This window comes from Fictibacillus solisalsi, assembly GCF_900103485.1.
Taxonomy (GTDB): domain Bacteria; phylum Bacillota; class Bacilli; order Bacillales; family Fictibacillaceae; genus Fictibacillus_C; species Fictibacillus_C solisalsi.
In genome coordinates, this window is sequence record NZ_FNHW01000003.1 from 168,506 (window position 1) to 226,176 (window position 57,671).

General features: G+C 43.8%; 57 protein-coding genes (1 of these 57 cut by a window edge). 38 read left to right on the forward strand and 19 right to left on the reverse strand.

The genetic code is table 11. From position 1 onward, the window contains the following. The 4 genes in view from hutH to hutG are tightly spaced (at most 16 nt apart) and all read left to right on the forward strand, a layout consistent with a single transcriptional unit that may run on beyond the window. Positions 1–1,504, forward strand: partial view of a histidine ammonia-lyase gene (hutH, locus tag BLT53_RS20385; protein WP_170834451.1) — the 3' portion only. It extends 29 nt beyond the left edge of the window; only the last 1,504 of its 1,533 coding nucleotides appear in the window; its start codon lies off the left edge, out of view; the stop codon is at positions 1,502–1,504. A gap of 16 nt (positions 1,505–1,520) precedes the next feature. Then, positions 1,521–3,182 (forward strand): urocanate hydratase, encoded by a 1,662-nt coding sequence (gene hutU / locus BLT53_RS20390; protein WP_090237925.1) that lies wholly within the window; start codon positions 1,521–1,523, stop codon positions 3,180–3,182. Positions 3,183–3,193: 11 nt separating this feature from the next. Continuing rightward, entirely contained in the window at positions 3,194–4,450 is a 1,257-nt protein-coding gene (hutI, locus tag BLT53_RS20395; protein ID WP_090237928.1) for an imidazolonepropionase, read from the forward strand. Beyond that, a complete protein-coding gene (hutG, locus tag BLT53_RS20400) occupies positions 4,443–5,390 on the forward strand; it encodes a formimidoylglutamase (RefSeq protein ID WP_090237931.1) in 948 nt (315 codons plus the stop codon). Before hutI ends, hutG begins: the two co-directional genes overlap by 8 nt. A gap of 46 nt (positions 5,391–5,436) precedes the next feature. On the opposite strand, the gene BLT53_RS20405 is transcribed toward hutG, so the two are convergent. The 3 genes from BLT53_RS20405 to BLT53_RS20415 all read right to left on the reverse strand — a co-directional run bounded on the left by BLT53_RS20405 (position 5,437) and on the right by BLT53_RS20415 (position 8,590). After that, positions 5,437–6,459 carry an acyltransferase family protein gene (locus tag BLT53_RS20405; RefSeq protein ID WP_090237934.1) on the reverse strand — a complete coding sequence of 341 codons (1,023 nt, stop codon included), beginning with the start codon at positions 6,457–6,459 and terminating at the stop codon, positions 5,437–5,439. Positions 6,460–6,641: 182 nt separating this feature from the next. Then, positions 6,642–7,673 (reverse strand): sporulation integral membrane protein YtvI, encoded by a 1,032-nt coding sequence (gene ytvI, locus BLT53_RS20410; RefSeq protein ID WP_090237938.1) that lies wholly within the window; start codon positions 7,671–7,673, stop codon positions 6,642–6,644. Positions 7,674–7,765: 92 nt separating this feature from the next. Next, complete coding sequence (locus BLT53_RS20415) at positions 7,766–8,590, reverse strand: YihY/virulence factor BrkB family protein (RefSeq protein WP_090237941.1); 825 nt, start codon at positions 8,588–8,590, stop codon at positions 7,766–7,768. Positions 8,591–8,896: 306 nt separating this feature from the next. Between BLT53_RS20415 and BLT53_RS20420 the strand changes: the two genes are divergently transcribed. After that, positions 8,897–9,598, forward strand: coding sequence for a TerC family protein (locus tag BLT53_RS20420; RefSeq protein WP_090237944.1), 702 nt, complete (start codon positions 8,897–8,899; stop codon positions 9,596–9,598). 57 nt (positions 9,599–9,655) lie between these two features. Here BLT53_RS20420 and BLT53_RS20425 read toward each other — a convergent pair whose 3' ends face one another. From BLT53_RS20425 to BLT53_RS20435, 3 genes are read right to left on the reverse strand one after another with little or no spacing between them, the layout of a single operon-like run. Next, on the reverse strand, positions 9,656–10,636 hold the full coding sequence (locus BLT53_RS20425) for an ABC transporter permease (RefSeq protein WP_090237947.1): 981 nt from the start codon (positions 10,634–10,636) through the stop codon (positions 9,656–9,658). After that, positions 10,629–11,540, reverse strand: a complete 912-nt coding sequence (locus BLT53_RS20430) for an ABC transporter ATP-binding protein (protein ID WP_090237950.1) — start codon at positions 11,538–11,540, stop codon at positions 10,629–10,631. Before BLT53_RS20430 ends, BLT53_RS20425 begins: the two co-directional genes overlap by 8 nt. Continuing rightward, positions 11,537–12,349 carry an SGNH/GDSL hydrolase family protein gene (locus BLT53_RS20435; RefSeq protein ID WP_090237956.1) on the reverse strand — a complete coding sequence of 271 codons (813 nt, stop codon included), beginning with the start codon at positions 12,347–12,349 and terminating at the stop codon, positions 11,537–11,539. The genes BLT53_RS20430 and BLT53_RS20435 overlap by 4 nt, the downstream gene beginning before the upstream one ends. Positions 12,350–12,554: 205 nt before the next feature. On the opposite strand from BLT53_RS20435, the gene BLT53_RS20440 reads away from it, so the two are divergent. The 3 genes from BLT53_RS20440 (at position 12,555) to BLT53_RS20450 (ending at position 15,271) form a co-directional block, all read left to right on the forward strand. Continuing rightward, a complete protein-coding gene (locus BLT53_RS20440; protein ID WP_139168444.1) occupies positions 12,555–12,947 on the forward strand; it encodes a hypothetical protein in 393 nt (130 codons plus the stop codon). 791 nt (positions 12,948–13,738) lie between these two features. Continuing rightward, positions 13,739–14,674 carry a formate/nitrite transporter family protein gene (locus tag BLT53_RS20445; RefSeq protein ID WP_090237961.1) on the forward strand — a complete coding sequence of 312 codons (936 nt, stop codon included), beginning with the start codon at positions 13,739–13,741 and terminating at the stop codon, positions 14,672–14,674. 87 nt (positions 14,675–14,761) lie between these two features. Then, positions 14,762–15,271, forward strand: coding sequence for a TraR/DksA C4-type zinc finger protein (locus BLT53_RS20450; protein ID WP_170834452.1), 510 nt, complete (start codon positions 14,762–14,764; stop codon positions 15,269–15,271). A gap of 41 nt (positions 15,272–15,312) precedes the next feature. Here the strand turns inward: BLT53_RS20450 and BLT53_RS20455 are convergent, their stop codons facing one another. Further along, complete coding sequence (locus tag BLT53_RS20455; RefSeq protein ID WP_090237966.1) at positions 15,313–15,975, reverse strand: phosphatase PAP2 family protein; 663 nt, start codon at positions 15,973–15,975, stop codon at positions 15,313–15,315. 578 nt (positions 15,976–16,553) lie between these two features. Here BLT53_RS20455 and BLT53_RS20460 point away from each other — a divergent pair. From BLT53_RS20460 to BLT53_RS20490, 7 genes are all read left to right on the forward strand, one after another. Beyond that, positions 16,554–17,222, forward strand: coding sequence for a C40 family peptidase (locus BLT53_RS20460; RefSeq protein WP_090237969.1), 669 nt, complete (start codon positions 16,554–16,556; stop codon positions 17,220–17,222). Positions 17,223–17,365: 143 nt separating this feature from the next. Beyond that, positions 17,366–17,584, forward strand: a complete 219-nt coding sequence (locus BLT53_RS20465) for a hypothetical protein (RefSeq protein ID WP_090237972.1) — start codon at positions 17,366–17,368, stop codon at positions 17,582–17,584. An 81-nt stretch (positions 17,585–17,665) separates the two neighbouring features. Then, a complete protein-coding gene (locus BLT53_RS20470) occupies positions 17,666–17,887 on the forward strand; it encodes a hypothetical protein (protein WP_090237975.1) in 222 nt (73 codons plus the stop codon). 215 nt (positions 17,888–18,102) lie between these two features. Then, positions 18,103–20,361: a glycoside hydrolase family 2 protein gene (locus BLT53_RS20475; protein WP_090237978.1), complete on the forward strand. Its 2,259-nt coding sequence runs from the start codon at positions 18,103–18,105 to the stop codon at positions 20,359–20,361. A gap of 17 nt (positions 20,362–20,378) precedes the next feature. Further along, on the forward strand, positions 20,379–21,662 hold the full coding sequence (locus BLT53_RS20480; protein WP_090237980.1) for an ABC transporter substrate-binding protein: 1,284 nt from the start codon (positions 20,379–20,381) through the stop codon (positions 21,660–21,662). 62 nt (positions 21,663–21,724) lie between these two features. Beyond that, positions 21,725–22,657, forward strand: a complete 933-nt coding sequence (locus BLT53_RS20485) for a carbohydrate ABC transporter permease (protein ID WP_090237983.1) — start codon at positions 21,725–21,727, stop codon at positions 22,655–22,657. 11 nt (positions 22,658–22,668) lie between these two features. Continuing rightward, entirely contained in the window at positions 22,669–23,505 is an 837-nt protein-coding gene (locus tag BLT53_RS20490) for a carbohydrate ABC transporter permease (protein ID WP_090237986.1), read from the forward strand. A 69-nt stretch (positions 23,506–23,574) separates the two neighbouring features. On the opposite strand, the gene BLT53_RS20495 is transcribed toward BLT53_RS20490, so the two are convergent. The 3 genes from BLT53_RS20495 to BLT53_RS20505 all read right to left on the reverse strand — a co-directional run bounded on the left by BLT53_RS20495 (position 23,575) and on the right by BLT53_RS20505 (position 26,851). Then, positions 23,575–24,447, reverse strand: a complete 873-nt coding sequence (locus BLT53_RS20495) for a carbohydrate ABC transporter permease (protein WP_090237989.1) — start codon at positions 24,445–24,447, stop codon at positions 23,575–23,577. After that, entirely contained in the window at positions 24,444–25,427 is a 984-nt protein-coding gene (locus BLT53_RS20500; RefSeq protein WP_090237993.1) for a carbohydrate ABC transporter permease, read from the reverse strand. The genes BLT53_RS20495 and BLT53_RS20500 overlap by 4 nt, the downstream gene beginning before the upstream one ends. 104 nt (positions 25,428–25,531) lie before the next feature. Further along, complete coding sequence (locus BLT53_RS20505; RefSeq protein ID WP_090237994.1) at positions 25,532–26,851, reverse strand: ABC transporter substrate-binding protein; 1,320 nt, start codon at positions 26,849–26,851, stop codon at positions 25,532–25,534. A gap of 324 nt (positions 26,852–27,175) precedes the next feature. Between BLT53_RS20505 and BLT53_RS20510 the strand changes: the two genes are divergently transcribed. The 5 genes from BLT53_RS20510 to BLT53_RS20530 all read left to right on the forward strand — a co-directional run bounded on the left by BLT53_RS20510 (position 27,176) and on the right by BLT53_RS20530 (position 30,083). Further along, on the forward strand, positions 27,176–27,727 hold the full coding sequence (locus BLT53_RS20510) for a DJ-1/PfpI family protein (RefSeq protein ID WP_090237997.1): 552 nt from the start codon (positions 27,176–27,178) through the stop codon (positions 27,725–27,727). A gap of 72 nt (positions 27,728–27,799) precedes the next feature. Continuing rightward, entirely contained in the window at positions 27,800–27,964 is a 165-nt protein-coding gene (gene ytzI / locus BLT53_RS20515; RefSeq protein ID WP_090238000.1) for a YtzI protein, read from the forward strand. 186 nt (positions 27,965–28,150) lie between these two features. Beyond that, complete coding sequence (locus BLT53_RS20520) at positions 28,151–29,077, forward strand: DNA-3-methyladenine glycosylase family protein (RefSeq protein ID WP_090238002.1); 927 nt, start codon at positions 28,151–28,153, stop codon at positions 29,075–29,077. A gap of 20 nt (positions 29,078–29,097) precedes the next feature. Beyond that, positions 29,098–29,514 carry a CBS domain-containing protein gene (locus BLT53_RS20525; protein ID WP_061967445.1) on the forward strand — a complete coding sequence of 139 codons (417 nt, stop codon included), beginning with the start codon at positions 29,098–29,100 and terminating at the stop codon, positions 29,512–29,514. A gap of 5 nt (positions 29,515–29,519) precedes the next feature. Beyond that, positions 29,520–30,083 (forward strand): GNAT family N-acetyltransferase, encoded by a 564-nt coding sequence (locus BLT53_RS20530; protein ID WP_090238004.1) that lies wholly within the window; start codon positions 29,520–29,522, stop codon positions 30,081–30,083. A 67-nt stretch (positions 30,084–30,150) separates the two neighbouring features. On the opposite strand, the gene bacA is transcribed toward BLT53_RS20530, so the two are convergent. Together bacA and BLT53_RS25665 are read right to left on the reverse strand one after the other, a co-directional pair. Next, positions 30,151–30,954 (reverse strand): undecaprenyl-diphosphate phosphatase, encoded by an 804-nt coding sequence (gene bacA, locus BLT53_RS20535; RefSeq protein WP_090238007.1) that lies wholly within the window; start codon positions 30,952–30,954, stop codon positions 30,151–30,153. 198 nt (positions 30,955–31,152) lie between these two features. Next, positions 31,153–32,064, reverse strand: a complete 912-nt coding sequence (locus BLT53_RS25665; RefSeq protein WP_090238010.1) for a peptidoglycan-binding protein — start codon at positions 32,062–32,064, stop codon at positions 31,153–31,155. A 296-nt stretch (positions 32,065–32,360) separates the two neighbouring features. Here BLT53_RS25665 and BLT53_RS20545 point away from each other — a divergent pair, with 296 nt between their 5' ends. Next, entirely contained in the window at positions 32,361–33,311 is a 951-nt protein-coding gene (locus BLT53_RS20545) for an aldo/keto reductase family protein (protein ID WP_090238013.1), read from the forward strand. Positions 33,312–33,396: 85 nt separating this feature from the next. Here BLT53_RS20545 and BLT53_RS20550 read toward each other — a convergent pair whose 3' ends face one another. After that, on the reverse strand, positions 33,397–33,549 hold the full coding sequence (locus BLT53_RS20550) for an aspartyl-phosphate phosphatase Spo0E family protein (protein WP_425284723.1): 153 nt from the start codon (positions 33,547–33,549) through the stop codon (positions 33,397–33,399). 230 nt (positions 33,550–33,779) lie between these two features. Here BLT53_RS20550 and BLT53_RS25210 point away from each other — a divergent pair, with 230 nt between their 5' ends. The 4 genes from BLT53_RS25210 (at position 33,780) to BLT53_RS20565 (ending at position 38,829) form a co-directional block, all read left to right on the forward strand. Then, positions 33,780–33,926 carry a hypothetical protein gene (locus tag BLT53_RS25210; RefSeq protein WP_170834453.1) on the forward strand — a complete coding sequence of 49 codons (147 nt, stop codon included), beginning with the start codon at positions 33,780–33,782 and terminating at the stop codon, positions 33,924–33,926. A 100-nt stretch (positions 33,927–34,026) separates the two neighbouring features. Continuing rightward, entirely contained in the window at positions 34,027–34,284 is a 258-nt protein-coding gene (locus BLT53_RS20555; protein WP_090238018.1) for a phage holin family protein, read from the forward strand. A 113-nt stretch (positions 34,285–34,397) separates the two neighbouring features. Next, complete coding sequence (locus tag BLT53_RS20560; protein ID WP_090238021.1) at positions 34,398–36,062, forward strand: SWIM zinc finger family protein; 1,665 nt, start codon at positions 34,398–34,400, stop codon at positions 36,060–36,062. Next, entirely contained in the window at positions 36,055–38,829 is a 2,775-nt protein-coding gene (locus tag BLT53_RS20565; RefSeq protein WP_090238024.1) for a DEAD/DEAH box helicase, read from the forward strand. Before BLT53_RS20560 ends, BLT53_RS20565 begins: the two co-directional genes overlap by 8 nt. Before the next feature lie 241 nt (positions 38,830–39,070). On the opposite strand, the gene BLT53_RS20575 is transcribed toward BLT53_RS20565, so the two are convergent. Both BLT53_RS20575 and sigY read right to left on the reverse strand, forming a co-directional pair. After that, positions 39,071–39,394, reverse strand: coding sequence for a DUF5345 family protein (locus tag BLT53_RS20575; protein WP_090238029.1), 324 nt, complete (start codon positions 39,392–39,394; stop codon positions 39,071–39,073). Beyond that, entirely contained in the window at positions 39,363–39,890 is a 528-nt protein-coding gene (sigY, locus tag BLT53_RS20580; protein WP_244520522.1) for an RNA polymerase sigma factor SigY, read from the reverse strand. Before sigY ends, BLT53_RS20575 begins: the two co-directional genes overlap by 32 nt. 190 nt (positions 39,891–40,080) lie before the next feature. Here sigY and BLT53_RS20585 point away from each other — a divergent pair, with 190 nt between their 5' ends. The 7 genes from BLT53_RS20585 (at position 40,081) to BLT53_RS20615 (ending at position 46,608) form a co-directional block, all read left to right on the forward strand. Further along, on the forward strand, positions 40,081–40,851 hold the full coding sequence (locus tag BLT53_RS20585; RefSeq protein ID WP_090238035.1) for an SDR family NAD(P)-dependent oxidoreductase: 771 nt from the start codon (positions 40,081–40,083) through the stop codon (positions 40,849–40,851). A 150-nt stretch (positions 40,852–41,001) separates the two neighbouring features. Continuing rightward, positions 41,002–41,280 carry an HU family DNA-binding protein gene (locus BLT53_RS20590; RefSeq protein WP_061967465.1) on the forward strand — a complete coding sequence of 93 codons (279 nt, stop codon included), beginning with the start codon at positions 41,002–41,004 and terminating at the stop codon, positions 41,278–41,280. Between the two features lie 161 nt (positions 41,281–41,441). Next, the gene (locus tag BLT53_RS20595; protein ID WP_090238038.1) at positions 41,442–43,292 is read left to right on the forward strand and encodes a PAS domain-containing sensor histidine kinase; all 1,851 of its coding nucleotides are present in this window, start codon (positions 41,442–41,444) and stop codon (positions 43,290–43,292) included. Between the two features lie 47 nt (positions 43,293–43,339). Then, positions 43,340–43,600, forward strand: coding sequence for a hypothetical protein (locus BLT53_RS20600; RefSeq protein ID WP_090238041.1), 261 nt, complete (start codon positions 43,340–43,342; stop codon positions 43,598–43,600). 131 nt (positions 43,601–43,731) lie between these two features. Continuing rightward, on the forward strand, positions 43,732–44,160 hold the full coding sequence (locus BLT53_RS20605) for a MarR family winged helix-turn-helix transcriptional regulator (RefSeq protein WP_090238043.1): 429 nt from the start codon (positions 43,732–43,734) through the stop codon (positions 44,158–44,160). Positions 44,161–44,316: 156 nt separating this feature from the next. Continuing rightward, positions 44,317–45,951: an MFS transporter gene (locus tag BLT53_RS20610; RefSeq protein WP_090238046.1), complete on the forward strand. Its 1,635-nt coding sequence runs from the start codon at positions 44,317–44,319 to the stop codon at positions 45,949–45,951. 21 nt (positions 45,952–45,972) lie between these two features. Next, the gene (locus tag BLT53_RS20615) at positions 45,973–46,608 is read left to right on the forward strand and encodes a biotin/lipoyl-containing protein (protein ID WP_090238049.1); all 636 of its coding nucleotides are present in this window, start codon (positions 45,973–45,975) and stop codon (positions 46,606–46,608) included. Positions 46,609–46,840: 232 nt separating this feature from the next. Here the strand turns inward: BLT53_RS20615 and BLT53_RS20620 are convergent, their stop codons facing one another. Then, complete coding sequence (locus BLT53_RS20620; protein WP_090238052.1) at positions 46,841–48,217, reverse strand: FAD-binding oxidoreductase; 1,377 nt, start codon at positions 48,215–48,217, stop codon at positions 46,841–46,843. 129 nt (positions 48,218–48,346) lie between these two features. Between BLT53_RS20620 and BLT53_RS20625 the strand changes: the two genes are divergently transcribed. Then, entirely contained in the window at positions 48,347–48,859 is a 513-nt protein-coding gene (locus BLT53_RS20625; protein WP_090238055.1) for a BsuPI-related putative proteinase inhibitor, read from the forward strand. Positions 48,860–49,101: 242 nt separating this feature from the next. Then, positions 49,102–51,258, forward strand: coding sequence for an ATP-dependent Clp protease ATP-binding subunit (locus BLT53_RS20630; RefSeq protein WP_090238058.1), 2,157 nt, complete (start codon positions 49,102–49,104; stop codon positions 51,256–51,258). A gap of 55 nt (positions 51,259–51,313) precedes the next feature. Here the strand turns inward: BLT53_RS20630 and BLT53_RS25840 are convergent, their stop codons facing one another. Beyond that, entirely contained in the window at positions 51,314–51,397 is an 84-nt protein-coding gene (locus tag BLT53_RS25840) for a putative holin-like toxin (RefSeq protein ID WP_353051312.1), read from the reverse strand. A 309-nt stretch (positions 51,398–51,706) separates the two neighbouring features. Here BLT53_RS25840 and BLT53_RS20635 point away from each other — a divergent pair, with 309 nt between their 5' ends. Then, on the forward strand, positions 51,707–51,973 hold the full coding sequence (locus tag BLT53_RS20635; protein ID WP_090231818.1) for a hypothetical protein: 267 nt from the start codon (positions 51,707–51,709) through the stop codon (positions 51,971–51,973). 14 nt (positions 51,974–51,987) lie between these two features. Next, positions 51,988–52,608: a hypothetical protein gene (locus BLT53_RS20640; protein WP_090231819.1), complete on the forward strand. Its 621-nt coding sequence runs from the start codon at positions 51,988–51,990 to the stop codon at positions 52,606–52,608. A gap of 193 nt (positions 52,609–52,801) precedes the next feature. Here BLT53_RS20640 and BLT53_RS20645 read toward each other — a convergent pair whose 3' ends face one another. Then, positions 52,802–53,629 carry a GDSL-type esterase/lipase family protein gene (locus BLT53_RS20645; protein ID WP_090231820.1) on the reverse strand — a complete coding sequence of 276 codons (828 nt, stop codon included), beginning with the start codon at positions 53,627–53,629 and terminating at the stop codon, positions 52,802–52,804. Between the two features lie 156 nt (positions 53,630–53,785). Between BLT53_RS20645 and BLT53_RS20650 the strand changes: the two genes are divergently transcribed. Next, complete coding sequence (locus BLT53_RS20650; RefSeq protein ID WP_090231822.1) at positions 53,786–56,188, forward strand: penicillin acylase family protein; 2,403 nt, start codon at positions 53,786–53,788, stop codon at positions 56,186–56,188. A gap of 36 nt (positions 56,189–56,224) precedes the next feature. Here BLT53_RS20650 and BLT53_RS20655 read toward each other — a convergent pair whose 3' ends face one another. Next, entirely contained in the window at positions 56,225–57,079 is an 855-nt protein-coding gene (locus tag BLT53_RS20655; protein WP_090231823.1) for a DUF1206 domain-containing protein, read from the reverse strand. A 150-nt stretch (positions 57,080–57,229) separates the two neighbouring features. Here BLT53_RS20655 and BLT53_RS25285 point away from each other — a divergent pair, with 150 nt between their 5' ends. Beyond that, positions 57,230–57,637, forward strand: a complete 408-nt coding sequence (locus BLT53_RS25285; RefSeq protein WP_139168352.1) for a hypothetical protein — start codon at positions 57,230–57,232, stop codon at positions 57,635–57,637. Positions 57,638–57,671: the final 34 nt, after the last annotated feature.

Here is a 57,671-nt window from a genome sequence, read left to right on the forward strand (position 1 = left end):
ACTTGAGGAAACAAAACGAATCATGAAAGACGGTGAACAGGTTGCTGCCTGTAAAAAAAGTATGGAAAGGGTAGGCAAGAGCCGGAGTGCGGTTGAGCGGATTGTGGATCAGGGAGAAGTGATTTATGGCATCACCACCGGTTTTGGCAAGCTAAGTGATGTATATATTGCGCCTGAAGATACAGAAAAGCTGCAAATGAATTTAATCAGAAGTCATGCCTGCGGGGTAGGGGAACCGTTTCCGGAAGAGGTCAGCCGCCTAATGCTGGTCTTGCGTGCTAATGCCTTGCTGAAGGGCTACTCTGGGATCAGACCAGCTGTGGTTGAAACGTTGCTGAAGCTCGTTAACCATCAGATTCACCCGGTTATCCCCCAGCAGGGATCTCTCGGGGCAAGCGGCGATTTAGCTCCGCTCTCCCACCTGGCTCTCGTATTGATCGGGGAAGGGGAGGTGTGGTATCACGGAAAGCGAATTCCTGCGATGGACGCTCTGCTTCAGGAGGAAATTCTGCCGCTTACCCTTACAGCAAAAGAGGGGCTGGCATTGATCAACGGTACGCAGGCCATGACTGCCCAAGGGGTGGCTGCCTATCTGGAGGCCGAACAGCTGGCCAGCCAGGCGGAATCCATTGCAGCAATGACGATGGAGGGGTTAACGGCCATTACGGATGCTTTTGATAAAGATATCCATCTCGCCCGTGGCTACAGGGAACAATGTGAGGTTGCAGAGCGGATCCTATCCTACCTGGAAGGGAGCGGGCTGACAACCAGACAGGGAGAAGCAAGGGTACAGGATGCCTATTCCATCCGTTGTATTCCTCAAGTACATGGAGCTTCCTGGCAGGCGCTGGGCTATGTAAAGGAAAAACTTGAAATCGAAATCAATGCAGCGACAGACAACCCCCTTATTTTTGATGAAGGACGGAAGGTCATTTCAGGCGGGAATTTTCATGGCCAGCCAGTAGCGCTGGCGATGGATTTTCTCAGTATCGCCATGGCTGAATTTGCCAACATTTCGGAACGGCGCATTGAGCGGATGGTGAATCCGCAGCTTAGTGATCTCCCCGCCTTTTTAAGCCCGAATCCCGGGCTCGAATCGGGTGCCATGATTATGCAATATTGTGCAGCCTCTCTTGTTTCTGAGAATAAAACGCTGGCCCATCCAGCCAGTGTCGATTCCATTCCCTCGTCGGCCAATCAGGAAGACCATGTCAGCATGGGAACGATCGGCGCCAGACATGCTTACCAGATCATCACAAATGTGAGAAGGGTGCTTGCTATCGAACTCATTTGTGCTCTTCAAGCGGTAAGGTTCAGAGGAATTGACCGGATGGCTCCGATAACGAGAAAAATTTATGAACAGGCCAGTTCGATTTGCCCGCCGATTACTTCGGACCGTATGTTTTCAAATGATATCGAAAGAATGAACGAATGGCTCAAACACAATCGATGGGACAGCCTCATTAATGTGTCCGGTGAAAATCCTAAAGAAATGCAACGATAAAAGGAGGAAATGTAACATGTCAGAAACTATTCAACGAATCTCTGCTCCACGAGGAAATAAACTTCATACAAAGGGATGGGTACAGGAAGCTGCACTTAGGATGCTCATGAACAACCTGGATGCAGAAGTGGCAGAAAAGCCGGAGGAACTGGTCGTTTACGGAGGAATCGGAAAAGCGGCCAGAAACTGGGAGAGCTATGAAAAAATTGTGGCCGCGTTAAAAGAGCTGGAAAGTGATGAAACCCTCCTGATTCAATCTGGTAAACCTGTTGCCGTTTTCAAGTCTCATAGTGATGCCCCAAGAGTGCTTCTTGCCAACTCGAACCTCGTTCCTGCCTGGGCCAACTGGGAAACGTTTCGTGAGCTTGATGGAAAAGGGCTTATGATGTACGGCCAGATGACCGCGGGAAGCTGGATCTATATTGGGACACAGGGGATACTTCAAGGTACGTATGAAACGTTTGGGGAAGCGGCACGCAAGCACTTTCACGGTTCGCTCGAAGGGACGCTTACCGTTACAGCGGGACTCGGAGGTATGGGAGGGGCACAGCCGCTGGCCGTTACAATGAACGGGGGTGTGGTTATTGCCATTGAATGTGATCTTTCTCGCATTAAGCGCAGAATTGATACAAAATATTGCGATGTGCTCGCTCTTGATCTTGATGAGGCATTGATGATGGCCAAAAAAGCGATGGCTGAAAAGCGTCCGCTTTCCATTGGTTTGTTAGGCAATGCCGCAGAACTTTTGCCACAGCTTGCGCAACGAAATGAAATTCCGCAGCTCGTGACCGACCAAACGTCAGCCCACGACCCATTAAATGGATATTTACCTGTCGGAATGACTATGGAAGAAGGGGCTCGCCTTCGCAAGGAAGATCCCCAAGCGTATATTAAGAAAGCTAAAGAAAGCATGGCAATTCACGTTCAGGCCATGCTCGACCTGCAGGAAAAAGGAGCCATAACGTTTGATTATGGCAACAACATCAGACAGGTGGCATTTGATGAAGGCGTAAAAGATGCCTTTGCTTTCCCTGGGTTTGTTCCTGCTTTCATCCGGCCATTGTTCTGTGAAGGGAAAGGCCCATTTAGATGGGTGGCATTGTCAGGTGATCCGGAGGATATCTATAAAACGGATGAAGTCATTCTCAAAGAATTTGCTGACAACACGCATTTGTGCAACTGGATAAGAATGGCCCGGGAAAAAGTTCAATTTCAAGGGTTGCCTTCACGAATTTGCTGGCTAGGATATGGAGAACGGGCAAAATTTGGCCGTATCATCAATGAAATGGTGGCAAAGGGAGAGCTGTCTGCTCCAATCGTCATCGGCCGGGACCATCTGGATTGTGGTTCGGTAGCTTCTCCAAACCGGGAAACCGAAAGCATGCGGGATGGGAGCGATGCCGTAGCGGACTGGCCGATCCTGAATGCACTGATTAACTCTGTCAATGGAGCAAGCTGGGTTTCGCTCCATCATGGTGGAGGAGTGGGAATGGGATATTCCTTGCACAGCGGTATGGTGATAGTGGCCGACGGTACTCATGAAGCAGCTGAAAGATTGGAAAGGGTGCTTACATCAGACCCCGGCATGGGCGTCGTCCGGCACGCGGATGCAGGATATGAGTTGGCCAAGAAGACCGCCAAAGAAAAAGGAATTCATATGCCAATGCTGCAGGAATAGGAGGAAAAACAATGCTGGATACACTACTCACACCTATCGGCCAGCTGCTGATAATTACGGGTTCAGAAGGCCCAAAACGGGGAAGTGACATGGCCGTTCTTCCTGTAATGGAGCAAGCTGCGCTGGGAATAAAAGATGGAAGAATCACTTTTGTCGGAAGTGCCGAAGAAGCAAAAGGAATAGAGGCAAAAGAAAGAATAGACTGTAGCGGTAAAGTCGTGTCCCCTGGCCTGGTCGACCCCCATACCCATCTTGTTTTTGGAGGATCACGGGAACACGAAATGGCATTAAAGCAGCAGGGGATGTCCTACCTTGAAATATTGAGCCGGGGAGGCGGCATTTTATCCACTGTAAAAGCCACAAAAGCAGAAAGTGAGGAAGCCCTTTTTCAAAAGGGGCTGTTCCATCTTGACCGGAGCCTGAACCTGGGCGTCACCACCATAGAAGCAAAAAGTGGCTATGGACTGGACAGGGAAACGGAGCTAAAACAGCTAAGGGTGGTAAAATTATTAAATGAGGCGCATGAAATGGACATCGTCTCTACATTTTTGGGTGCCCACGCCCTGCCCCCGGAATATAAAGGGGAGGCTGAGGCATTTCTGAAAAGCATGCTTGACCTTTTGCCGGAAATTAAAGCAAAAGGACTTGCGGAATTTGTAGATATTTTTTGCGAGACAGGAGTCTTTACGGTTGAACAATCCCGCCAATTTTTGGCCTCTGCCAAAGAGATGGGATATGGGGTCAAAATTCACGCAGATGAAATTGACCCTCTTGGCGGAACGGAAATGGCGTGTGAAATCGGAGCGATTACGGCTGATCATCTCGTTGGTGTTTCCGAAAAAGGAATATCCATGCTGGGAACAGCACCGACTATTGCCGTCCTGCTGCCGGGGACAACATTTTATCTGGGCAAAGACAGCTATGCACCTGCCAGACGCATTATTGAAGCAGGCGGTGCTGTCGCCTTGGCAACCGATTTCAACCCAGGAAGTTCACCGACTGAAAACCTTCAATTTATCATGAATTTGGCCGCATTGCGGCTTAAAATGAAGCCGGAGGAAATTTGGAATGCGGTAACGGTAAATGCTGCGTATGCCATTGGAAGAGGGAACGAAGCCGGTGCGATCGAGGTGGGAAGATGGGCAGACATTGTGTTATGGGATGCTCCAAACTATCAATACCTTCCTTACCATTATGGTGTAAACCACGTAAACACTGTATGGAAAAAAGGCAGGAAAGCAGGGGAGAGGAAGCATTCCTATGCCTGATATCCGTTATCTTCTTCCCGCCAGCGAACCTAAATTCAAGGATAGTGGAATAACGAAAGCAGGTGAATTGCTAAAAGCCTGGAACGGCATTCCGGCAACAGGGATTGGTTTGATTGGAGCTCCTTTATCCAAGACCTCCATATCCCACTCGGGGGCTGCCTTGGCGCCTGAAGTGATTCGAAAAATGCTGCATTCGTTTACGACCTACAGTGTGGAAATGGATAAGGACCTTGAGTCTGTGGTCATTACCGATTTTGGGGACATCACTCCCCATGTAACAGATCTGAAAGAAACACAGAACAGGTTTGTACAGGTGATCCAAGAAGTGCTCGAACGCAATCCGGATATCATTCCTGTTATCCTGGGCGGGGACCATTCCATCAGTGCGTCGAGCATTAAAGCCTTTAGGAAGAATAAAGGACCGGTCGGGATTATTCAGTTTGATGCCCATCATGATCTCCGAAATCTTGTAGATGGGGGGCCTTCCAATGGTACACCCTTCCGCCAATTAATAGAAGGAAATGATATTAAAGGAGAGCATCTGATTCAAATCGGAATCCGGGATTTTTCAAATGGCATAATGTATACGAACTATGCCAAAGAAAATGGCATTACGGTCTACTCCATGAATGAAGTTAATCGTTTGGGAGTGCGGAGGCTTTTGGAGGAGAGTGTTCGTACTCTTAAATCCAAGGTTTCATGCATTTATGTTTCAGTGGATATGGACGTCCTGGATCAGGCGTTTGCTCCGGGGTGTCCAGCGATCGGACCAGGAGGAATGACCAGTGATGAGCTTATTCAGGGTGTACAATACCTCTCCACCTGCCCGGATGTTAAGGGGATGGATATTGTCGAGGTGGATCCAACCCTTGATTTCAGGGATATGACCAGCCGGCTGGCAGCTTTCCTGATCCTTCAGTTTCTTCTGTATCGCTCTTGATAAAAAGGAATAAACCATCCAGAAGAATGGCTCTGGATGGTTTTTATTATGATTTTTCCTCCTTTTTCAGCATCCGGTTCAGCTTGGACCAGCGGAGCTCGATAAGCGGTTGAGCAAGTGCAATTACAGGCTTGCTGGCCAGGAACATAGTAATGATCACAGCGAGGACAAGGAGCATGACATAATAATTGTTGTCCTCGATTGTTGAGAACAGATCAGTTGTAAACAGATATTTCAAAACAAAACCGTGCAGCAGATAGATATATAACGTCCGCTCTCCGAATTCGGTAAAGAAAAATCTTCGTTTCGGTATAATGGCCAGAAAGCTGAACGTTGATAAAAACATTACCGCATACAAGCCGAGCCTGATTAAACCGCCATACCATTCATTATGCCCCAATATATCCGCATAGGAAGAAGAAGACAGGAGCCAGTCCTTGGCATGATCAGGAATAAAGAAATGATAAGCCAAAAACATGAGTACGAGAAAAACCCCCGAAACGATTCGTATGGATGGCTTAAGAATTTGTTTAAAATCCCGTTTGGTCAAATAGTGGCCCAAGAGAAAAACCGGAAAAAAGACAAACGTTCGCAGAAGGCTTAGGTAAGTCCCGATTTCTGTAATGTAACCAACCGCAATTCCGATGCCGACCGCGAGGAGCAGCGGGTATTTCATTTTTACAAAGACCTTTAAAAGGATGTTCCAAAATACAAGGCTTAACAGAAACCATAGCGCCCAATGTGGATCGAAAAAGTTAAGCTTCATTTCACTTTTATTATAAAGATCATAATAAAAAAATGAATAGATTAACTGGAAAACGATGTACGGGACAAGAATCTTCCTGAAGATTTTGGAAAGATATCCGTCCTTCAGTACTCCTTTGGTGAAAAATCCGGAGATTAAAATAAATGCCGGCATGTGGAAGGTATAGATGAAATTATAGATGGTGTAAAGCCAATCACTTTGGCTTTTGATCGGAGAAATAAAGTGTCCGAACACAACCAAAAAAATTAAAATAAAGCGTGCATTGTCAAAATAATAGTCTCGTTCTTTTACTTGGGTTGCCATAATTCCTCCAACGTTTACAAGACGTGCAAATATAGTTATTCGTTTCTTTTTTTTGAGCAGGGTCCGTTTTTTTGTATCTCTTTCTATAATTCCCATAAATGACTGGTAATCTAACCTATAAATAAAAAAAGTACAAACGGGAGTTTGTACTTTTACCATACCATTCTTTTCTTAAAAAGAGCTTAAAAATCAATTTTAATCTTAATAAATCCTGCACTGCGCAGAGCTTCATAGATAATGACAAGTGCCGGCCCGACAATTAGTCCGATGAAGCCGAGGAGCTGGAAGCCAAGGTAGAGGCTGATCAGTGCGGCAAGCGCTGAAATTCCAAGGCTGGAGCCAAGAATCTTGGGCTCGATAATACGGCGGATTACTGTAAGAACAACAAACATGATGATCAAGCCGATCGCAAGGAAGTCATCACCTACTATAAAATTGTAGATCGCCCAGGGAACGATAAACGATCCGGTACCCAGTATAGGGAGGATATCGACAAGAATGATGAATAAAGCAATCAGAACGGCGTATTTGACATCCAGAATCAAGAGGCCGATTAATGCAAGCACATAGGTGATAAAGCTTAAGATCAGCTGGGCACGGATAAATCCTACAGTTGCTCTGGACAGCTGGGTAAAGACGAGCTCCACCTTTTCCCTCGCAGAGGTTGTAAACAAATTGAGAAAGTTGGCAAAAAGCCGCGGGAGATCCAGTGAAATTAAAAATAAAGCAACCAGATAAATAATAAGGTAGAGCAGCAGCTGAGGAATGGCAGCCGCTACCGCAATGATGCCGTTGGTCAGTTTGGTCGCAAAGCTCCCGGCATAATTCTTAAACCCGTCCAAGGCATTCTGAACAGTCGAAAGGACTTCAGGAGGAAGGGAGGCATAGAGCTTTTCTACTTTATATAAATCTTTTTCAATCAGACTGAATACTTTTACTGCATACTTCGGAACCATCGTAAGAAAATCAATCGTTTGAACAACAAGTGTGGTCGTCAGCCAGTAGGTAAAAATGCCGAATCCGGCAAGAAATAAAATAAACACAATCGTTACGGACAGCAGCCTTTTAATCTTAAAGTTGTTTATAAAAAGTTTGATCGCGGGTTCAAGCACCAAAGCGGTCACAAGGGCTAAAATCAATGGAATGCTGTAAGGAATAAGAAAAATGGCTGCAGCCAGCAGCACAATAATAATAATTACATTCTTTAGACGCATTTCTGTACATCATCCTCTATGTAGAATAACTTTCTCTCTAATTAAATGATTATATGGAACGGATAAAAAGTCAATCTGTAATATTGGTAATCTCATGAATTTTGCGAGTTTTTCCTTTGGTGCATGGTAACCAGGATGGCATTGAGCTGTCCCCCAAGAATAAGAATCATGGCGGACAGGTAGAACCAGATCATCAGCGTCAGCAAAGCACCAAGATTTCCATATATCTGACGATAATCAAACAAAGTCACATAGTAGGAAAAACCAAGGGAAATCAGCTGCCATCCGATGGTTGAAAAGAAAGCGCCGGGAAGAACATGTTTTAATTTCAAGCGAACATTTGGGGCGATAAGGTATAGGGAAATAAACATAACCATGAGGATCACAAAGCCCAATGTCCATCGGGTCGTTGCCCAGAAATGAAAAGCTGGGTGATTGTATCCAAGGTGATTGGCTAAAAAGATGCCAATCGAGCTCCCAAAGACGGGAAGCAGCAATGATGAAACGATTGCAATAACCAGGCCGATGGTCAAAAGGATTCCCAGGAGCAGTTCCCTGATAAACGGCCGGTTCTCTTCTACATGATACGCTTGATTGAATACACGGATAATAGCGAGAATGCCGATTGAGGACAGCCAGAGGGTGACCAGCAGACTGATTGAAAAAATATCCCCGCGGCTTTGATCAAGAACCGAAATCAAGTTGTATTCCAGCAGGTTAAATGCCTGAACAGGAGCAAATGGCCGGATAAGCTCCAGTACGGAGGACGACGAAATCGGCAGAAAGCCCAGTATGGAGAACACCAAAAACGAAAACGGAAATAGAGAAACCAAAAAATAATAAGCAAGCTGTGCCGACAAATCGAACACTTTATCTTCAAAAAAACGCAATTTCAATTCTTTCAGAAATACAATCATAACAAGCTCCTTTTGCCTCGCTAGCTCCAGTATTCCCCTTGTTTCAGCTAAAGAGACGTGGAGGTCAAATTTTTTCGCCGCCTAAAAAATGATTGAAACCTTATGCCTGTTGAACCGTATACTTTAACGTGCCAAAATTCTTAAAAAGCAGAATTGAGAGGTGAAGGACAAAGTTGCGATAGGGAAATGGACGATGCATGTCTCCCCGCTTTTTAAGAGATGATAAAAAAAGAATTTGAAATTATTTTATGTGTTTTTGACTAATCATACGGTGTTTGAGCTGGAAATCAAGGAGGATATTCACTGATGGATTTTTTTTCAACCGAATTTCTGTCTGCGCTCTTATCCATTGTCATTATTGACTTGGTACTCGCAGGCGACAATGCGATTGTCATAGGGCTTGCAGCAAGAAATTTGAAAAAAGAACAGCAAAAGAAGGTTATCATCTGGGGAACGGTCGGAGCGGTCGTGATTCGTGCATTGGCAACACTGGCCGTTGTATGGCTGCTTAAAGTTCCTGGCCTGCTTTTGGCAGGTGGCCTGATCTTAATTTACATTGCCTATAAGCTCATGGTAGAGGAAAAAGACCACGACATTAAAGCACAGGACAGTATTTGGGCGGCTATCCGGACCATTATTATCGCGGATGCGGTTATGGGTCTTGATAATGTGCTGGCTGTGGCAGGAGCAGCGCATGGAGACTTTTTGCTCGTTGTTCTTGGTTTATTGATTTCTGTTCCGATCGTCGTTTGGGGCAGTACATTGTTCTTAAAATTGATCGACAAGTTTCCATTCATTATTACTATCGGGGCTGCTATTCTTGCCTGGACAGCCGCGAAGATGATCGTTGGTGAACCGTTCCTGAAAGAATATTTCAGCAATCCATTCATAAAGTACGGTTTTGAAATTGTAATCATTGCTGCTGTGGCTCTCGTTGGCTGGCTAAAGAAACGTTCGGGCAGCAGGAAAACTGCAGAACCGGCGAATCAGCGCGAAAGCGGTGTCTAAACGAAACGAAAAAAGCTGAAGCAGATGCTGTTCTGCTTCAGCTTTTTGTTGATTCATTTAGTACACATCTTTTTTGGTAAATACGGCAAAGGAAACAACGAGGCCTCCGATTGCCCATACCAAAAGGACAATCAGTGAAAAGCCGAGGGACATCCCTTCTATTGGTGTGGCCATTCCGCTGATGTAGTCTGTGAGGCTGAGATTAACCATAAACAAATATTTCGCACTTTCCCATGAAGAAACCATGTTGGAAAGAATCGCTCCGGCAATAAGTGCAGCCAGCATGATTCCCATGACAGCAGCTGTGCTTCTTAGCAGAACCGAAAGCATGAAGGTTAAAGTTCCGACTACAAGGCACACAAACCAAACTAAACCAAATTCCATAAGGATATACTGCCATTGGGGTATGAGGTGAACGGTGTTCGTAACTAATTCCTCTCCGCTTGTGCTAAAACCGGTGAGCAGCGGCATGCCCCATCCCCCATAACCGAACACCACGCCGGATATAGCATATGATAACACCGCGGATGCCGTCACAATAAAGGAGACGGACAAGATCAATGCTAAATATTTGCTCAATAATATACGCCATCGCTTGACTGGCCGGGTAAGCAGAAGCTTGATGGTTCCGCCACTTGCTTCCGATGAAACGAGGTCGGCAGCTACTACCATGACCAGAAGCGGCAGCAGCAAATCAATGGAGTTTTCAACAAACACCCTCATGAATGTGGGGGCACCGGGAGCTTGCGGATTAATATTGTGATCCAAATAATACTGCTGCTGTGCCAAACGGATCTTCAGATATTTTCTCCAATCATCCTGCATCCTGCTAGAGCTCAGCCGGTTTTGTGTATCCACAATTTCCTGCTGAAGCTGTGTTCTCCAATCCACGTTCCCCAGCTTTTCCCGTGTTGTTTTTACTTCCTGATACTGTGCGTACGTAAAGAGAGGGACAAGAGCAGCGATGATGAGGATGATAACGAACAAACGCTTCTTTCTGAAAAGCTTCAGCAACTCGTTATGGACAAGTTTATTCAATATGCTCGCCTCCTGTCAGTTCCAGGAAAAGATCTTCGAGGGCAGGCAGCTTTGTTCGCATCTCTTTCACTTCCACTCCTGCAGTAACGAGCATCCGATTCCAATTCCCGATTTGATTTTCATCATATAAGGTAATAAGATGTCCTTCCGATCGTGTGACATTCGTGACTTCCCTGAGCAGGGATTCTGCTTTTTCCAGGGGTTCAGCTTTCCATACCACCCGTTCTTGTTCTGCCAGCAAGGCATGTACCGAGTCCACACGGATGATGCTTCCTTTTGAAATAATCGCCACACGGTCGCACATCAGCTGAATTTCACTAAGCAGATGGGAAGAAACCATGACACATAATTTTTCTTTTTCAGCGAGGAAGCGGATGAACTCTCTCATCTCACGTATGCCAGCAGGGTCCAATCCGTTGGTTGGTTCATCAAGAATCAGCAATTTGGGGTCTCCAAGCAAGGCCTGGGCAATCCCCAGCCTTTGCCTCATGCCCAGCGAATAGGTTCCGACTCTGTCATGAATCCGGTTTCCCATATCCACAAGTTCAACGACTTCATGAAGCCTTTTCTGCGGAATGGAGGGATCCATACGGGCAAAATGTTCAAGGTTTTCCCAGCCGGTTAAATAGGAATAAAGTTCCGGATTTTCCACGATGCAGCCCAAATCCTTCATCGCGTCGCCAAAATGGGTCTGAACGTTTTTTCCTCCGATTAAGACAGTGCCGGAAGACGGCTTAATCAATCCCACGATCATACGGATGGTTGTCGTTTTCCCGGCCCCGTTCGGACCCAAAAATCCAAAAACCTCTCCAGGGTACAAGTCAAAGGAGATGCCTTTAATGATATCTTTTTTGCCGATCGTCTTTCGCAGGTTATTTACGGATAGAGCAGGTGATTGGCTCATTTCTGGTCCTCCTCGCGAAAATGGATGAGGGAAGCTGTGCGCTCTCCGATTAATTGATATCCTTGTTTGTTGGGGTGAAAATGATCACTGTACAAATAATCATTTACATTCAGTTCAAAAAGGTCAAAAGTCGGTACATAAATGATATTTGGCTGAGCAGCTGCGGCGTTGGCCGAATCATAATTCCACTTTCTGACGATGCTGGAGGTCGTTTTCGAATCCTGCATGTCACTGAAGGGATTATAAAGCCCAACATGATAGATAATACCGTTTTTATTCAGCATGCGGATTTTTTTATAAATGGCTTTTAAGTTTGAAAGATAAACGTCTTCTGTTTTATTGATAGTTTTCGATTCCAGTTCTTCGAGCGCTTGTCCTCCACGGAATAAATCATTGCCGCCAATGGTCAGCAGAATTACATCTGCATTTTTTATTTGCCGCTTAATCTGTGGCTGCTGGATTTGCTTAAGAAGCTGGACAGAGGTCTGTCCCTTTATGGCAGAATTGGTCAACTCGATTCGCTTTTTTGTTTTCTTTGCTAAATCTTCCTTGAGGTAACCAATGTATCCCTTGCCATCAGGATCTCCTGTTCCTCTTGTCAATGAATCGCCAATGGCCGCAATTTGAAGGGTTTTCCCTGATGAATCTTCCTTCTGTTGTTGTGCGGTATCCGGTTTTAGCGTTTCTGCCTGCCGGTTTATATTATCCGCAAAAAATTGATCCTGAAGGACCCAGGCAAGACCCGCCAGCCAGACCAATGCGGATAAAATGGAAAGAGCTGTGACGAGAGATAGACCTTTTTTTCTCACAAGACCATCCTTTCATACCCTGATTAGTAAAAGCATAGCAGACATTGGAAAAATCTCTTACTATTTTGCATAGGATTTCCTTCATTTATTTCAAATCTTTGCAAATCTGTCACATTAGGAATTTTGGGATTTTTTTATTGATATTCACTGGTAAAGAAAGAGACAATATAGAAAACGGTGGAGGGGCAACAAGGTGACCATAAATATGATGAAAAAAATGAGAAGCATGGTGGCCGTATTGGTTATAATTGGCGGTTGTGCAGCCTATATGTATAGCAGCCTGATGCCGCCGCTTGAGATACAAACTGAAAGAACATCCGCGGTACAAACATGGCTGTACGCAGAAAATACCGGCCGCTTTCCTATAAAAATAGAAGCTTTTTATATTAATAATAATGAAGTTCCTCCCGAGGCCTCTATGAAGATGAATACTTCTTGGGCTCCGGCCCGCGGGCAGAAGATTTCTGCAGGAGGAAAAAAGAAAGTACGTATTCTGCATGACTTTCCGGCTAAGCGCATCGTGATTGTTTATCGATATGGAGGCATTCCTTTCACTCGTCTGTTCCCTGTAAAGATGTCGGTTACTAATAAAAGATAGTGCTTTTTAAGATTTTGTTTAGTTTTTGTTGAGATTTGCAGAAAAAAGAAGCAATTTTGTAAAAAAACTCATGTATTGAAGATGAAGCAAGCAAAAACCGTTAATATTAGATAAAATAGATTATTCTGAATATTTTAATTATGTTCAGAATAAAGTATTATAAACGTAACAAAAGAAGGGAGTAGATTCCAATGAAGAATGAAAGCGAAGCATGCTGAAGAAGCTGTATCCAGCTTATGCATGTGGGTCTTCAGAGTAGTCTATTTAAGAACACATAATCTGTTAAAGGCGTGATTCCAATGAAAAATGTTAGCGAAGCATGTCAGGATCGTATCCACCATAAAACCAGCCCGTGAAAACTGGTTTTGCGATACGTGGACATGTGGGAAACCAGTGACGGGTACGCATTAACTCAGAGGACGTGGTTCCAATGACATCGGCAAGCGAAACATGCTAGAATCATGGCGCAAAGGAAAATAGTCCGTGAAAACTATTTTCGCATCATGTGGGCATGTGGGAATCCAAAGAAGGAAAATAAACTGAAAGATGCAAGTCTGCAAGTAATGCAAGGCATGTGTTTTAAGTAAAGAAAGGAAAATCAATAAGTGAATAGCAAGTACATTAAATGAGGCGCACGTTTATGTTCATTCACATAAACAGCGCCTTATTTTTATATTTGTATAAACGTTATAACACACGGGTTTTCAGGGAACGTTATGAACAATTTTATTTCACTTTTGTTTGAGGCTTGAAGCCGCAGGGAATCTTAGCATGGAAATGGAGGGGTATGGATGAGCAAAGGTGCTGAAAACAAAGCTTCAGAAACAACCAAGCACGAGAAACCGGAGCGGCAATATTATTTCCCTGCTCAAATTGTAGAAAGTTTTATAAAAAAAGGAAAAGAGTCCCTGCAAACGACCTATATGGCCCAATTCATTCTTTCGGTTCTGGCGGGGGCGTTCATCGCATTTGGAGCACTCGGTTCAGTACTGCTCACAATGGATGTGGACAGCCAGGGGGTCATGAATCTGCTTGCAGGTATCGGCTTTACCATCGGCTATGCCATGGTTTTCTTATCCGGCTCTATTCTTTTTACCGAAGTAAACATACTCCTTCCAAGCTATATCATGCAAAGCAAATACTGGATCAGTAAAAAACTGCTCTATTTCTGGCTGATCTGTTACATAGGAAACTTCCTTGGCGCGTTATTTGTCGGATTCCTGCTCAATTTTTCAGGATCGCTGCACGGGGAATTTTACGATCACCTGCTCACCTTCATGGAAAAGAAAATGGAATTTACGCATCGTGGAACATGGGGTTGGTTTCAGGTGCTTTTCTCAGGCATCCTCGCCAACTGGCTGATTGGAGCGGCAGCGGTTCTTGCTACGGCGGCAAGGGATGTTGTAGGGAAAATACTTGGTATCATGCTGCCTGTCATTATTTTTGAAGCCGGCAACTTTCAGCATGCCGTTGCAAATATGGGGTATTTCAGCATATCTGTTCTTGAAGGATTTGATATCAGCTGGTACAAGTTTATCCTTTTAAATTTATTCCCCGCGACCATTGGGAATTTAATCGGCGGCGGGATTCTCGTGTCTCTGCTGCTGTCCTACGCGTATAAGGAAGAAATTGATGAGGGAGTACTGAAGGAAGAAGAAGAGGCGATTGATGAAATCGAACACAAGGATCAACATGGGGAAATGAAACCCGGCAGTCATAAGGAATAAAGATTATGCCTGTTACAGGCTAAGTGCGTGTTAATTTCAGAAAAACAGGGTAAATAACAATCACTAACAAGTATGAGGAGGCCCATCATGAGCTTAACAAAACAGCAAATCAACGAACTCGAACAATCATTGCTGAGTATGAAGAAACAGCTTGAGCAGCAGCAGGAATTAAGGGAGAACGAGGAAAGCCTGCAGGAGTCTACAGGGGAAATTAGCTCAGTTGACAGCCACTTTGGTGATATGGGGAGTGAGTTATATGACCGCGAAATGGCAATGGCGCTTGATGAAAATCAGGAGGAAATTCTTGAAGACATTAACGAAGCGCTCCAACGTATCGAAGAGGGTACCTACGGGAAATGCGTTGACACGGGAGAGGAAATACCTTTCGAGAGATTAAAAGCTCTTCCTTATGCCAAACGTACAGTGGAGGCCCAGGAAGTAGCGGACAGGGAAGGGAAAACGAGTGGCGAGTATGAAATTCAAGAACCGTCATTTGTTCGCCAGGGAGAAAAAAATTTTGAAGACAGCCGAATGAGAACGGTAGACGAAATTATGGATACACATGGAAATGCATCAAACAAAGGAGAGGACGCGTGAGCCGCTCCTTATTTTTTCCAAATAAAAAAGCAGCAGTCCCTCTAACGGGGTTCTGCTGCTTTTTTGTTTTTGGCGTACTTCTTGCTGCTGGCATATTCCAGAATGGGTTTAAAGTAAAAGATTGAATTAAACAAAATGTTTCCGAGCAGGATGCCGGCAAATGCATCGAGAATAACGTGCTGTTTAACAAAAAGGGTGGACAAAATGATCAGATATCCGATCAATGCCACCGCAGCAACAAAAACGGGAGTCTTCGTTTTACAATGGCGGGAAGCAATTACCATGAGGTAGCTGCTCAGCACATGAATGCTTGGAAAACAATTGTACGGTTCATCTGCCGAATAAATATAACGGATCATGGATGTAAAGAGACTGTTTCCGTCCAAGGGAGGCCTTGGAACAGTGGTCTGAAAAAAGAAGTAAATAACATAACAGATGACCATTCCGGTGGTAAGGCTCAACAAAGTCTTATAGTAGAGAGACCGGTCATAAACAAAAAAGTAAAATAGCATGCCAAAAATGAAAATATACCAAAAGACATAGGGAATAATAAATGCTTCAATAAAAGGGATCTGCTGGTCAAACGATGTGATAAGGCTCCTGGCTCCACGGTCTCCATTATTCAGCAACTCATAAAAAGAGTGCAAAAGCGGAATAGAGAGCATTAAGCACAAAGGAAAGAAATGCATTTTTAATTTACTCAAAGTCACTACTCCTTTAGCCGTGATAAAAAGTACTTACTATGTATTACCCTATTTTACCCGAATGAACACTATAAGCCGTCCACAAGTGAATACCACATTATACCATATTTTGGGGCAGTACCGGTTTTCCAGTAGAGAAATGGCCATTCCAAAAAACGGAATACGAAGCATAAGATTATGCAGGTTCATGTTCATCATAGCGTAAAAATATGCCAATAGCACCCCCTTAAACCCCTTAAAAGGAAGTGTATTGTAGAAATGAATGCTAAATTCACTAAATGTTCCAATATATGATGTTGAAATCTTCAATTATTACATTTTTGGGTGGGTGAAAAGACCTGCAATTAAAGTTGGGTAGAGCAAATGGCGGAAATTCCTCTCCATATTTTAACTACTATTGACAAAATTTGTGGAAATCTTTAGGTTTAATGTCACGAAAAAGCGGGAATTATCTCTTTTTGTAATATTACTGTAATCTTCCTAAAACACGGATGTCATATTTTGTTGGTAAAATCTAAGTAAGTTAGCAAGAAGAAAATACCAACACTGGTAATACAGATTTTAGGGGGATACATACTTTGAAAAAATTGGTAGCAGCAGCGGCACTAGTAGGAATGATGGCTTTTAATCCGATCGTAGGTAAAGCAGCTCTTGGCGATCACACTTTAAAACAAGGTATGACCAGTAAAGATGTACAACAATTACAGACCGTCCTAAAGAAAAAGGGATACTTTACATATAAAAAGACAACGACTTACTATGGTACATATACGAAATCAGCAGTTAAAAAGTTTCAAAAAGCAAAACGTTTAAAGGCGGATGGCATTGCTGGCACAAGCACATTTAAAGCACTGGGCGTAAAGAAAGTCGTAAAGAAAAGTTCTTCAAGCAGCTCTGCAAGTGTAGTAACAGTAGCTAAGCGCTATAGAGGGGTTCCATACCGTTGGGGCGGAACGACACCAAAAGGTTTTGACTGCAGCGGCTACATCAACTATGTGTTTGAAAAAGCCAAGAGAGTAGACTTGCCACGCACGGTTTCAGGTATTTATTTGAAAGGTACCCGTGTAAGCAAGCCAAAAGCAGGCGATGTGGTATTTTTCCATACGTATAAGAGCGGTGCATCTCATGCAGGGATTTACATTGGCAACAATGAGTTCATTCACAGCTCATCTTCTAAGGGTGTAAGTATTGCTTCAATGAAAAATCCATACTGGGCTCCTAAATATCTTGGAGCAAAGAAAATATAACAGGAAAACAGGCATATTCAATATGTCTGTTTTTTTATTTATTCTTCGTTATATTGTTTTACTTTTCTGAATACTATAGTATAATTTAAGACATATTGTAGGACCTTAATGCAGTTTACCTTCCTGTGAAAGGAGTGTTAGGCATGTATTTGGGTGGAACTGTCAAAATCGATCGATTTGACGGAGAATATTTCGAGGTGAGCCAGAACTGGCTGATGGATATTGTCTGGAACAAATATCACATGCCGCTAAGGGACTTTTTGGCTTCCTATGACAGACGAGACAGCGACTATATACTATCACTTGCGAATCAGAACGCGCTAAAGTTTGAATTAAATGATGAAAACCACTTATTTCTGTAAGTGGTTTTTTGTTTTTGCCCAGTGTCATCCTCTTTACCCGTTTCATATCATATGAAAGATGTGAGGCAAGGAGGAAGAACAATGGCGAAAAAACCAGCGAAGAAAACGGCAAAAAAGACATCCAAATATGATCAGGCGGTCAACAAGTATGCACATACAGTAAAAATGGTTACAAGCTCGACCTGTATTTCATGCAAGACACAGTGTGCGAGAGGGCTGGCATATATCGATAAAATGAACCATCCGGGAGCAGTGGGCCATGGCGTCCCTTGCCATCTGACCAAAGGAAAAGGAACCAAATAAGATGGAATTGCACGGGTCCCGCTTCATGTCCATTTTAGAGCCAGTTGCATCATGGGTGAAGCGGTGCCTCTTTTTTGATAAATGGAGGATAATGGCAACAAAAGGTGTTTACACAGAGGCTTACAAGGGAAAGGTTCAGAATAGTGTGAAGTTCTTTGGCTCTGGCCCATAAAATAGAAAACATACACTTATACCCGAAAAGTCAGGTGATAAAAATGAGCAGAGAGTGCAGAGAAAAACTGAGTTTAAATGGAATTTGGAAATGTGTGCAGGATGAAGATGACCAATTGGAAGGAAACATTCGAAATAAGCCGGTTTACCATGCTGAGGAGTTAACATGGACAGATATTCTTGTTCCTGCCCATTGGCAGAAAGCGGGTTATGAAGATTTTCAGGGAGTGATGTGGTATAAGGTGACATTCCGTGCACCGCCCCAAAAATCGGATAAGATGTTTTATATTTGTTTTGACGCGGTAGATTATTACTCGGAAGTTTGGCTGAACGGTGTGTATTTGGGAACGCATGAAGGAGACTTTGATGCATTTGAATTCAATGTTTCCGATTTTCTGCATAATGGCGAAGAAAACATTCTGATCGTCAAAGTTACCTCTGAATTGGATACGAGACCGGAAAGGAAAAAGATCGCAAAAGGGGGGCTTTATCATTGGGACTGCCTTCCGGTAAACCAGGAAGGGCTTACCGATTGTCCAGAGGTCCCTTCTTCTGTGAATGCCCACTATCCGAATCCACTCATCAACCCGGGCGGTATTTGGAAGGATGTCTATCTGGAGGAACGAGGAAAGGTACATATTGAGCATATCCAGATTACCCCCTACTTAAAGGATGACTATAAGAAAGCCACCATCTACTTGGACGTTGAATTAAACAACAACAACAGCAAGGAAGCAAAGATTGATGTGGAGGTATCCTTTTTGCCGCATAATTTCAGGGGGAAAATATACAGATGGAAACGGCAGAGTTATTTCCAGAGGCCGGGAACAAGCAGTTATTCCATGACCGACCAATTGTCCCAGCCAAAATTGTGGTGGACATGGGAACTTGGCTTTCCCCATCTTTATAAAGCTGTGATTGAGGTTTGGGCAAATGGGGTATTGGTGGATAAAAAGATTCAAATATTTGGAATTAAAGAAATTAAGATGGATGAAAACTGGATCTTTTATCTCAACGGTACGAGAGTTTTTATCAGAGGCAACAATTATTTGTCCGATCAGTTCCTTTCCCTAATGACCAAGGAGTCCTACCAGCTCGACGTCCAGATGATGCTGGACGCCAACATGAACACCACCCGTTTGTTTGCCCATGCGGAACAGGAAGAGTTTTATCAACTGTGCAATGAAAAGGGGATTATGGTGTTTCAGGACCTTCCGTTTCAATGGGGCTATGAATCGACAGGCCTTTTTATAAAAAGAGCAGAGGATGTCGCCCGGCGTTTTATACGGATGCTGTATAACCACCCGTCCATCATTCTTTGGTCATGCCACAGTGAATCCCGCTATCATGATTACAATAAGCTGGATAATATGCTGCTGCGCGTGGTTAAAGAACTCGACAGCCTGCGCCCTGTGATAAAAAATTCAGTCCTTGTCTCTGAAGAAGAACTTCCACACTATTTTGAGACACTTGATGATTTTACAAATTACATCGGTACACATTTAAGTGTTCACTGGGTCGGATGGTACTGGGGGAAAATTGAGGACGCAGAATTCTATAATCCGATGTTTGTAACAGAATACGGCACACAGTCCATTCCGAATGAAGATTCCCTAAAGAAGTTTATGAATCAGGAATCTCTATGGCCGGTTAACTGGGAGATCTACCGCACATGGGGATTCCAGACGAACATTTACCAGACCATGATGGGATCTGTGATGACCCAGTCGCTTCAGGATCTTATCAACATTACCCAGGATTACCAGGTGCAGTTTTACAAGGAACATACGGAGGCATTAAGAAGGAAGAAATACAATCAGGTTGGCGGACTGCTTCAGTTTCACTTTGTCAATACCGGACCTTCCATTGACTGGTCCATTATTGACTATTACCGCCAGCCGAAGAAAGCGTACTTTGCCATGGCAAAGGCTTTTGAACCGCTCCATCTGTCGTTCAACGGAGATATTACTGAAGGTGAACTTGGGCGCACAGCCACGGTCATTCCATGGATCATTAATGATTATAATGTAGCTTTTGAAAATTATGAAGTGACCTACAAAGTGTTCCTGGAAGATGGAACGCTGGTGGATCAGCAAAAATTTTCCGTCCCATTGATTGAGAAAGATTCCGTCCAGTCGTTTGAATCGTTAACCCTTCCAGTTGCGAAAGGGGAGACGGTTACCGTAACAGGCCAATTAAAGGATATGAACGGTGCTTTAATTATGGAAAATGACAAAGTGATCCGGTCGCTTCCATCTGAAGATGAGGTGCAGGATCCATTTAAATCACCCATACGATTATAAAATGAGGAGGCAATTCTATGAAAAAGGGAGTATTACTGTTGTTTTGCCTTATATTTGCATTTTCGATGGCTGGCTGTTCCAACGACAAGCAGGGAGCGTCCGGATCGGAGAAAGGCGGGGAGGTGAAGCTTAAGATGTGGGCGCACCAGGGCCAGCCCAAGGAAGTCGACTTTTATAAAAAAAGGATTGACGAGTTTAACAAAGAACATAAAGGTAAAATTAATGTAAAGCTTGATATCATCCCAAGCGGTACAGGTCATGCGTATGAAGATAAAATCAATGCAGCTGCCACCTCCAATGGACTGCCGGATGTTCTCGATATGGATGGTCCCTTTGTCGGAAACTATGCAGCTACCGGTATTCTTTCACCAATCGATGATTATGTAGAGAAGAGTGACAAACAGGATTTTGCCAAATCCATCATCCAGCAAGGTACATATGACGGCAAGCTTTATGCACTTGGAGCGATGGAATCCTCTATTGTAGTCTTTTATAACAAAAAACTATTAAAAGAAGCGGGTATTCAGGCTCCTGAAACACTCGACAAAGCATGGACGTGGGACCAGTTCATGGAAGCCTCCAAAAAGCTGACAAAAGGTGACGTGCGCGGACTTACCATGCACATGGATCTTGGGGTCGGTGAGTGGCTCACGTACATGGGTTCTGTATTCGTATGGTCAAATGACGGGCTCTTGCTAAACAACGACAGAACGAAAGCAGAGGGCTATTTAAACGGGCCGGAATCCGTAGAAGCGTTGAATTATGTGAAAGGTTTATTTAAATCAAAGGTTGTAAGTGTTTCCAACGGACCTGCAGATTTTGAAGAAGGAAAAGCTGCTATGATGATCGGCGGAGTATGGTTGATTCCTGGTTTTGAAGACTATAAAAATCTGGATTGGGAGATGACCTATTTCCCTTACAGCAAGAAGAAAGTGTCGCCTTCAGGCTCTTGGGCATTTGGTGTTTCCAGCCAATCTCAGCATCCAAAGGAAGCGGCAGAAGTTGTAAAATGGATGAGCAATAAGGATTCCGTCATTGAAATCTCAAAGATTACCGGAATGCCCCCGGCGAGAGAATCCGCATTTAAGGAAATTAAAGAGTATGACAAACTTCCGAAAAAGGTAATTAAAGATCAAGTATTGAATACAGCAAAAGCCCGTCCGGCCACTCCGGCCTATCCGGTATTGAGTGCCAAGTTTGCAGAAGCATTCCAAGCAGCTGCGCTCGGGCAGGATGTCAAACAGGAACTTGATAAAGCGGCAAAAGATACCGACCGGGAGTTGGAGCGCTTTAAAAAGTAACAAGAGAAAGGAGTGATCATATCACTCCTTTTCATATATTTTTACGCGGAAAGGAGAAAAGGATGGAACCTGTTACCCAAAAAACAAACGTAAATAATGCGTTGCCGACCGTGAGCCCGAAGCAAAGAAAAAGAAAAAATTTGTATACCAGCTATGGCTTTGTAGGTCCCGCTATAATCCTGCTCTTTGTATTTTTGATCCTTCCGGCTGTTTTGGCGTTATATTTCAGTTTTACAAACTATTATCTTCTAACCCCCGAAAATACCAAATTTGTGGGAATGGAAAATTACAAACGCCTTGCAGAAGATAGTCTTTTTCTGAAATCGCTGGGTAATACAGCTCTCTTTGTCGTTATTGTTGTTCCCGTCCAAACTCTCGTTGCATTGGCCTTGGCACTTTTAGTCAATCAAAAATTAATGGGCATAAAATTTTTCAGGATGGCCTTTTTTGCACCGGTTGTGACCTCAATGGTCATTGTGTCCATCCTCTGGACCTTTATTTACAATCCGGACAATGGATTGGCGAATTCCATTTTAAATATTGTGGGTCTGGGGCCGTTTCAATTTCTGACGGATAAAGACCAGGCGATGTACTCTATTATATTTATGAGCATCTGGCAGGGCGCGGGCTATCAAATGATGATTTTTCTTGCCGGACTCCAAGAGATTCCAGATCATCTTTATGAGGCGGCATCGATTGACGGAGCTAATGCCTGGCAAAAACTAATTCATATTACCATTCCGGGAATCCGCAACATTCTTGTATTTATTGCTATCGTTACGATGATCGCTGCAACGAAACTGTTTATCCAACCGTTTGTGATGACACAGGGAGGACCGCTCGATTCCACCAAAACCCTTGTTTACATGGTGTACGAGACCGGTTTTAAATTCCGGGATGTTGGTTATTCCTCCGCTATTGCCATTTTATTCTTTTTGATTGTATTGATTATTTCCATTTTGCAGCGAAGGTTCATTAAAGAAAATACTGAATAGGAGGAGAATGTATGAAAAAGAATCGAATCATCGCACAAATCGGATTGTATGTTATTCTCGTTTTGCTGGCCATTCTCTTTTTATTTCCTCTTGTTTGGATGGTAGTTTCATCATTTAAAACTGAACCGGAAATTTTTGCGGATTTAAAATCCTTTAAGGCCTTTGTTCCTTATACCTTCTCATTGGACAACTACACGGGGGTATTTGAACGGATTCCCTTTATCCGTTATTTGCTGACAAGCACGCTGTATGTATCCGTGATCGTTCTTCTCGGATTGTTTGTGAACTCACTGGCCGCCTATGCGTTTGCCCGTATGCAGTTTAAGGGAAGGGATCTCTTGTTTTCCGTAGTGGTGGCTTTAATCATTATTCCGTTTGAGAGTATCTTGCTGCCGCTTTATTTGATCATTGATGAATTTGACTGGCTCAATACGTATCAGGCGCTTATTATTCCGTTCATTGCGAATGCATTTAATATTTTTATGTTCCGGCAATTTTTCCTGAACCTGCCGAAGGAGCTGGAGGAATCGGCAAGGATGGACGGAGCGTCGACTCTGAGAATCTTTTTCCAGATTGTTATTCCATTATCGAAACCCGTATTTATCACGGTGGCTCTGCTGACATTCATTACCCACTGGGGAGACTTTATGTGGCCTTTGATTGCCACTACGGACGACAGTGTCAGACCACTGCAGGTGGGGATGCAATTCTTTTTCCACCAGCCGCCTGTAAAGTATGGACATGTTATGGCAGCCCTCACGATGGCTACCATACCGCTGTTGATCATTTTTGTATTCTTCCAAAAGTATTATGTGCAGGGAATTGCTTCTGCCGGTATGAAAAATTAATTCTGAATGGCTATGAAACATTCAACTCATAAAGAACGGGTATACCAGATGGCGGTATACCCGTTTTTTTTATCCTTTGGTTCCTGAGGTGATGTTGGAGCCTTCAATAAAGTACCGTTGAAAAAAGAAGAAGATGAGAATCACAGGTAGCAGGACAAGTACCGATGCTGACATCAAATAATGCCATTGGGTCTGCACCGTACCCTTGAAGGTCTGCAGTCCGATTTGAAGTGTATAGAGTTTCTCATCATTAATGTATAGCAATGGTCCCAGAAAATCATTCCATGCGCCATTAAAAGAAAGAATGGCCACGGTAATGACCGCGGGCTTCATGAGCGGCATCGCAAGCTTCCACCAGATCTGAAAATGGTTGGCGCCGTCAATTTTAGCTGCTTCAATCATCTCATCAGGAATGGTCTTGAAAAACTGGCGCAGCAGAAAAATGAAAAATGCATTTCCGAAAAATGCGGGAACAATCAATGGTAAATACGTATTGATCCAGTGCAGCTTTGAAAAAAGAATATATTGGGGAATCATCATAACAAACCCCGGAATCAGCATGGTGGATAGAACAAGTGTAAACAGAAGATTCTTTCCTCTGAACCGGATTTTAGCAAAACCGTAAGCTACAAAAGAGTTCACTACGACGTTTCCAATCACTACACATACGGTAATAAAAATGGTATTGAGGGCCCACCGGGTGAAGGGTGCCGTTTGCCAGGCTTTCACATAATTGCTCCACTGAAAGGAATCCGGCATAAATGAGGGCGGATATTGGGCAATCTCTCCCGGAGTTTTCAAAGACGTAGAGATCATCCACCAAACGGGTGACAGGATAACGATACTGCCAAGAAGCAGAAGCAAGAGAACAACAGATTTCTTCATTTTTCTTCTAAAGGACATGGTTTCATAGAACTTTGGTGTGTTCTGCCTCGTATTCATTTTTCATCCCCTCCGCCATAATGAACCCAATGTTTTCCGAATTTCAGGTTGATGACTGTTAAACCTAAGACGATTACGAACAGGAACCATGCCATCGCTGATGCATATCCCATGTCAAAGACTTCAAATGCTTTGTTCCACATATGCAAATTATAGAACAGGAGGGAATTTACAGGACCTCCATCCCCATTTTCAGTCATTACGTACGCTTCCTGAAAGATTTGGAATCCTCCAATCAGGCTTGTTACAATATCAAAAAAGATGACAGGTGTGATCATGGGAAGCGTAATATGGAAAAACTTTCGAAAAGCACTCGCTCCATCAATATCTGCTGCTTCGTACATGGCTTTTGAAACTCCTTGGAGGCTGGCAAGGTACAAGAGCATTCCGCCGCCAACGCTCCACATCTTCATGACAATTAATGCTGGTTTTGTCCATTCGGGGTCAAACAGCCAGGCCGGACCTCTGATGCCGAACCAGCTCAGTGCGGTGTTGACTAAACCTGTCGATGGGCTGAGAAGCTGCATCCATAGTAAATAAACAGCGACTCCCGATAGAACGGCAGGGAGATAATAAATGGTCCGGAACACTTTGATTCCGGGGATTTTTTGATTAAGAAGCACTGCCAAAAGGATAGCACCGGCCGTTGTCAATGGTACGGAAAAGGCTACGAAATATAAGGTGTTCCAGAGAGAGGTCCAGAACAATCCATCATTAAAAAACATATTATGATAATTTTGTGTTCCCACAAAATCCATTTTCGATGTGATATTGTAATTGGTAAAACTGACATACAAAGAAAAAAGAAGCGGACCCAAAGTTAATGCCACAAACCCGATCAGCCATGGCGAAATAAATAAAAATCCTGATAATTCCTCACGTTTTCTTAAGGATTTTATCCTGTACTTTTTTACAGGTTCTGCAATGTCCTTTTGGGCAGCCTGTTTTCTTTTTTTTGTAGATTCATACGCTGTTTCCATCACAGCATCCCGCCCTTCATTTAATTTTTTGCCAGCTGTTTGGCTGCGAATCCGCGTTTGGTGTGCATAAACGGCCTGTCTTTGTGGCGACAGGCCGCTATTGCTTATTTCTTTAGTGATTGTTCTACCTTTGACTGTGCTTTTTTCAGCGCATTTTCCGGTTTTTCTTTTCCTAAAAGAACGGCATCGATTAACGGATTGATTTTGTTCTGATAATCAGGAGCATCTGCCGGAACCGGATTCATTGTCGTTACTTGTAAATTATCAACGGCCTCCTTATAAACCATTTTGTCGTTGCCGCTTAATTTTGAAAGTGCATCTTCAGAAGCTTTCTTGTTTGCCACATTGTCAAAATTTTTGGATGCCCAGTAGGTTTGTGCTTGTTCTCCTGTCAAATATTTGATGAATTCAAAGGATTCTTTGGGATGTTTGGCTCCCTTCGGAATTTCAGCAACAAATCCGCCACCGTCGCTCCAATGCCTGGCATCTGAGGTTTTCGCAGGCATTGGTGCCACCCCGAAATCCATGTCTTTTCCAAAATCCCTGATCTGTGTATAGAAGGTGGCAACGTCCACCCACATACCGACTTTTCCGGCAATGAAAGGATTGGATTGTTCGCTCCCGAATTCGGCTTTGAAGGCATTTACATTTTCCGCACCAATCCGGTCATTCCAGCTTTTAAGCCACTTTAGTCCTTCCAATTTTTCAGGTGTGTTGATTTGTACCTCGTTGTCTTTAGACAGGAATCCTTTTCCGTTGTCGGCATTCATGAGCCAGCTTGGAGGCCCAAATGATCCCCATAACGGATAAAAGCCGATTCTCTCATACCGGTCACCGCTTTTTTTATCGAGCTTTTTGGCATACGCTTCAAGCTCGTCCCATGTCTTCGGAGGTTTATTTGGATCAAGTCCGGCTTCTTTAAATGCCTTTTTATTATAAAAAAGAAGTCGTGTATCGGTGTTGAATGGCACGGCGTACGGTTCATTTTTATACAGGACGGTATCCCACAGTCGTGGATAAAAATTGTCTTTAAAAGAGTCATCTTTTATATATTCAGATAAATTGGTAGATTGATTGTTTTTTGCGCGATGCTGTACGGAATTAATGTCGTTAATGATGACATCGGGAGGATTACCGGCAGAAATAGCCGCCAGGTTCTTTGTCCAGATATCACCAAATGGCAGGAATGTGTGTTTTACATATATATCATCCTGTGATTGATTAAAATCATTAATGATTTTTTCAATAACAGGACGTCTTGTTTCGGACCCCCAGAATGTCCAAAAATTCAACGTGATTTTCCCTTTTTGAGCAGAACTGTCGCCGGAGCTTTCTTCTTGCGGCCCCCCCGCACTCCCCGAGCAGCCGGCAAGCATGCCCAGCAAAATCAAAATAGAGATAAATAAGACTGAAACCCTTTTCATGTAGTACCTCCTAGTAAATAAGTAACAGCTTCTATTCACAAAAAGCCGACCTTCTTAATTACCCAGATACTTTTGGATCGAAACCAATTTTCAACATTTTTTTTGAAAAAGTCTGATTTATTGATAAAAAGTATGTTGTTTTACTTGTTTTTATAGGGGATAATGGAGAATTTGGGAAAATAGACGATTAAATACTGAGTTATTTTCACAACTTAATCATCAATTTTCCCAATACACACCCCTCTTTTGTACTGATACAATGAGATTAATACAAGGTTCGACAAAAAATGGTATGCCATTTGTACCAGAAATGGATGTGGACACATGAAAAAGAGAGTGCTGGTTTATCTCTATCCCCAATTCCGGGAAGTAGAAATTATGGTGGCGCTGTCCGCCCTCAGCCGACATTACGAAATTTTAAGTTTTTCATTACCCCACGGTGGAATTACAAGTGAATGTGGGCTGCTTGTGCATCCGACCATTAAAGTGAAAAACATTAATCCTTTGGAATACGACTTGCTGCTGCTCCCTGGTGGAAGACAGGCAGCAAGCCAGTCAGATCCTCGTCTTATTAGGCTGATAAAGGGCTTCGACAGAGATGGAGTCCGTATTGCTGCTATTGGCTCAGGCGTGTTAATTGCCGGAAAAGCAGGGATACTGGAAAATAAAAGCTATTCAGCCCCTCATTTGGAGGAGGAAAACAGAAAAGTGAAGGAGTGGCTGACAGGGCGTGCCGTGAACCGGCAGGTAGTTGAAGACAAAAATATAATAACGGCAAAGAACAATGCATATATTGATTTTGGGCTGCTGATCGGGGACCGGCTGGGGTGCTTTTCCAGTATTGACGATTATAATCTGTATAAAGGCACATTGTAGAACGAAATGTCCATGGGATTCCGGAACTGCCCATGCTAAAATAAGGATTATCAAATAAAGGAGCTGTACATTGTGTCAACTCTTCTTATTTCAATTTTGATTTCCGTTATTATTATTTTGTTTGTTCTTGTAGTATTTGTTTTGGCTATTTCAAAAGGATATGCGTATAAACACACAGTGGACAGCCTGGACGATAATCCCCATCTTAAAAAAAGAGAAAACTCGGGAGACGCCTGATCGGTCTGCCGCAAAAAGAGCACTGCTGAAGGATTCAGCAGTGCTTTTTTGTTGGAATATTTTTCACGATGAGTAGAAGGAATTGAAATTGGTACTGGAAAGTTTGCGGGCAAGAAGAGATAATAAATATGAGAGCGCATACACGGTGTGTTTTTTTTTACAAAAAAGAAGGATAAAGGAGAAATTATGTTAAAAGTAATTAAACCTGCTTCACCCTTTGATTTCTCTAAAATGCTCCGAAGGGTGAAGAGTCATGGGAAAAATAACATTGTCAATGCTGATTTGGAGAGCCAGTCGTACAAACGCATGGTTCATGTCGGGGACCGGCCGGTATTACTTAATGTTAAGGCCAGCGGCAGCGTGGATGAGGCAGAACTTTTGATTGATCAGCCGGATGATCTGAACCAGGAGGAAAAGGAAGAACTGAATGTTATTGTCACACGCATGTTTTCAACTGACATTGATCTTAAACAATTTTATTCCCAATTTTCGGGACACAGGCAGATTGCGCCTCTTATCACGTCATTTTACGGCTTACGCCTGGTGACCGATCCGGACTTGTTCGAATCAATGGTAAAAATCATCGTTGGACAACAGGTAAATCTCACGTTTGCCGGTGTGCTGATCGACCGTCTCATTGATCTTGCGGGTGAGCATCTGGAAGTGAATGGTGAACCTTTCTCCATTTTTCCGTCAGTGGAGAAGATGGCAGCTCTTGATTATCAGGAGCTGAGAGAACTACAGTTCAGCCAACGAAAAGCAGAATACATTATTGATTTTGCCAGGATGATTGCAGACGGAAAACTAGATGTTGATGCCCTCTGGGGGATGAGCGATGAAGAGGTAATGGAAATGCTACTGCCGATCAGGGGAGTTGGACGTTGGACCATTGAATGCCTTCTCATCTTTGCCATGGGGAGGGCGAATGTGCTCCCGGCTGCCGATATTGGTTTAAGAAACGGAGTTCGTAATGCATGGGGGCTGGATTACCAGCCAACAGAAGAAGATGTCAGAAGACTCGCGGAGGACTGGCACCCGTGGAGTACGTATATTACCTATTATCTGTGGGAAAGCCTTGCGGCTGAGCCTGTTGTAAAAGATTTGCAGATTTAGATAGCTAGGAGGAAGGTATCGTGAATATTGCTTTTTTTCTTTTGCCGAAAGAACAGGTTGCCTTTTTGAAAACAAATTCAACCGTCCGTCAGGCGCTGGAAAAACTCGAACACCATCGATACACGGCAGTCCCGGTGCTTGACGATAAAGGAAGATATTCTGAAACTGTCACTGAAGGGGATCTTTTGTGGACGATCAAAAATACACCCGGACTGAACTTTGAAACAAGCCATCGGTTTTCCATATCGGGTATAAAAAAAGAGCGGTTGATTAAATCGGTTTACATTAACGCTCAAATGGAAGATCTCCTGAGTTTGATAGCAACCCAAAATTTTGTTCCGGTGGTGGATGATAATGATGTATTCATCGGCATCGTCCGCCGAAGCGACATTATTGAATATTGCTCAAATCAGCTTTTTGCAATAAAAGGAAGTTAGCGAATATGGAAACAGTCTCAATCATTCCTTCATTTCCCGAACTTTTCACCCAGCGGTATCATCTGAGAAAAATTGAAGAAAGCGATGCCCTGGATCTGCATGAAGTATATTCCGATTCCGAGGTTGTAAAGTATTGGGGAGTAGCTCCATTTGAATCCATCGAACAGACGGCTTCACTCATCAGGGATTTTCAGAACGGGTTCAGTACTGGGGCAACCATTCGCTGGGGAATCGCGGAAATAACAAGTGGAAGAGTAATTGGAACCTGCGGTTTTCACAATTGGGCAAAAAAGAAATGGCGCGCGGAAGTTGGATATGAAATACGGAGAAGTGAATGGCGAAAGGGTGTCATGTCGGAGGTATTAAGTGTCATATTGCCTTATGGTTTTCAGAGAATGGAGCTTAACCGCATTGGCGCGCTCATTCATCCTGATAATTTCCGTTCTGCCAAACTGGCAGTAAAATTAGGCTTTCAGGCGGAAGGACAACTAAGGGATTATCAGTTTGTGGAGGGGGAATTTCAGGATTTGGTGATGTTCAGCTTACTGAAGAAGGATACAAAATGGTGAGCCTATTATTATTTGATATCAAAAAAAGATGGCGGGAAAATGCCATCTTTTTTTGATGATTCAGATTTTAAAGCCAGATCATTGCAGCCAAAACTGCAGCAAGGATAAAACGGTAATAGGCAAATGGTGTCAGCTTTACTTTAGCGATCAAACGAATAAAGAAAAGGATAGCAACAACTGCTACGATAAAGGCAGTAACAAATCCTGTAACAAAAAACGGCAGGTCGCTTGCGCTTAAATAATCCCAGCTTTTATAGAGGTCAAGTCCACTGGCTGCAATCATGATCGGCACCGCAAGAATAAACGTAAAATCAGCCGCTGTTCGATGGCTTAAGCCCATCAAAACACCACCGGAAATGGTAGCACCGGAACGTGAGAAGCCCGGCCACAATGCAAGACACTGAAACAAACCGATGATAAAGGCTTGCTTGTACGTAATTTGGTCAAGAGTGGCTGCCGTGATCTTCTTTTTTTTCTTTTCAGCATAAATCATCAGCAGTCCGCCGACAATCAAGCTGAATACAACCGTACTTGTTGAGAACAAATACTTTTTTACGGCATCGTGAACGAGAAGTCCGATCACAACCGCGGGCAGCATACCGCAAAAGATATGAATCAGATTCAAATGGCCCTTTTGCCCATCCTCAGATTCGATTTTGCCCACACCGAGAAGGCTCCACAGCCTTTTCCAGTATAGGACTACAACAGCCAGGATGGAACCAAGCTGTATCACAATTTCAAACGTTTTTGCTTTATCTCCTGTAAATCCTAAAAAGTGCCCTGCGATAATTAAATGTCCAGTAGAAGAAACCGGAAGAAACTCTGTCAGTCCCTCAACCAGACCCATAATAATGGCAATCCAAAGAAACAATACATTCACCAGCCTGTTCGTAATTTAATCAAACTCTTACCTATTATAAAAGAAAACCGCTAAAAAACATATAAAGATTATGTGACAACGTAAGCTTAAAAAGCGGCTAGCGGTTCCGGCTCCCGTTAAACTGTTCGATGGAGCATCAAAAAAAGAGACGGCACGCGGCCGCCTCTCTTAACCAAAGCTTTTTTCTGATTAATCAAGAACAGTAACTTTAACTGTTTTTCTTCCCCATTGGTTGGCAGTATCCTTGGAAGGATAGAATACGTCGATTCGGTTGCCATTGATCGCTCCGCCAGTGTCAGCTGCTGTTGCATAGCCATATCCTTCAACATACACTTTGGAATTTAAAGGAATAACATCAGGGTCAACGGCAATGACTTTTGCATTAGGGTTAGATTTTAGGTTTGTCCCATTCGCCGTTACACCGCTGCAGCCGTTGCAGCTTGCTGTGTAAGCTGTTGATTCCACAGAAATGGTTTTACCCTGCTTTTTCTGTGCGGGTGCTTTTGTTTCTTGTGCTTCAGCTTTTGGAGCAGAAGCAGTTGCAGTTTTCTGTGCCGGAGCAGCAGATTGAACCTCTGTTTTTACACGAACGCCATTATCGCTGTAAAGGGCCTTAATGGTTTGAGGTCCGGTGATTCCGTCAATACCGATTCCTTTAGCAGTCTGGAAAGCTTTAACCGCTCTTACGGTAACAGGCCCATAAATTCCATCAACCGTATAGTTGTAGAAACCTTGGTCCTTTAATTCGCTTTGCAATCCGGAAACAGCATAGCCTTTGCTGCCCTGTTGCAAAAGATTGGATTTATTTAAAGAAGATTGAAGCAGGGCTTCTGCTGTTTGTTTTCCTGTAATCCCATCTACTTTAAGTCCGTTTTTCTTTTGAAAATCCTTCACGGAAGCCGTTGTGATATCTCCATAGTAACCTGTTGTTTTGGTGTAATGGAAATACCCTTTATCTTTTAGTGATTGCTGCAATTGGTGTACGTCTTTATCCCACATGCCTTGTTTTAATGTATGGTCCCCTAACGCGGCTTCCCCTACTATTGGAGAACCCATTATTACTCCAGTGATCGCTCCTGTTGCAATTACTTTTTTTAACATATGTAGTACCTCCTAAAGTACGAAAAGTTTAGTTAAAAAGGATATGATTTCCTTGATAGCCACAATTGCCATTGTACAGGTAGAGTATGACAGGCAGGTTAGAGGAAGGTAACAAAACCGTTACATAATTATTTCAAAATAGTAGTAAAATCATCCATTAATTGAACAGTCCTCGGCTGTTTCTCCTACCAATAGGGGATTTATGGATTTTTCAAGCTGTAATTCTTTATAATATTTAGAAAACTGGTAAACTTGTACCGTACCTATTTTTCTAAATCGAAAGGTGGAAAATGATTATGGAATACCGTCGTCTTGGGAGTACTGGATTAAGAGTCAGCGAGATTTCTCTTGGAAGCTGGCTGACCACTGCCGGCTATGTGGCACGGGAGAACGCAGAAGCCAGCATACATAAAGCATTTGACCTTGGAATTAATTTCTTTGATACCGCTAATGTATACATGCGCGGAGAAGCGGAAAAAGTGGTGGGAAGCGTTTTGAAAGGCTACCAGCGGGATTCCTATGTCCTGGCCACAAAAGCCTTCTGGCCAATGGGGGACGGCCCGAACGAACGGGGGCTTTCGAGAAAGCATGTAATTGAGCAGTGCAATGCCAGCCTCGAGCGGCTTGGATTGGATTATGTGGATATTTTTTATTGCCACCGCTACGACAAGGAAACTCCTCTGGAGGAAACGCTGCGGGCTATCGATGACTTGATCCGCCATGGCAAAGTGCTTTATGCCGGAGTGAGTGAATGGACTGCAGAACAGATTTCTGAAGCGGTACACCTGGCGGATAAAAAATTGCTGGACCGTATTGTTGTCAGCCAGCCTCAATACAATATGTTTGAGCGTTATATTGAAAAAGAAGTCATTCCGGTGAGTGAAAAACACGGCATCGGCCAGGTGGTATGGTCGCCGCTGGCCCAGGGTGTTCTGACCGGAAAGTATAAAATCGGGGAAGAGGCACCTAAAGGAAGCCGGGCTGCGGATGAGAACAGCAAGAAAATGATATCCGGCCATCTGACCGAAGAAAAACTTCAAAAGGTAGAGAAATTAAAAGGAGTGGCAGAGGAAAATGGAATTACCGTCGCTCAGCTTGCACTCTCCTGGATTCTGCGTCAGGACAATGTATCAAGTGCCATTGTGGGTGCAAGTTCACCGGATCAGCTGGAGGAAACCGTAAAGGCCTCAGGAGTCAAACTCTCTGCAGAATCACTTGAGCGCATAGAGGAGATCCTTCAAAATTAATAGGGAATTAAAATCATTAAAAAAACGGCGGGGAGTGCTTTCCCGCCGTTTTTTTGCTTTTAAATTTCATTTTTGGGCTAGTCCATTATTGTTTCATCAACGAATTTGGTATTTCCTCTGTTCGGGATAGCAGATTAAGCAAATGATCAAGTTCCTGGCTGCATTTCACAGTAACCTCTGCCGTCAAGCCATAGGTCTTTCCAAGACATAGCAAAACTTCCCGCTTTTTTTCAATCATTTGTAATAACATCTTTCATTCACGACTTTCATGAGGGATTTTGTCACAAAAACAAGTATGAAGGAAAACGCCATTGAAGGAAAGAGGTTTGCTAAAAATAGTCAAAAAGTTACAAAATACCATCTCCCTCCCGATAAATGGATGATGCAGTTATTGCTCCTGTAACAGCAGAATGATGAAAAAAAGCTGTGAACATTCGATTGAGGAAACAAAAAAAAGTGGAATAGCTCTTGCACGATCATCCAGAGCTTGAGATAGAACTGGAAGAAAATGCGCCGGCAGAAGCATTGGCTGCCGAACATAAAGCAGTTGATCTATTGGCCAGAAGACTTCTCATTTCAGAGCAATTGGGTGAAATAGAAAAAGAAAAATTTTGAACAGACTGGCAAAAAAGATCTGGAATAAAACAGGCAAATGAATAAGCAAATCTAGTAAACTCCCATATACTATTACAGCTTTAGCAAAGGCGGTGATAGAGTGGATATTTTAACTTTTTTGCTTCAGTATTTGAATCAGCACTCTCTATTTTTAATTCCGGCATTGCTGGTCATTGGCTTTGGACTCGACCGGGCACCTTTTCTAAAAAAGGAATACGTATTTTGGGTGTTTCTGGGCATTTCGGTGATCCTTTCCTTCTGGAATTTTGGAGTAAACATACATTCGTTTGTAAATGGGATCATCAATGCAGGGGTTGTCCATTGGGCAATATTATTGATAAAAAAAATCAACCTTTAGAAAATGGGCAGAAGTGTCCATTGTTTTTTGTTTTTGGCAAGAAACAAGCACAACATTGAATGGAACCCCGTGAATTTTGATATAATGGAGGATACTATGTTACGGAGGCTCACATGTTAAGTAAGCAAATCCCTAAAGACGTTGTGTTGAACCTTGGAAAAACGGTGTTGTTTCATTTTAGCAGTGAAGCGATCCAGGATGGCTATGCGCTCTATCAGAAAGGCGCTGTTTATAATATAAATGTAAAAGAAGAAACGGTTGTGACCGGGCGTGTTTCGGAAGAAGGGGAGCATGAGGTAAGCATTAACCTTGACCGCTTTCTGGAGAGCAGCTGCAGCTGTGGGCAGCCGGAACCGTGTGCACACATTATAGCTGTTTTCTTTCAGTTGTATGCTTCCTTTGGTCCTCCTTATCAACTGATACTGGAATGGAAAAGCCAGCGAGGTAAACCGAAGGACCAGGAGCAGAGCAGTTTGGACCAACCGCCTGAGGGAACAGAAGCCCCTCAGATTTCTGAAAAACAAACAAAAAAGCGAATCCAAAACGTTCTTTCGGTGGAAGAATGGAAAAGAGTGTTTGATCAGCGATTTGAAGACTTTGAACGAACCAAAATGCAGAATATGACCTTTAAAGAACTGGAAAAGGGAGAAGGATATACATTTACCCATATTTACAGAGAATTCTATCCGGGTTTATTAAATTCTGCGACCTTTTTGGATGATGATACAGGAAAGTTGTATCGTTTCCATGCCCAGCTTGAAACGTTTCTCAGACTGACGGAATATGAAAAGCAATTTGGCATTCCTGATTATTTACAGTCTCACTTTCGCCTGAATCTCAAACAGCTGGTGGATGGCATGTTCAAGACGGCCATGGAAATGGATGCTGAGCGCATGAGGAGCGAGCATCCCGGTTTGATTGAAGAAAGTTTACGAGAATTCCAGAATATCTTTAAGCTTCCTTCCCGATACTTTGATACCATCTTTCGGGTATTTCAGGTCGGATGGGCAACCATTTACCATGTGGAGAAATGGGCGCTGTCCTATGAAAAACAGCTGCTTAATGAGAAAGAAAAAGGCTCGCGGGCCCAATTCCTTGATATGGCGCTCGTTCACTTTGCCTTTCTGAGGGATGACCTGAAGGAGGCATTCAAGAGGATGAAGAGTACGGAGCAATTTTCCTCCCGCCATGCGTTAATTTGGCTTGAGCTTCTTTTTCATTGGGAAAAATGGGAAGCCCTTTTGAAATGGCTCCTTGCTCTGAAGCCTGAATTCTACCGGAAAATCAAAGATTATTACAAAGATGCTTCCGTACGGGAAGAATTTCATCAGTATATCGAGTTCTTTTGGAAGTATGCCCAGTATACAGGGGAAGAAAAAGAATATGAGGAGATGCTCGTTGATTGCCTTCCCGTTACCTTTTATGAATATAACGAGTTTTTGCATGTTCAGCAGGACTTCAAGCGGTGGGCGGAGCTTCAGCTGTTAATGGGCTATTCTCCCTCTCTGATCAATTCCGCAGATTTAAAAGATGTGGAGCAGCTGGAGATGGATGTCCTGTTGCCGATTTATCACCAATCTGTTGACCGGCTCATCCGCGAGAAAAACCGTAAATCTTATAAATTGGCCATTCGCTTTCTGAAAAAGCTGCAGTCCATTTATAAAAAACTGGGCCGTTCATGGCAGTTTAACGAATATGTTGAAAAGCTGTCTGTCCAATATGGACGGCTTCGTGCTTTTCAGGAAGAGCTGAGGAAAGGAAAATTCATTCATGATTGATGTGACCGCCATTGTCATTCATACAAAATGGCTGGATGAAAAAAGAATGATGTTCTGGTGTGAAAAGAAGGGAAGCCGGATTCATATCGATGATTGGATGCCGTTGTTGTTCGCCTGGCATCATGAATCCTACTACGGCACCTTTGTTGACCGGGATGATGAACAGAATATCTATGTTTCTGCTGAAGATGCCTTTCGCCTGTTCACCAATCATCCCCGATTTTTCCTGAAGAAGAGCAATTGGACGCAAGATGCTCAATCGATGATGGATGAAGCCGAATGGGTCCTTTCTTCATTGGATAATAACGGGATAAAGCCGAGTTTTACGGCTTGGAAAAAGGGGCTTTGGCGTTGGGAAATCGAAGATAGTTCCAGAGAGCTGTCAGATTGGGCCAATGCCGCCGTTGATGGGCTGGCGTTAACGGAACCGGAAAGGCTGGATGCGGATCCTGCCTTTTTTGACCGTTTTCCGTTTGAGCATCTTTTGGAAAAGAACGCTTTATACCAAAATCTTTCGGAAGAGTCGTGGCTCGTCAAATTAGGATGGAAAAAGGATGAGAGACCGTTTGACTTGCTCTTTGAGCTGCAGGAACCTCCTGAAGATGACCGGTTTTGGAATTTACAGGTGATGCTGGAGGACAAAGAAAACGGTGAAACTTATGAATGGAAGGATGGCGGGGGACTTCCAAGAGAGGACTGGGCTGCCTACGAAGAACGGATTGGCGAGGATTTGGCGTTTGCGGGAACACTGGTGCCTTTTTTAACAAAGAAGGATGGCTCCTTTAAACACAAACTGACCGAAAATGAAGCCTGGGATTTTTTAAATGAAAAAGGAGAATGGCTGGAAGAGGGAGGATTTAAGATTCTCCTTCCGTCATGGTGGGAAGCATTAAAGGATCTCCAGCCTGACATTAAAGCCAAGGTGAAGAACTCATCGGGCTATGCACCGTCCTTTTTAGGGCTGGATGCTATTGTTCAATTCGACTGGAAGGTGTCGACCGGTGAAATTGAATTAAGCGAAGAGGAATTCATGAAGCTGGTTGACAGCAGACGGCGCCTGGTGAAAATCAAAGGCAAATGGTTTAAGCTGGATCCGGCTTTCATCCGTGAGGTCCGGCAAGTCATGAAAAGTTTCAACCGCAAGGGGCTGCAGCTGAAGGATGTCCTTGAGCAGCATCTTCTTCAGAATCAAAAAACCGGCAGTGAGGAAGAGCCTTCCATGCTCCGGTATGTCAATATTGAGCTGAATAGTGATCTCTCGAGAATGGTCGAGCAGCTGTCTGAGGTAAGGGAAATTCCAATTCAGCCATTGGCCCCCGGATTTAAAGGGAGTCTTCGTGAGTATCAAAAAGTCGGCAGTTCCTGGCTGCAATTTTTAAGGAAGTTTGGCTTGGGCGGCTGCCTGGCTGATGACATGGGGCTTGGGAAAACCATTCAGACCATTGACTACCTGCTTCATACCCGCAAAGGGAAAGGAAGCGGTCAGCTTCCGGTGCTTTTGATTTGTCCCACGTCTGTTATCGGGAACTGGCAAAAAGAGCTGCAGCATTTTTCACCGAGTCTGAATGTCTTTCTTCATTATGGTTCATCGCGGGTCAGAGGAGAACACTTCATGGAGGCGATCAGGGACGCGGATGTTCTTTTAACGTCCTATACGACCGCACAGCTTGACCAAGAAGATTTCCAGCCTGTGATGTGGGATGCCATTATTCTGGACGAAGCTCAAAATATCAAAAACAGTTTTACCAAACAGTCCAGGAGCATCCGGCGTTTGTCCGGCCGCCATAAAATAGCGCTTACCGGAACACCGGTGGAAAACCGCCTTCTGGAGCTTTGGGCGATCTTTGATTTCCTTAATCCCGGTTACCTTGGAAGTGAAACCGCATTTCGTAAGAGGTTCGTTATTCCTGTTGAACGGGAGCATGACAATGACCGGCTTAAGCAGCTCCAAAGTCTCGTTCAGCCCTTTCTGCTAAGAAGGACGAAGCAGGATCCTCATGTTCAGCTGAACCTGCCGGATAAACAGGAGATTAAGGAGTATGTGCATCTTACAACTGAACAGGCTTCCCTTTATGAACGAATCATACAGGATACATTTCAGCAGCTGGAACAAGAGAAAGGAATGAAGAGAAGGGGTTTGATTCTGGCGCTTCTTGGCAAACTGAAGCAGATTTGTGATCACCCGGTTCTCTATTTAAAAGAAGAGAAGAAAACAAGGCTTGAAGAACGGTCAAGCAAATTCGCGAAACTGATGGAGCTTCTGGAGGCCATCAAGGAGAAGGATGAGGGCTGCCTGATCTTTACGCAATTTTTATTTATGGGAAATCTGATCAAAGATTACATCGAAAAGCAGTGGAATGAAGAGGTGCCTTTCCTGCATGGAGGAATTCCAAAAGTAAAACGCGATGAAATGATTGAACAATTTCAGGCCAAAAAGCATAAAGTTTTCGTTCTTTCATTGAAAGCTGGAGGGACAGGGCTTAACCTTACAGAAGCCAACCACGTTATCCACTTTGACCGCTGGTGGAATCCTGCAGTGGAAAACCAGGCAACAGACCGTGCTCACCGGATCGGGCAGAAGAAGTTTGTGACGGTCCACAAAATGATTACGCTTGGTACGCTGGAGGAGCGTATTGACGAAATGCTTGAAAGCAAAAAAGATTTAAGCGAAAAAGTCATTACAAGTGAAAATTGGATCACTGAACTATCCACCCAGGAATTGCGGGAACTTTTTGTATTGCGAAAGGAATGGGTGGAAAAAGAATAAGGAAAAAGGAGCTTACGTGGTGTAAGCTCCCTTTTTTTAACCTTTGAAAAATGTTCTGCGGAATATCTTTCTGGCAAAGATCAGATAAAAAAGAAGCGGAAGAGGACATTGGATCAGCCCCCACAAGGACCAAAACCAATAGCGGTATCCCCGTTTTCTTCCATCAAGGAAAAGAAAGATACTTTGGCACAGCAAAACGAGAATCAACAGGACGAGTAACCAAAATGGCAGCCCATGAAACTCAGATGTCATTCCATTCACCTTCCTTTTTACGAGGATAGAAGAGGAACAACACAGCAGCCACTAACACCGGAACCTGCAGCAGCAAGAAGAAAACCGGAAGGCGTATGAGCATGATTGCGACACAACACAAAATGACTGCGGCCGCGAGGGCGAAATAGAACAGCTCCTTCATCAGCTGCTGGTGAATTCGCTTTTTTTCTTCAGCAACAAACTGTTCAAAAAAAGCCAGGTCAGGTACAGGGGCATTTTCCCATATTTCTATTTTTGAAAGCTCCTCTGTGAGCTGTTGTTTAAGCTTCTCCTCGTTTTCTTTCATGGTCATCCAACTCCTCCCTGATGAATTTCAAGCCGTTATGAACCCTCGATTTCGCAGTTCCTGCCGGAATTTTCAGCATTCTGCCAATTTCGTCATACGTGTACCCGTAATAGTGCTTCAGGATTAAGGGGATCCGGGTTTCTTCATTTAATACGCATAAGGCATCCAGCAATTCCGACCATTCTTCATTACTGGTCATTGCTTTCCATTTTAGGCCCCGGGCTTGCTTGAACTTCTCGTTGTATTTTTTCTCAGTCCTCTGTTTTCTGATCTGATCCATATACAGGTGAGACGCTATGGAGATCAGCCAGGAAGAGAACTTCGCTTTTTCCTCGTACATTCCGATTTTTTGTATGCACTTAAGCATGGTTTCCTGCACAAGATCCTCAGTCACCGACCGGTTCGTGGTAATCTTTAAAAGGTAGTGAAACAAAATCGAATAATTTTGCTGCAGCAAAAGGGAAAGAGCGTGGTGATCTCCTTTTTTTGCTTGTTTAATCAAGTCCTTTTCCTCCATTGCTGCTCTTTCCTCCTTGCCGCTTAGGATTATGTATTACTACTATGACGTTTATGGCAAACCATTCGTTCACCAGAGCCATAAAAAAATGCAGTTCCAACTGGATGTGCTAAAATAATAATGGTTTGATTATTGAAAAAACAATCATAGGTATTAATCAGAGAGGAAGATTCTAATGTATTTGCCATCCTTTTCATTGACAGGAAAAACAGCGATGATTACAGGTGCGGGGCGGGGAATCGGCCGGGCGCTGGCCATAGGATTTGCAGAAGCCGGAGCAGATGTTATTTTGGTCTCCCGTACCCAGAAGGATTTGGACGAAGTAGCAGGCGTCGTTCAGGAGTTGGGCAGAAAAGCGTATACGTATGCGGTCGATGTCGCGCAAAAACAAGAAATACAGTCTTTGTACCATTCGTTGGATACAGACCGCATTCCTCTACATATTTTAGTTAATAATGCCGGTATGAATATCAGGAGCAAGGCACTCGATGTGACAGAGGAAGAATGGGAAACCATTATCAATACAAACCTTCGATCTGCTTTTTATTTTTCGCAGGAAGCAGGCAAGCGAATGAAGGAAGCAGGATATGGCCGAATCCTGAATATTTCCTCGGTCGGAGGCCATGTGGCATTACGCACAGGGGTGGTCTATGCTTCTACCAAAGCCGCACTGATTCAAATGACCAAAAACCTGGCACTCGAATGGGGAAGGTACGGAATCAATGTCAATGCAATCGGACCCTGGTATTTCAAAACACCGCTGACCGAAAAGCTGCTTGCAGATGAAACCTACTTAAACGATATCCTGTCACGAACTCCGCTCAACAGAGTTGGTGAGCTGCAGGAACTGGTAGGGCCGGCTGTTTTTTTTGCTTCGGACGCAGGATCCTACTGTACGGGGCAAACGATGTTCGTCGATGGCGGAATGACCGTATACGGATTTTAGCAGGCAGACGATCTAAAACCTTGAGCATTATGGGCTCAAGGTTATTTTGTTTCTGAAAAAAACAATGGAAACGTGTATAAAACATGGGGAACGGTTAATAATGGTAGCAAATGCAACACATCAAATTGCTATTTTAGGAGGTCTTTTATCATGAGAAAGCAAGATTTAGTCGATGCAGTAAAAGCGGCTACAAGTATGAATAAAAAAGAATCAACCCTTGCGGTGGAAGCTGTACTTGATGCCATTACCAATTCTTTGAAACAGGGAGAAAGTGTGCAGCTGATCGGGTTTGGAACCTTTGAAACTCGCAACCGCAACGCCCGTAAAGGACGTAACCCTCTGACAGGCGAAGAGATTATGATTGCCGCAAGCAGTGTGCCGGCGTTTAAGCCAGGCAAGTCATTAAAAGAAGCTGTAAAAGCAGTATAAGAGAACCCCCCATTCACGGGGGGTTTTTCATTTGTCATAAAAGAGCGATTTGTTCCTCTTTTTGTCGGTCGATTCATGAAGGAAAACGCTCTCTTTTATCTAATATAAAGAGAGATTAAAGACAGAAAACGACAGACTGATAGTTGAGGGTGTGGACTTTTATGTTATTGACGGGTAATGAGCTTCTCCCAAAGCTTGGCGTATTTAAGAAGTTAATTGATGTGCTCCCGGAGTTCATCTGTTTGAAAAACGAGGATGGCGAATGGCTTGAAGCCAATGAATTTGCATTGCAAGTGTGTGGTGTGGAACGGAATTCATATAAAGGGGTGCGAGCTGAGGAGCTTTCCTGCTTTCTTACGCCTGATACCATACGGCGCTGCCATGAAACAGACCAAAAAGCATGGAAGACAGGCCGGCCGATTAAAATCCAGGAAGAAGTACTGCAAAAGGATGGTTCTACCCTTATCCTTGAATTAATAAAACAAGCTACATTTGATGATGAGGGCAATCCTCTGTACCTGTTTGTAACGGGGCGCGACATCACCCAGCACAAAGAAAAGGAAGAGGAACTCAGTGTGGCCCTTGAACTACTAGAATCGGTTCTTGAAGGAACGACAGATGCGATATTAATTGTGGATACAAAGGAAAATCCAATTAAAGTTAACCAATCATTTGAAAAATTATTTGGCTGGGAAGAAGAGGATCTGCTCTCCGGAAGAGTGGATTCTCATGTGATTATTCCTTCTGAATATAAACCAGAATCAAAAAGTATCATGAGCCTGCTGGCGGAAGGAAGCACTGTCCCTTCCTTTGAAACCCAGCGGGTGTGCAAAGAAGGGACAAAGATCGATGTTTCGATTTCCTTCTCGGCCATTCGAAATATGCAGGGGCAAGTGATCGGCTTTTGTTTGATTTACAGGGATATCACGCCACAAAAAAAAGCGGAGAGGGCTCTGCGGGAAAGTGAAGCCAAGTACCGGGTAATTGCTGAGCATTCCAAAGATCTGATCGCTGTAGCTGATCCTTCAGGCAAACTTTTGTACTGCTCGCCTTCACATGAAGGATTGCTCGGATTGAGGAATGGTCTCGATGAACTGAATGAGGTCATTTATTCAAGAATTCATCCGGACGATTGGGAATTTTTGCGTGCTACGTTTGCCAAAGCAAGAAGCCGGAAGAAACCTTTTACGTTCGAGTTCCGGTTAAAAATAAACAGCGGGGATTGGGTGGTTATGGAAACCAATGCGGTCCCGGTCTTGAACGAATGGGATGAGATAGAGAGCTACGTAACCATAGCACGGGACATAACAGCAACTAAAGAAACCGAAGAGCTCATAAGGAAATCCGAAAAGCTTTCTGTTCTCGGTGAGCTCGCGGCAGGAGTTGCCCATGAAATACGAAATCCCCTTACATCTCTTATCGGCTTTGCGCAGCTGCTGAAGGAATCAGATGAAGAAATGAAAGATAAGTATATCGGAATCATGCTGACGGAATTAAAACGAATCAATGATATTGTTGGTGAGCTGATGCTTGTGGCGAAGCCCCAGGCTGTTCATTTTGAAAACAGTTCACTCAAAGATATGCTCGAGAGCGTGGTGCGGCTCCTGGACACGCAGGCCATTATAAAAAATGTCCAAATCCAGCTGAACACATTCGGGGACATCCCTCCGGTTTATTGCGTGGAAAACCAATTGAAGCAGCTTTTTATCAACCTGCTGAAAAATTCTATTGAGTCCATGGACAAGGGAGGTCTGATCAGGCTGACTCTAATAAAAGCGAAAGGAAATGTCATGGTCGAAATTGAGGACCAGGGTTCAGGTATCCCTAAGGACAGGATTGAAAAACTGGGTGAACCCTTTTATACGACAAAGGAGAAAGGAACAGGCCTTGGTTTGATGGTCTGTTATAAAATCGTAAAAGAACATTTTGGCCAAATCCATTTTGAGAGTGAAGAAGGAAAAGGGACGAAGGTTCAGGTGAAATTGCCGATTTACCCCCTTTCCGTCGTTTAAACGAGAATAAAGGGGACATACTGGTTGTTAAAAAGGCAGGAACCTGTATGTGCCCTTACCGTATTTTTTTCGTATACCGCATTCATGATTTAAATTACCTTCATGTACATGGAATGGAAATGGCCTCGAAGAAGCTGTTCACTGTTCTTTTATATTCACCGAAAGATTCAATCGATCTGACCGTTCAGACCGGCCATTTGCCGGCAGATCTCCTGACCGTGCTGGAGGAAGAAAAGGCCAGAATTGACCAGGGATATTATGATTTGGCACAGTGGGAGTATCAATCGTACAATGAACAACTTCATTAGAAGTACCAGGCGGAAGTGGAAACAAAAAGTGTCTTGTTAAAAAGGCGCTTTTTGTTTTTTGTGCTCCATTTCTCTTGAAGGGATTTTTCATTTATAATGGCTTTATTGCCGATTTATGAGGGGGAACCACCATGGAAGAGGACTCACTTCAAATCATTGAACAGGAGATCGCGCTGCTGGTCAGGCTGACTACCGCACACAGTCCAAGACTTGGGGATTTGGACCGTTCTGAATATTTGATATTAAGTGCACTGGATAAAAACGGAATGCTGGCCATTACTATATTGGCAGAAGAGTTAAAACTCAATCTTTCCACAGCCAGCAGGCAGGTGGCGTCACTGGAGAAAAAAGACTACATACGGCGTTTTCCCGACCCGCAAAATGGCAGGATCAGCAGGCTGGAAGTTACTGAAACGGGTTTGAAAATTTTAAGAAAAGTTCAGCATGCAAGATATAATGCTTATGCTGAAGTGCTCCAGGAGTGGGGGCAGGCAGAATTAGATGAGCTAAAAAAGAATTTAAGGCGTTTAAACCGGGATTTTAAAAATTGGAAACGTTAAAGAAGGCAATGGCCAATCAGGCCATTGTTTTTTTATGTAGTAAACAGTTGCTTTTTTTTTAGGGATACTTATATAATGTAACTTGTGCTATACAACTTGTATTATACAACTTAAACCGGTTTTCCACTTTGAAAAAATCGGGAGGAGGAGAAAACGATGCAACATTCAACTGCTTTAGCGAAATCAGAAACAAAAAGAATCAGTGTACCGAAACACCTGATTATTTCTCTTTTGACCATCCTCGCGATCGGACCGCAATATTTTCTTAATTTGTCATATACCGTGAATCAAATGATTATTCAGCATGGACTGAACCTAAGCACCAATCAGATGGCGATTCCGTCGATTCTGTCTAATCTGGCGTTTGCGCTGGGTGTGCCCGTCGGACGTGTACTTTCCTTGAAATACAGTGTACGAAAAATTTATTTGCTGTTTATTTTCATCTTTTTGGCTGGATCCATGACAGATATTTTTTCTGCCGGACTAGATATGCTAACTGTGGGAAGGACCGTCCAAGGCTTAAGCGCAGGTATCCTTTTTCTAACGATCCTGCCGGTAAAGCTGCGGTCGTTTCCCAATCATGTCCGCCACTGGTTTTTGTTTTTCGTAATAAGCGGGCTTTTCGGTTCATCAGCAGTAGGTGCCTTGTTTGGAGCATTGTCTCTAGATGCTGATGCTTGGCGCTGGCTTTTTGTTATCAATATATTTTCTTCCATAGTATGCCTTATTGTTGGGGCTTTAAATTTGCCAAAACCTGAAAAGAAGCAGGAGGATGACTATCATATTGATAAAACTGGCATATTTATTTTGACGCTTTTAATGGCAGACCTGGCGGTTCCCTTGATTCACTTACAGGAAGAGGGCTTTTCTTCCTGTCTGGTGTGGCCATTTTTACTTGCTGCTTTTGTCTTGCTGATTCTATTTATCACCACCGACTGGCAGGCAGAAAACCCGCTTGTTCCATTTCGGGCGCTCTGGAATGCGAAACCGATTTCCGGAACCCTAATGGCAGTATCGGCACATATTTCATTAATTGTGGCGCTGGCTGGCATTAATGGTTTCCTCAGAAATAATATCGATCTTCCATTTTCCTATTTGTCCTTGTTTTATGGGTGGTTCTTCCTGGGTATTATGGCAACGGCCCTCTTCAGCACCTTCTTTTACGACAAATGGGGAGCCGGCGTTCTGGGGATTATTGGTTCACTGCTTGTCATTTATGTTGGTATGGAATGGCGAAGCCTCGATCCTGCTGTCTCCATTGATACTCTGTATTTCCAGGTGGCGTGCCTCGGCAGCGGAGTGAGTATGGTGCTTGTATCAGGAGCACTGGGTACAGCCCTTGCGGGTGATCTCCATCAAGCGTCCATGCGTTCCGTTTCATTGCACTTTATACGGAATTTCTCTGGTGCTCTTACTGCACCTTTTCTGGGATGGTACGCCTATATGAAAAATGCCGTCCATTATGAAGCAATCCGTGAACAGGTCGATGGACTTAATCCCGAAGTGAATTCTGAGTTGGCAGGGATGGTTCGTACGTTTATCCATCAGGGTCTGTCTGCTGCGGATGCAAAAAACATGGCTGCATATTCACTCATTGCCAATGCCAAACGCTCTGCCATCTTGGGAGCCTATCATGATTTGTTTACCATTTTTGTTGGCTTGGGTGTAATTATGCTTATTGCTTCCGTTGGTAAGACAGTAACGGGAAAAGGGCGGTCTCTTGTCAAAAAAGAAAAGCGGCTGCTTCTTCCCTCCCCCCGTGAGAACCGGCAGTCTCGTGATGCATCATAAAATAAAGGAGATGACAGTAGCATGAAAAAAGGGCGTTTAGTTTTTGCCAACACGGTAGGGGTTGTTGTTGTTCTTGCCTTAATTACAGTATGTTTCTATTATTACTATCAAAGCCAAAACTATGTGGAAACAGATGAAGCAACCGTTACGACTGATATGACGCAAATTATCTCACCCGTTTCCGGAAAATTGACCGGCTGGAATGAAGAAGAAGGAGACAAGGTGAAAAAGGACAAGCGATTGGCCATTGTTTCAGGAAAGGAAAAGGAACTTCCGATTGCTGCTGTAAAAGGTGGCACCATTATTAAAAATGCAGTGAAAGACCAACAAATGGTACAGGCCGGAGAAGTGCTGGCACAGACCGCAGATATGGACCACTTATATGTAACAGCCAATATTAAGGAAACCGAATTAAAGGATATCGAAGAAGGCGATAAAGTGGATATTACTATCGATGGCGATTCGGATGCCAAGTTTGAAGGGACCGTCGAGAAAATCGGGTACGCCGCCAATTCTGTATTCTCACAAGTGCCTTCACAAAGCTCAAGTGACAATTATACAAAAATAACGCAAAAAGTAGCTGTTAAGATCTCTGTTCAAAACCCTTCAGACAAAGTGTTGCCGGGAATGAACGCCGAGATAAAAATATCCATTTAATATTCCTTTTGGAAGACCGCTTGAGAAACGTTCAAGCGGTCTTTTCTATTATATTTCACCGAAAAAAGACCCCTTCCGGAGTGGATGGGGTCTTCGAGCTTATCTTTTTCTTTTTACAAACAGGTAAATGAGAATCACAACGAGTATTAGAATGATTAGTGTTTTCACGAATAATGTCCTTTCACGAGTAATTTATACTCTATCTTTACCCAACTGATCCTCTCTTTAACCTTTAAAATAAAACCTTGCCTGGATTCATGATGTTGTTGGGATCAAATTGCTGCTTGATCATTTTCATCAATGGCAATGTGTCACTGTGCTCCTGACGCAGATATTTCATTTTCCCGATGCCGATTCCATGTTCTCCGGAACAGCTCCCTTTTTTGGAAAGTGCATATTCCACAATTCTTTCGTTGATCCGGTTCGCTTTTTTGGTTTCTTCCTCACTGTTTTTATCAAACATGAGAATGGAATGGAAATTGCCATCTCCGACATGGCCGAGCACCCCGCCAGGCAAACCCTCGCTTTCAATCAGTTCACGTGCATAGACGACAGCGCCGGTTAATTCCGAAAGCGGCACCACCACGTCTGTCAGCATCATTTCCCTTCCGGAAAAACCGTGCTTGAACGCGTAAGCCAGGTGATGGCGGGCTTCCCAAAGTTTTGCTTTTTTGATGGAATCGGTTTCGAAAATCAGTTCTTCTGAACCATTGGCCGAGAGCAATTCTTCTGCAAAAGCTACATCCTGAGCTATTCCGCCTTCATTGCCATGAAACTCAAGAAACAGGGTGGGTTTCTCCGGATAGGAAGTGTCGCTGTGCATGTTCACCTGACGGATGGAGGGCTCATCCACAAGCTCTACTCGTGCCAGGGAATTCCCGGAAGACAAAAGGGAGACCGCTCCGTCAACCGCTTCTTTCACGCTTGGGAAAACGGCTCTGCCTGCCACGGTTGTTTCGGGAATGCCGTATACCTTTAGGGTGAGTTCCGTAAATACGCCAAGGGTTCCCTCCGATCCGACGAACAAACCTGTGAGATGATAGCCTGAAGAAGATTTTGCCGCCAACCCTCCTGTATGGATGATGGAACCATCGGCAAGAACCACTTCGAGATCCCTGACCTGGGGGCGCATAATGCCGTAACGGACGCTGGTTGTGCCGCTTGCATTCGTGGCAGCCATTCCGCCGAGGGTAGCATCCGCTCCCGGATCTACCGGAAAGAACAGTCCGTATTTTTTTAATGCCTGATTCAGCTGTGTTCGGGTTACTCCCGGCTGGACCTTAACCAGAAAATCTTCGGGCCTGACCTCTAGTACCTGGTTCATATTTTGAAAGTTAATGGAGATGCCGCCTTGCAGCGGGATGCAGTGGCCTTCAAGGCTTGATCCGACGCCAAACGGAACAACAGGAATTTTATGTTCATTCGCGAACTTTACTATAGAAGAAACTTCTTCGGTTGAGTTTGGGAATACCACGACTTCCGGAAGCACGGGAGAATGATGAGATTCGTCCTTGCTGTGCTGGCGAAGAATGGTTTCGTTGCTTGTGGCTCTTTTTTCATCCGTTAGCTTTTTCATTTCTATAAGTAATTCCTCATGTGTTGCCTGCATGTAAAAATCCTCCCTTAGGTGTATGTTGATTATTCTCTTCTTAGGGTAATTTAGAGATGAAACGCGAAAATCCTTTTTATTCTGTTAAAAAAACAAAAATCAGCCAACACTATTCGATGAGGTGATAACATGAAAAAATGGCTGTTGATACTCAGCTTTACAGTGCTATTGGGCGGATGCGGAACATCAGAAAAAAATGAAGCGGACAAGGGGGAGCCAGTCATGGGAGACGGAAATAAACAGGAGCAGCAACAGGACAAGCCCGGCAGGGACCATAGCGGGGGAATCGTTGCGGGAGCCATTGAACCAAAGCTTTCAGTTACAGAGCAAAATCCAGGCAGGACTCTCTTGCGTTATGAACTTAAAAATCAGACCGAGCAAGTAAAAACCTTTGAATTTACAAGTGGAAAAAAGTTTGATTACATCATTAAAGATGAAAGCGGAAAAAAGGTCTATCAGTATTCACAGGATCACATGTTTACCCAGTCCCTTTCAAAAATCACCTTGAAACAAGGAGAATCGTTCACACAGGATATTATGGTTAAAAACTTGCCGGCGGGTACCTATACGATCGAGATATGGCTTACGGCGAAAAATGAAGAAAACGATTATCGGCAGAAAAAGACGTTTGAAATACAGTAAAAATCCGCTCTTTAAGAGCGGATTTTTTTGCAGCAAAAGGAGGTGCAGATTGATTGATTTTTTATTTATTACGCAGTACACTCATAAAAATAAACAAAGTTAAACGTACTTTAAATAAGCAAATATAAATTTTTTGAGCAAAGGACTTGAAAGTCAAAGAAGGTCAAAGTATAATGTAGACATAAGGTCAAAGATAGTCAAAGTCAAACGATGGCCTAACAATCCGAAGGAGGACATGCTTTATGAAATGTGAACAATGTAAAGTGAATCCTGCGACAATTCAAATGAACGTTTCTTTTAATCAACATAAACAACAGTTAACACTATGTGCAGATTGCTATCATAAAATTACTCAATCTATGAATACAACAGGAGGTATGAACCCTATGAACCAATTTTCATCCTTCGATGATTTCTTTAAACAAATGATGAACAACGGCATGAACTCAGGTTTTTCCGGCCAGCAATCCCAGCAGTCCCAACAGCAAGGTGGTGGCAGAGGCAGGGGCGGAGGTTTCCTTGACCAATTTGGCCGCAACATCAGCCAGGCTGCAAAAACCGGTCTCATCGACCCTGTGATCGGCCGTGAGGAAGAAATAAACCGTGTGATTGAAATTTTGAACCGTAGAAACAAAAACAATCCGGTTCTTATAGGGGAACCTGGGGTTGGTAAAACAGCTATTGCTGAAGGATTGGCATTGAAAATTGCCGAAGGTACAGTACCGTCCAAGCTTCTTTCCAAGGAAGTCTATTTGCTTGATGTAGCTTCTCTTGTAGCAGATACAGGTATTCGCGGACAATTTGAAGAGAGAATGAAGCAGCTGATTGCTGAGCTTCAAAAGCGTAAAAATGTCATTTTGTTCATTGACGAGATTCATCAGATCGTCGGTGCAGGATCAGCCGAGGGATCAATGGACGCCGGCAATATTTTAAAACCGGCACTTGCCCGAGGCGAACTTCAACTGGTGGGTGCAACGACACTGAAAGAGTATCGCAAAATCGAAAAAGACGCGGCATTGGAGCGCCGTTTCCAACCGGTTATCGTTAACGAACCAACTCCTGAAAAGGCATTTGAAATTCTTAAGGGTCTAGCTCCGAAATATGAGCAGTACCATGAAGTGACATTTTCAGAAGATGTTTTAAGAGCGTGTGTAGCCTTGTCTCACCGCTATATCCAGGACCGCTTCCTTCCCGATAAAGCAATCGATCTTATGGACGAAGCCGGTTCCAAAATCAACTTGCTTCATTCAGGCAATGAAACCTCTTCCATTGAAGAGCGTTTAGAGGAAATTTCAAAAGAAAAAGAACAGGCAGCAATGAATGAAAACTATGAGCTTGCTGCAAAACTCCGCCAGGAAGAGCTTCAATTGCAGGCAAAATTGAACGAGAATGAAGGCAAAGAAAAAGCGGCCGTTACCCTTGAAGATATTCAATCCATCGTTGAGCAAAAAACCGGTATTCCGGTTAAAAAACTTCAGGAAGACGAACAGGCAAAAATGAAGGACTTGGCGAAGAACCTTTCCCAAAAAGTCATCGGACAGCAAGAAGCGGTTGAAAAAGTGTCCAAAGCCATCCGCAGAAGCCGTGCCGGTCTGAAAGCGAAGAACCGTCCAATCGGATCCTTCCTGTTTGTCGGTCCGACAGGGGTAGGTAAAACCGAGTTGACCAAGTCACTCGCAGAAGAATTATTTGGTGATAAGGAAGCCATGATCCGTCTTGACATGAGTGAATACATGGAGAAACATGCCGTATCCAAGCTTATCGGCTCACCTCCTGGATATGTCGGTCATGATGAAGCCGGACAATTGACTGAAATGGTTCGCCGCAAGCCGTACAGCATTATTTTGTTGGATGAAATTGAAAAAGCGCATCCCGATGTACAGCACATGTTCCTGCAAATCCTTGAGGATGGCCGCTTAACTGACAGCCAGGGCCGTACCGTATCCTTTAAAGATACAGTTATCATCATGACAAGCAATGCCGGCAGTGGTGTAAAGCAAACCAAAAAATTAGGATTTACCAACGAAGTCGCGGAAGTACAAAAAGAAACCAATATTCTTGATGCCATTGGTTCCTACTTCAAACCAGAATTTCTGAACCGTTTTGACAGCATTGTACAGTTCCAATCTCTAAAAGAAGGTGACCTTGTACAAATTGTTGACCTGATGCTTTCCGAACTGAAAGAGAACCTGGTGGAACAGGGAATCACAATCAATTTTACGGATGAAGCGAAGAAGAAAATAGCTGAATTGGGCTACCACCCAGCATTCGGTGCACGTCCGTTGCGCAGAGTGATTCAGGAAAAAGTAGAAGATGCCGTAGCAGATGTTTTACTGGATCAGGAAGAAAACAAAGCGTTAAAAGTAGATGTTCGTGAAAATGAATTAGTCGTAGAATAAAAAAAGAGCCATGCGTGCTGACGCATGGCTTTTTTGTATAATTATGTGGGCAGACTTAATCGTTGTCCTTGGAGCGAATAATGGTCAGCACTAGCATGGAAAAACCAATCATCAACGACATTGCTTCGAATACTGTCATACCATTCCCTCCCCCTAATTGTTGGGCTAGAACGTTTTATTCGAATGAGCCGCAGTCCCTGTCTTATGTATTCCTATTTTATCCCGATTGCCAATATATAACAAGAATCGTTATAACTATTTCAAAACATTCCCAATAGTTCAATGGTACTAATTTACCAACCGAAAAGTCAGTAAATTCAGACAAATTAAAGATTTGATATGGATTCGGGACCTTTTTACCACTACCGATTTATGGGGATCTTGCTGCCATACAGCTGGCAGGAATTCTGAATGGCCATTTGTTACAATAGAGCGGGGAGGAATCCAAATGCTTAAATATAAGCTGAACGTACTGGATGTTTTTGAGGTGAAAGAGCATTATATTGAAGGAACAAAGGAAGTACACATTGACACAGTGATTCTGAATCCGGATGGAAGCGAGTTTTACCGGGGAATCACAGCGGTTAGGTTTAACACGCATGGTATTTACCCGCAATTGGACACCTTAAAAGGAATTTTTGACGATAAAAACAGCTTTATGGATTTTGTCAGTTATTTGCGCCGCTATATTAAACAACAGGTGCGGTATTTGTAGGAAGGAGTAACAGCATGAATTATGTATGGTATGCAAGTTATGGGTCAAACATGAATAAAGACAGGTTTTCCTGTTACATAGAAGGAAGACAGGCAGAAGGAAGCTCCGAACCGGAAAGAGGATGCAGGAACTGCAATCCTCCACTGGAAGATCGACCGGTTGAAATTGAATATCCGCTTTATTTTTCAAAGCAGGAAAGCAAATGGGGAGCAGGAGGAGTGGCTTTTATCGGCCATCAGCCCGCTGCTTCATCTAAAACCATCGGCCGCATGTACTTAATCACAGAGGAGCAGTTTATGGATGTTGCTTCACAGGAGAACGGCATTGACGGGCTTGAGTTTGATTTTGAAAAGATTAAAGAAGCCCGTTTTCTTCCTTTGACAGAGGGATGGTATGGCACCATTGTTTATCTAGGAGATTGTGATGGCTATCCTATTTTCTCTTTTACCTCCAATCGTGATATGGGGGAGGAAGAATATGTGGCTCCAGCTTCTGGGTATCTTCGTACCATTGCCAAAGGATTGAAGGCATTGGGAATGACGGATGAAGGAATTTTGGATTATCTGGGGGAGAAAAACGGCCTTAAGAGCGCAAAAACGAGAGAGCAGATCAAGATAGATTCTGGACTAGCGTAAAGGTCTTAGTTATATTGGTCTGATATTGAATGTTAACGGTAAAATAGGCACCAAGACGCAAGTCTCTAGATGCTTACACAATGGTGGAAAAGGTGAGATAATGTAATCCCCTATACATATGAGATGCCTTGACCAGGGCATCTCTATTTTTTTTGCAAACACCAAAAAGCACTGTCCAGGACAAGGACAGTGCTTATTTCTGCTGATAAGGTGCTTCCAAGGTTTTAATCATTTGTTTAGCAATCATTTCATGGCCTTTATCATTGGGATGAATGGCATCGTAAATCCATTCTTTTCTGTTTTCAGGTTTCAGTACCTCACTGCTCGGGATGACAATCGATGGTTTATTGTTGGCAGTGGTTTCGTAGGCGATCAGATTCCAGTCATTCAATAACTTTTTCGTGGCAGGAAAAAAAGTCTCCTCTGAGTCTACCGCGTTGTACAATTCGTTGTATACAAGGATGGCGTCAGGATTTTCTTTTCGGATGATGGAAAAGATCTTTACCAGATTATCCTTATAGGATGATTTAACATTGGCGTAATCCTGCAGTGCTTTAACCGGCCCTTCCTGTAATGCGAGTTTAACGAGATCATTGCCCCCAATATTGATCGTAATCAAATCTGCCGAATGAATCCGCTCCTTCATATCAGGGGTGGATAAAATTCTGAGCAGGTCGCCGCTTGTTGCCCCGGATATGCCCTGGTTATCCAGAATCGCTTTCTTTCCTGTAAGCGAGGATAACTCATCATTGGCTATTTTGATAAACCCACCTTCAGTCGATCCCCGTCCCTGAATGACTGAATCTCCCAGGGCAAGATGATGAATGGCCTTCCCGGGAAGGTTTCTTAAGTGGCCGATATAGGAAACATTATGGGATTCAGGCTTATCGGCTGAGTCCTGTATAGCGGCATTTTGCGCTTTCAAACGGTCAATTTTAAATTGAGGATAATAATACCATCCCCCGACAGAGACAATTATCAAACCTAAAAGGATGAGCGCCAGCCATAGCCATTTCTTCATATGCTGCCCCCTTTCAAGGTCCCCATTTTAAACCATTTCTCCCTCTCCTATCAATATATTAGCATGAAAGAAACATATGAGAGCGATATATGACTGGAAATTTAAGGAGAAGGAAAACAGCCAGACCATACAGAATGGATTAAAAAAGGGGGAGTGATGGTGGAAACTGCCGTTCAAATTGAAAAACAGCGTCCTAAAAGGAGCCGCTGGAAGAAAACAGCCATGATCATGATAACAGGGGTTCTCATAATCCTTGTGATTTCAGGGACAGCCGCTTATTGGCTCATGAGAAAAAGTCTCCCGGTGACCACCGGGACAGAAACGATTTCTTCACTAACTTCTCCAGTGAACGCCTACAGAGATAAAAATGGTGTACCGCATATTGTAGCCAAAAATCTGAAGGACTTGTATATGGCGCAAGGCTATGTAACGGCTCAGGAACGGATGTTTCAAATGGACTTAAGCAGACGACAGGCCTCAGGGCAATTAAGTGAGGTGATTGGTGAAAAGACAGTGGAGAAAGACCGTTTTTTTAGAACGATGGGTTTGCGCAGGGCAGCAGAGGCCTCCTTCGAGGTATATTCTCCGGAGGCCAAAAAAGTATTGCAATGGTATGCGGACGGTGTGAATGCCTATTTGAAGGAAGCAAAAAAGAAAAAGGCACTGCCGATCGAATTTACGCTTGTGGGCTATGAGCCGAAGAAATGGACACCGGTCGATTCGCTGACCATTGGAAAATACATGGCTTTTGATCTTGGGGGGCATTGGGAAGGGCAGGCCTTCCGACAATATCTGATTCAGCACTTTCCAAAAGAAAAGGCATTGGATCTTTTCCCGTCTTATCCGGAAAACGGAGCGGAAATCATTGGTAAGGCTATGGAAACAAAAATAGACATCAAGACCCGCCTTGCGAGCGCGGTCGTACCAAACGAGTATAATGGTTCTAATAACTGGGTTGTAGCCGGGAAGAAAACAAAATCGGGCAAGCCCTATTTGGCTGATGACCCGCATCTTGGTCTCGCCACACCCTCCATCTGGTTTGAAACACAGTTGAAGGCACCAGGTATGAATGTAAGTGGGGTGGTATTTGCCGGCGTACCCGGGATTATCGTCGGTCATAACACCAAGGTGGCCTGGGGAGTGACGAATGTAAGCCCTGATGTGCAGGATTTATATATTGAAAAAAGAAATCCCATAAACCCTGAAGAATTTCTTTATGAAGGAAAATGGGAAAAAGCGAAGATTATTGAGGAAAATATAAAAGTAAAGGACCACAAAACCATTCCCTACAAGGTAACGGTTACCCGGCATGGTCCGATCATGTCGGAATTTGCTCTCGATAAAAAGGAAGATACCGTCTTATCCCTGAAGTGGACGGCGCTTGAACCCTCCACTGAGCTTCAGGCCGTACTGATGTTTAATAAAGCGGAGAACTGGAACCAGTTTAAGAAAGCGCTTACGTACTTTCATACCCCTGCCCAGAATTTTGTCTTTGCTTCCCAGGATGGTACGATTGCTTACCGCGCCAACGGACTAATTCCCATTCGCGGTGAAAAATACGCTTCAGTACCGGTGCCCGGTTGGGATAAGAAATATGAGTGGAAAGGCTACATTCCATGGGGAAAGCTGCCAACGGTTGTTAATCCGAAGGAAGGTTTCATTGCCACCGCGAACAATAAAGTTATCGGGGAGAATTACCATTACCATATTACAGATTCATGGGCACAGCCCTACCGGGAACAGAGGATTAAGGATGTGCTTTCTTCAAAGGAAAAGCTGTCAGTGAAAGACATGAAAATGCTCCAATTTGACAGGAAAAACCTGCAGGCAGAAGAAATGCTTCCTATTCTTCTGCCGCTGATTGAAAGGGATAAGCTGGATCCAAACGAGAAGAAAGCACTGCAGATTTTGAAGGACTGGAATCATAAGGATGATAAAGAACGTGCTGCACCTTTACTGTTTAATTTATGGATGCAGGAATTCAGCAACGTGCTGTTTGAAAAAAAGATTGATCAAAAGATGATGAATCTTTTTGATGGAAAAGCTCAAGTGGTGGATGAACTTATTCGTCGTGCGACTAAAGGACAGGAAGGACCCTGGGTGAAGGAAGCTGGCGGATTGCAAGCTGTCTCCAACCGGTCATTTTCACGAACGGTAAAGGAAGTAGAAAACATACAGGGTGAGGACACGGAGAAGTGGAATTGGGGAGCTTATCATACCCTTCCTTTTGATCATCCACTCGCAGCGATTAAACCGCTTAATCTGCTGTTTAATCCGAAAGAGACGGAGATGGGCGGCAGCCGGGTGACGGTCGGAGCGGCAGGCTGGGACCCTGCGACAGGAAAAGTAAATCACGGAGCCGCCTGGCGGACGGTCGTCGATCTCTCGGACCTGTCCAAATCCTATAATGTCGTCGGTCCAGGGCAATCCGGACATGTGCTGAGCAAGTGGTACGACAACCAGATCAAGGATTGGACGACGGGAAACTATCATGTAACCAATACAAAGGAAGCTTCCTTTAAAAGCGAAGAAAAACTTGTTCTTACCCCGGATCAATAAAACAACCCCCCGGCTCTTTTGAGCAGGGGGGTTGTTTTAAGGGTCGAGCCTTCTGAAGCGTGCTTCAAAGAGCAAATAAACGCCGTAGGCTACGAGACCGAGAGCTACTATGGTCAGGAGAACCTGCCCATAGGGCTGTTTAACAAGCTCCGCAAGTGCTCCGTCCAGTCCCTTCGTCTCATCAGGGTCAGCCTGGACGGCTGAACGGATGAGAAAGATGCCCATAATGGCAAAAACCACACCATGTGCACTAATGCCGAACTTGCCGATATATCGTGCGGTCCTCCATTCCTTTTGATTCATTTCTTCACGCTTTAGCACGTTTAGATATTTTTCTTTATAGGCTTTATAAAAGTTAAATAAACCCACACCAATAATGATGGCGCCAAGAAGACCGATAATAAACTGGCCAAAAGGCTGTGCAAGGACTTTAGCTGAAAGTGTCTGATATTTCTCACTTGATGAACCTGAACTCGCTCTGAATATGATCTTGACAGCACTAACACAAAGGCCAATATAGATGCCTGCAACTATAAGATAGCTGATCCGGGCTATCCAGCCCTTTGCGTCCTTGCCTTTATGCTCGGGATCAAAGATTGCCATAATGATTTGCCACAGCGCATAGCCGGCGAGTCCGATAGCAAGCACCGCGAGGATCACTGAACCGAACGGCTGCTTGGCGACGGTGTAAAGAGCTCCGGAAGAAGTAGTCAATTTGCCGCTTAAACCAAACGCAGTCATGACGGCGAGTACTCCGATGAGAATATAAACTGCACCTTTCGACAGGTGGCCAAACCGGGCCATGCGAACGATCCATGGCTCGGCTTCTTCTTTGTATTCTTCTGCTTTTCTTTCAGCGTGTTCTTTGTGCTGTGACAAATCTTTATCCATAGGGGTTCCCCTTTCAAAGGTTCTATGTACCTAGTACCCATTTTCACCAATTCATCAAACTAACAGACAGCTGTCCACACCCATATTCCATTATTTGCATACCCTATGAAGAAAACCTTATGTAATTTGAACAAAAAGGGAGGGGTATCCATGAAAGAACATTATTATGGCTTATGCTGTCAATATATGGGGCAGGATGTTGAAATTTTAACCCAAGATGGCGGCCGCTACGTAGGAACCATCCAAAATGTTGACGCGGAAAATGTTTATTTGCTTCCCCATCAGGATGATGGTACGGGAAGGTTTTTTCCCTTATTGGGTGCAGGGCTGATCGGTCTTGGACTCGGTACTATTGCGGGCTTTGCACTCGCTCCGCGTCCACCAGTTGCCTTTGGCTACGGTTATGGTTACGGAGGGGTGGCCCCGTTCCCAGGCGCTTATGGAGGCGTGCCGGGAGGATTTGGCGGTTTCCCTGGTGGGTATGGCGGCTTCCCTGGTGGGTATGGCGGCTTCCCTGGTGGGTATGGCGGCTTTCCCGGCGGCTTTGGAGGCTTCTAAATGCACATATGAAAAACTCATCGACCATGGCGAT

Coding starts and splice junctions, on each gene's coding strand:
- hutU (WP_090237925.1), top strand. CDS start 1,521: ATGTCAGAAACTATTCAACGAATCTCTGCTCCACGAGGAAATAAACTT.
- hutI (WP_090237928.1), top strand. CDS start 3,194: ATGCTGGATACACTACTCACACCTATCGGCCAGCTGCTGATAATTACG.
- hutG (WP_090237931.1), top strand. CDS start 4,443: ATGCCTGATATCCGTTATCTTCTTCCCGCCAGCGAACCTAAATTCAAG.
- BLT53_RS20405 (WP_090237934.1), bottom strand. CDS start 6,459: ATGGCAACCCAAGTAAAAGAACGAGACTATTATTTTGACAATGCACGC.
- ytvI (WP_090237938.1), bottom strand. CDS start 7,673: ATGCGTCTAAAGAATGTAATTATTATTATTGTGCTGCTGGCTGCAGCC.
- BLT53_RS20415 (WP_090237941.1), bottom strand. CDS start 8,590: ATGATTGTATTTCTGAAAGAATTGAAATTGCGTTTTTTTGAAGATAAA.
- BLT53_RS20420 (WP_090237944.1), top strand. CDS start 8,897: ATGGATTTTTTTTCAACCGAATTTCTGTCTGCGCTCTTATCCATTGTC.
- BLT53_RS20430 (WP_090237950.1), bottom strand. CDS start 11,540: ATGAGCCAATCACCTGCTCTATCCGTAAATAACCTGCGAAAGACGATC.
- BLT53_RS20440 (WP_139168444.1), top strand. CDS start 12,555: ATGATGAAAAAAATGAGAAGCATGGTGGCCGTATTGGTTATAATTGGC.
- BLT53_RS20445 (WP_090237961.1), top strand. CDS start 13,739: ATGAGCAAAGGTGCTGAAAACAAAGCTTCAGAAACAACCAAGCACGAG.
- BLT53_RS20450 (WP_170834452.1), top strand. CDS start 14,762: ATGAGCTTAACAAAACAGCAAATCAACGAACTCGAACAATCATTGCTG.
- BLT53_RS20465 (WP_090237972.1), top strand. CDS start 17,366: ATGTATTTGGGTGGAACTGTCAAAATCGATCGATTTGACGGAGAATAT.
- BLT53_RS20470 (WP_090237975.1), top strand. CDS start 17,666: ATGGCGAAAAAACCAGCGAAGAAAACGGCAAAAAAGACATCCAAATAT.
- BLT53_RS20475 (WP_090237978.1), top strand. CDS start 18,103: ATGAGCAGAGAGTGCAGAGAAAAACTGAGTTTAAATGGAATTTGGAAA.
- BLT53_RS20480 (WP_090237980.1), top strand. CDS start 20,379: ATGAAAAAGGGAGTATTACTGTTGTTTTGCCTTATATTTGCATTTTCG.
- BLT53_RS20485 (WP_090237983.1), top strand. CDS start 21,725: ATGGAACCTGTTACCCAAAAAACAAACGTAAATAATGCGTTGCCGACC.
- BLT53_RS20490 (WP_090237986.1), top strand. CDS start 22,669: ATGAAAAAGAATCGAATCATCGCACAAATCGGATTGTATGTTATTCTC.
- BLT53_RS20495 (WP_090237989.1), bottom strand. CDS start 24,447: ATGAATACGAGGCAGAACACACCAAAGTTCTATGAAACCATGTCCTTT.
- BLT53_RS20500 (WP_090237993.1), bottom strand. CDS start 25,427: ATGGAAACAGCGTATGAATCTACAAAAAAAAGAAAACAGGCTGCCCAA.
- BLT53_RS20505 (WP_090237994.1), bottom strand. CDS start 26,851: ATGAAAAGGGTTTCAGTCTTATTTATCTCTATTTTGATTTTGCTGGGC.
- BLT53_RS20510 (WP_090237997.1), top strand. CDS start 27,176: ATGAAAAAGAGAGTGCTGGTTTATCTCTATCCCCAATTCCGGGAAGTA.
- BLT53_RS20520 (WP_090238002.1), top strand. CDS start 28,151: ATGTTAAAAGTAATTAAACCTGCTTCACCCTTTGATTTCTCTAAAATG.
- BLT53_RS20530 (WP_090238004.1), top strand. CDS start 29,520: ATGGAAACAGTCTCAATCATTCCTTCATTTCCCGAACTTTTCACCCAG.
- BLT53_RS25665 (WP_090238010.1), bottom strand. CDS start 32,064: ATGTTAAAAAAAGTAATTGCAACAGGAGCGATCACTGGAGTAATAATG.
- BLT53_RS20545 (WP_090238013.1), top strand. CDS start 32,361: ATGGAATACCGTCGTCTTGGGAGTACTGGATTAAGAGTCAGCGAGATT.
- BLT53_RS20550 (WP_425284723.1), bottom strand. CDS start 33,549: ATGATTGAAAAAAAGCGGGAAGTTTTGCTATGTCTTGGAAAGACCTAT.
- BLT53_RS20560 (WP_090238021.1), top strand. CDS start 34,398: ATGTTAAGTAAGCAAATCCCTAAAGACGTTGTGTTGAACCTTGGAAAA.
- BLT53_RS20565 (WP_090238024.1), top strand. CDS start 36,055: ATGATTGATGTGACCGCCATTGTCATTCATACAAAATGGCTGGATGAA.
- BLT53_RS20575 (WP_090238029.1), bottom strand. CDS start 39,394: ATGACCATGAAAGAAAACGAGGAGAAGCTTAAACAACAGCTCACAGAG.
- BLT53_RS20585 (WP_090238035.1), top strand. CDS start 40,081: ATGTATTTGCCATCCTTTTCATTGACAGGAAAAACAGCGATGATTACA.
- BLT53_RS20590 (WP_061967465.1), top strand. CDS start 41,002: ATGAGAAAGCAAGATTTAGTCGATGCAGTAAAAGCGGCTACAAGTATG.
- BLT53_RS20595 (WP_090238038.1), top strand. CDS start 41,442: ATGTTATTGACGGGTAATGAGCTTCTCCCAAAGCTTGGCGTATTTAAG.
- BLT53_RS20600 (WP_090238041.1), top strand. CDS start 43,340: ATGTGCCCTTACCGTATTTTTTTCGTATACCGCATTCATGATTTAAAT.
- BLT53_RS20605 (WP_090238043.1), top strand. CDS start 43,732: ATGGAAGAGGACTCACTTCAAATCATTGAACAGGAGATCGCGCTGCTG.
- BLT53_RS20610 (WP_090238046.1), top strand. CDS start 44,317: ATGCAACATTCAACTGCTTTAGCGAAATCAGAAACAAAAAGAATCAGT.
- BLT53_RS20615 (WP_090238049.1), top strand. CDS start 45,973: ATGAAAAAAGGGCGTTTAGTTTTTGCCAACACGGTAGGGGTTGTTGTT.
- BLT53_RS20620 (WP_090238052.1), bottom strand. CDS start 48,217: ATGCAGGCAACACATGAGGAATTACTTATAGAAATGAAAAAGCTAACG.
- BLT53_RS20625 (WP_090238055.1), top strand. CDS start 48,347: ATGAAAAAATGGCTGTTGATACTCAGCTTTACAGTGCTATTGGGCGGA.
- BLT53_RS20630 (WP_090238058.1), top strand. CDS start 49,102: ATGAAATGTGAACAATGTAAAGTGAATCCTGCGACAATTCAAATGAAC.
- BLT53_RS25840 (WP_353051312.1), bottom strand. CDS start 51,397: ATGACAGTATTCGAAGCAATGTCGTTGATGATTGGTTTTTCCATGCTA.
- BLT53_RS20635 (WP_090231818.1), top strand. CDS start 51,707: ATGCTTAAATATAAGCTGAACGTACTGGATGTTTTTGAGGTGAAAGAG.
- BLT53_RS20640 (WP_090231819.1), top strand. CDS start 51,988: ATGAATTATGTATGGTATGCAAGTTATGGGTCAAACATGAATAAAGAC.
- BLT53_RS20645 (WP_090231820.1), bottom strand. CDS start 53,629: ATGAAGAAATGGCTATGGCTGGCGCTCATCCTTTTAGGTTTGATAATT.
- BLT53_RS20650 (WP_090231822.1), top strand. CDS start 53,786: ATGGTGGAAACTGCCGTTCAAATTGAAAAACAGCGTCCTAAAAGGAGC.
- BLT53_RS20655 (WP_090231823.1), bottom strand. CDS start 57,079: ATGGATAAAGATTTGTCACAGCACAAAGAACACGCTGAAAGAAAAGCA.
- BLT53_RS25285 (WP_139168352.1), top strand. CDS start 57,230: ATGAAAGAACATTATTATGGCTTATGCTGTCAATATATGGGGCAGGAT.